The organism is Burkholderia sp. Ac-20349 (assembly GCF_017104865.1).
Lineage (GTDB): Bacteria > Pseudomonadota > Gammaproteobacteria > Burkholderiales > Burkholderiaceae > Burkholderia > Burkholderia aenigmatica.
Genome location: NZ_JAAGPM010000033.1, coordinates 1 through 56,110 on the forward strand (window position 1 = coordinate 1; position 56,110 = coordinate 56,110).

Annotated in this window: 52 protein-coding genes (1 of these 52 cut by a window edge); 25 read left to right on the forward strand and 27 right to left on the reverse strand. The window is 68.0% G+C overall.

The annotated features are described in order from the left end of the window. Positions 1 to 711, reverse strand: a 711-nt coding sequence (locus tag G3N61_RS13545; RefSeq protein ID WP_205822692.1) for an IclR family transcriptional regulator, incomplete at its 3' end; no start/stop codon positions are given. A gap of 177 nt (positions 712 to 888) precedes the next feature. On the opposite strand from G3N61_RS13545, the gene G3N61_RS13550 reads away from it, so the two are divergent. The 3 genes from G3N61_RS13550 (at position 889) to G3N61_RS13560 (ending at position 4,808) form a co-directional block, all read left to right on the forward strand. Beyond that, complete coding sequence (locus G3N61_RS13550) at positions 889 to 1,848, forward strand: MBL fold metallo-hydrolase (RefSeq protein ID WP_043183605.1); 960 nt, start codon at positions 889 to 891, stop codon at positions 1,846 to 1,848. A 179-nt stretch (positions 1,849 to 2,027) separates the two neighbouring features. Beyond that, positions 2,028 to 3,380, forward strand: a complete 1,353-nt coding sequence (locus G3N61_RS13555) for an MFS transporter (protein ID WP_205822693.1) — start codon at positions 2,028 to 2,030, stop codon at positions 3,378 to 3,380. 87 nt (positions 3,381 to 3,467) lie between these two features. Continuing rightward, a complete protein-coding gene (locus tag G3N61_RS13560) occupies positions 3,468 to 4,808 on the forward strand; it encodes an MFS transporter (protein WP_205822694.1) in 1,341 nt (446 codons plus the stop codon). 132 nt (positions 4,809 to 4,940) lie between these two features. Here G3N61_RS13560 and G3N61_RS13565 read toward each other — a convergent pair whose 3' ends face one another. Together G3N61_RS13565 and G3N61_RS13570 are read right to left on the reverse strand one after the other, a co-directional pair. Beyond that, on the reverse strand, positions 4,941 to 6,761 hold the full coding sequence (locus tag G3N61_RS13565) for a diguanylate cyclase (protein ID WP_241017732.1): 1,821 nt from the start codon (positions 6,759 to 6,761) through the stop codon (positions 4,941 to 4,943). A 332-nt stretch (positions 6,762 to 7,093) separates the two neighbouring features. Further along, positions 7,094 to 7,894 carry an SDR family oxidoreductase gene (locus G3N61_RS13570; RefSeq protein ID WP_205822695.1) on the reverse strand — a complete coding sequence of 267 codons (801 nt, stop codon included), beginning with the start codon at positions 7,892 to 7,894 and terminating at the stop codon, positions 7,094 to 7,096. Positions 7,895 to 8,035: 141 nt separating this feature from the next. Between G3N61_RS13570 and G3N61_RS13575 the strand changes: the two genes are divergently transcribed. Further along, the gene (locus G3N61_RS13575) at positions 8,036 to 8,995 is read left to right on the forward strand and encodes a helix-turn-helix domain-containing protein (protein WP_205822696.1); all 960 of its coding nucleotides are present in this window, start codon (positions 8,036 to 8,038) and stop codon (positions 8,993 to 8,995) included. Positions 8,996 to 9,082: 87 nt separating this feature from the next. Here the strand turns inward: G3N61_RS13575 and G3N61_RS13580 are convergent, their stop codons facing one another. Further along, a complete protein-coding gene (locus G3N61_RS13580; protein WP_128843224.1) occupies positions 9,083 to 9,574 on the reverse strand; it encodes a 2,4'-dihydroxyacetophenone dioxygenase family protein in 492 nt (163 codons plus the stop codon). A 167-nt stretch (positions 9,575 to 9,741) separates the two neighbouring features. On the opposite strand from G3N61_RS13580, the gene G3N61_RS13585 reads away from it, so the two are divergent. From G3N61_RS13585 to G3N61_RS13595, 3 genes are read left to right on the forward strand one after another with little or no spacing between them, the layout of a single operon-like run. Further along, entirely contained in the window at positions 9,742 to 10,212 is a 471-nt protein-coding gene (locus G3N61_RS13585) for a MarR family transcriptional regulator (protein ID WP_089453043.1), read from the forward strand. Between the two features lie 36 nt (positions 10,213 to 10,248). Next, the gene (locus G3N61_RS13590) at positions 10,249 to 10,584 is read left to right on the forward strand and encodes a hypothetical protein (protein WP_043183616.1); all 336 of its coding nucleotides are present in this window, start codon (positions 10,249 to 10,251) and stop codon (positions 10,582 to 10,584) included. Further along, on the forward strand, positions 10,581 to 11,819 hold the full coding sequence (locus tag G3N61_RS13595) for an MFS transporter (RefSeq protein ID WP_205822697.1): 1,239 nt from the start codon (positions 10,581 to 10,583) through the stop codon (positions 11,817 to 11,819). Before G3N61_RS13590 ends, G3N61_RS13595 begins: the two co-directional genes overlap by 4 nt. An 87-nt stretch (positions 11,820 to 11,906) precedes the next feature. Here the strand turns inward: G3N61_RS13595 and G3N61_RS13600 are convergent, their stop codons facing one another. After that, complete coding sequence (locus tag G3N61_RS13600; protein WP_043183618.1) at positions 11,907 to 12,857, reverse strand: LysR family transcriptional regulator; 951 nt, start codon at positions 12,855 to 12,857, stop codon at positions 11,907 to 11,909. Between the two features lie 105 nt (positions 12,858 to 12,962). Between G3N61_RS13600 and G3N61_RS13605 the strand changes: the two genes are divergently transcribed. After that, positions 12,963 to 14,318, forward strand: coding sequence for an aspartate aminotransferase family protein (locus G3N61_RS13605; protein ID WP_043183619.1), 1,356 nt, complete (start codon positions 12,963 to 12,965; stop codon positions 14,316 to 14,318). A 49-nt stretch (positions 14,319 to 14,367) separates the two neighbouring features. Further along, complete coding sequence (locus G3N61_RS13610) at positions 14,368 to 15,885, forward strand: CoA-acylating methylmalonate-semialdehyde dehydrogenase (RefSeq protein ID WP_205822698.1); 1,518 nt, start codon at positions 14,368 to 14,370, stop codon at positions 15,883 to 15,885. A gap of 111 nt (positions 15,886 to 15,996) precedes the next feature. On the opposite strand, the gene G3N61_RS13615 is transcribed toward G3N61_RS13610, so the two are convergent. The 4 genes from G3N61_RS13615 to G3N61_RS13630 form a co-directional block, all read right to left on the reverse strand. After that, a complete protein-coding gene (locus tag G3N61_RS13615) occupies positions 15,997 to 16,371 on the reverse strand; it encodes a hypothetical protein (protein WP_089453041.1) in 375 nt (124 codons plus the stop codon). A gap of 295 nt (positions 16,372 to 16,666) precedes the next feature. Further along, positions 16,667 to 17,602, reverse strand: coding sequence for a DMT family transporter (locus G3N61_RS13620; protein ID WP_089453040.1), 936 nt, complete (start codon positions 17,600 to 17,602; stop codon positions 16,667 to 16,669). 129 nt (positions 17,603 to 17,731) lie between these two features. After that, a complete protein-coding gene (locus G3N61_RS13625) occupies positions 17,732 to 18,664 on the reverse strand; it encodes an AEC family transporter (RefSeq protein WP_205822701.1) in 933 nt (310 codons plus the stop codon). A 182-nt stretch (positions 18,665 to 18,846) separates the two neighbouring features. Next, entirely contained in the window at positions 18,847 to 19,731 is an 885-nt protein-coding gene (locus G3N61_RS13630; RefSeq protein ID WP_043183625.1) for a LysR substrate-binding domain-containing protein, read from the reverse strand. 311 nt (positions 19,732 to 20,042) lie between these two features. On the opposite strand from G3N61_RS13630, the gene G3N61_RS13635 reads away from it, so the two are divergent. Beyond that, the gene (locus tag G3N61_RS13635; RefSeq protein WP_205822703.1) at positions 20,043 to 21,284 is read left to right on the forward strand and encodes a serine hydrolase domain-containing protein; all 1,242 of its coding nucleotides are present in this window, start codon (positions 20,043 to 20,045) and stop codon (positions 21,282 to 21,284) included. A 13-nt stretch (positions 21,285 to 21,297) separates the two neighbouring features. On the opposite strand, the gene G3N61_RS13640 is transcribed toward G3N61_RS13635, so the two are convergent. Next, positions 21,298 to 22,128 (reverse strand): GntR family transcriptional regulator, encoded by an 831-nt coding sequence (locus tag G3N61_RS13640; RefSeq protein WP_205822705.1) that lies wholly within the window; start codon positions 22,126 to 22,128, stop codon positions 21,298 to 21,300. A 102-nt stretch (positions 22,129 to 22,230) separates the two neighbouring features. Continuing rightward, the gene (locus tag G3N61_RS13645; RefSeq protein ID WP_205822707.1) at positions 22,231 to 23,166 is read right to left on the reverse strand and encodes an AraC family transcriptional regulator; all 936 of its coding nucleotides are present in this window, start codon (positions 23,164 to 23,166) and stop codon (positions 22,231 to 22,233) included. 87 nt (positions 23,167 to 23,253) lie between these two features. Between G3N61_RS13645 and G3N61_RS13650 the strand changes: the two genes are divergently transcribed. Next, on the forward strand, positions 23,254 to 24,684 hold the full coding sequence (locus tag G3N61_RS13650; RefSeq protein ID WP_205822709.1) for a cytochrome P450: 1,431 nt from the start codon (positions 23,254 to 23,256) through the stop codon (positions 24,682 to 24,684). A 231-nt stretch (positions 24,685 to 24,915) separates the two neighbouring features. Further along, positions 24,916 to 25,221 (forward strand): panthothenate synthetase, encoded by a 306-nt coding sequence (locus tag G3N61_RS13655; RefSeq protein WP_089453035.1) that lies wholly within the window; start codon positions 24,916 to 24,918, stop codon positions 25,219 to 25,221. Between the two features lie 72 nt (positions 25,222 to 25,293). Here the strand turns inward: G3N61_RS13655 and G3N61_RS13660 are convergent, their stop codons facing one another. Both G3N61_RS13660 and G3N61_RS13665 read right to left on the reverse strand, forming a co-directional pair. Further along, entirely contained in the window at positions 25,294 to 25,677 is a 384-nt protein-coding gene (locus G3N61_RS13660) for a hypothetical protein (RefSeq protein ID WP_205822711.1), read from the reverse strand. Positions 25,678 to 25,815: 138 nt separating this feature from the next. Then, positions 25,816 to 26,616, reverse strand: coding sequence for a helix-turn-helix transcriptional regulator (locus G3N61_RS13665; RefSeq protein ID WP_175024727.1), 801 nt, complete (start codon positions 26,614 to 26,616; stop codon positions 25,816 to 25,818). A gap of 141 nt (positions 26,617 to 26,757) precedes the next feature. Here G3N61_RS13665 and G3N61_RS13670 point away from each other — a divergent pair, with 141 nt between their 5' ends. Both G3N61_RS13670 and G3N61_RS13675 read left to right on the forward strand, forming a co-directional pair. Then, complete coding sequence (locus G3N61_RS13670; protein ID WP_043183634.1) at positions 26,758 to 28,164, forward strand: APC family permease; 1,407 nt, start codon at positions 26,758 to 26,760, stop codon at positions 28,162 to 28,164. Between the two features lie 80 nt (positions 28,165 to 28,244). Next, positions 28,245 to 29,354 carry a P1 family peptidase gene (locus G3N61_RS13675; RefSeq protein ID WP_205822713.1) on the forward strand — a complete coding sequence of 370 codons (1,110 nt, stop codon included), beginning with the start codon at positions 28,245 to 28,247 and terminating at the stop codon, positions 29,352 to 29,354. A gap of 129 nt (positions 29,355 to 29,483) precedes the next feature. Here G3N61_RS13675 and G3N61_RS13680 read toward each other — a convergent pair whose 3' ends face one another. Both G3N61_RS13680 and G3N61_RS13685 read right to left on the reverse strand, forming a co-directional pair. Then, entirely contained in the window at positions 29,484 to 29,696 is a 213-nt protein-coding gene (locus G3N61_RS13680; protein WP_205822715.1) for a hypothetical protein, read from the reverse strand. Between the two features lie 137 nt (positions 29,697 to 29,833). After that, positions 29,834 to 32,017, reverse strand: coding sequence for an FUSC family protein (locus tag G3N61_RS13685; RefSeq protein ID WP_205822717.1), 2,184 nt, complete (start codon positions 32,015 to 32,017; stop codon positions 29,834 to 29,836). A 201-nt stretch (positions 32,018 to 32,218) separates the two neighbouring features. Here G3N61_RS13685 and G3N61_RS13690 point away from each other — a divergent pair, with 201 nt between their 5' ends. Then, positions 32,219 to 33,166, forward strand: coding sequence for a LysR family transcriptional regulator (locus G3N61_RS13690; protein ID WP_043183638.1), 948 nt, complete (start codon positions 32,219 to 32,221; stop codon positions 33,164 to 33,166). Positions 33,167 to 33,301: 135 nt separating this feature from the next. Here the strand turns inward: G3N61_RS13690 and G3N61_RS13695 are convergent, their stop codons facing one another. Beyond that, on the reverse strand, positions 33,302 to 33,604 hold the full coding sequence (locus G3N61_RS13695) for a DUF4148 domain-containing protein (RefSeq protein WP_043183639.1): 303 nt from the start codon (positions 33,602 to 33,604) through the stop codon (positions 33,302 to 33,304). 216 nt (positions 33,605 to 33,820) lie between these two features. Continuing rightward, entirely contained in the window at positions 33,821 to 34,963 is a 1,143-nt protein-coding gene (locus G3N61_RS13700) for a porin (protein ID WP_043183640.1), read from the reverse strand. 460 nt (positions 34,964 to 35,423) lie between these two features. Here G3N61_RS13700 and G3N61_RS13705 point away from each other — a divergent pair, with 460 nt between their 5' ends. Next, the gene (locus G3N61_RS13705; protein WP_205822720.1) at positions 35,424 to 36,758 is read left to right on the forward strand and encodes a chloride channel protein; all 1,335 of its coding nucleotides are present in this window, start codon (positions 35,424 to 35,426) and stop codon (positions 36,756 to 36,758) included. 186 nt (positions 36,759 to 36,944) lie between these two features. After that, entirely contained in the window at positions 36,945 to 38,267 is a 1,323-nt protein-coding gene (locus tag G3N61_RS13710) for a TIGR00366 family protein (protein ID WP_089453030.1), read from the forward strand. 66 nt (positions 38,268 to 38,333) lie between these two features. Here G3N61_RS13710 and G3N61_RS13715 read toward each other — a convergent pair whose 3' ends face one another. The 4 genes from G3N61_RS13715 to G3N61_RS13730 all read right to left on the reverse strand — a co-directional run bounded on the left by G3N61_RS13715 (position 38,334) and on the right by G3N61_RS13730 (position 42,441). Continuing rightward, complete coding sequence (locus tag G3N61_RS13715) at positions 38,334 to 39,662, reverse strand: MFS transporter (RefSeq protein ID WP_205822722.1); 1,329 nt, start codon at positions 39,660 to 39,662, stop codon at positions 38,334 to 38,336. A gap of 222 nt (positions 39,663 to 39,884) precedes the next feature. Further along, positions 39,885 to 40,817: a 3-keto-5-aminohexanoate cleavage protein gene (locus tag G3N61_RS13720; protein ID WP_089453028.1), complete on the reverse strand. Its 933-nt coding sequence runs from the start codon at positions 40,815 to 40,817 to the stop codon at positions 39,885 to 39,887. A gap of 35 nt (positions 40,818 to 40,852) precedes the next feature. After that, on the reverse strand, positions 40,853 to 41,659 hold the full coding sequence (locus G3N61_RS13725) for an SDR family oxidoreductase (protein ID WP_205822724.1): 807 nt from the start codon (positions 41,657 to 41,659) through the stop codon (positions 40,853 to 40,855). 71 nt (positions 41,660 to 41,730) lie between these two features. Next, a complete protein-coding gene (locus G3N61_RS13730; protein ID WP_089453026.1) occupies positions 41,731 to 42,441 on the reverse strand; it encodes a GntR family transcriptional regulator in 711 nt (236 codons plus the stop codon). A gap of 377 nt (positions 42,442 to 42,818) precedes the next feature. On the opposite strand from G3N61_RS13730, the gene G3N61_RS13735 reads away from it, so the two are divergent. After that, a complete protein-coding gene (locus G3N61_RS13735) occupies positions 42,819 to 44,087 on the forward strand; it encodes a glycosyltransferase (RefSeq protein WP_205822726.1) in 1,269 nt (422 codons plus the stop codon). Positions 44,088 to 44,125: 38 nt separating this feature from the next. On the opposite strand, the gene G3N61_RS13740 is transcribed toward G3N61_RS13735, so the two are convergent. Next, the gene (locus G3N61_RS13740; protein ID WP_205822727.1) at positions 44,126 to 45,535 is read right to left on the reverse strand and encodes a cytochrome c peroxidase; all 1,410 of its coding nucleotides are present in this window, start codon (positions 45,533 to 45,535) and stop codon (positions 44,126 to 44,128) included. A 94-nt stretch (positions 45,536 to 45,629) separates the two neighbouring features. Continuing rightward, positions 45,630 to 47,300: an alkaline phosphatase family protein gene (locus tag G3N61_RS13745; RefSeq protein WP_089453024.1), complete on the reverse strand. Its 1,671-nt coding sequence runs from the start codon at positions 47,298 to 47,300 to the stop codon at positions 45,630 to 45,632. A gap of 403 nt (positions 47,301 to 47,703) precedes the next feature. On the opposite strand from G3N61_RS13745, the gene G3N61_RS13750 reads away from it, so the two are divergent. After that, positions 47,704 to 48,561, forward strand: coding sequence for an EamA family transporter (locus G3N61_RS13750; RefSeq protein ID WP_205822728.1), 858 nt, complete (start codon positions 47,704 to 47,706; stop codon positions 48,559 to 48,561). Between the two features lie 30 nt (positions 48,562 to 48,591). Here G3N61_RS13750 and G3N61_RS13755 read toward each other — a convergent pair whose 3' ends face one another. After that, positions 48,592 to 49,065, reverse strand: coding sequence for an Lrp/AsnC family transcriptional regulator (locus tag G3N61_RS13755; RefSeq protein ID WP_043183655.1), 474 nt, complete (start codon positions 49,063 to 49,065; stop codon positions 48,592 to 48,594). 317 nt (positions 49,066 to 49,382) lie between these two features. Here G3N61_RS13755 and G3N61_RS13760 point away from each other — a divergent pair, with 317 nt between their 5' ends. The 6 genes from G3N61_RS13760 to G3N61_RS13785 all read left to right on the forward strand — a co-directional run bounded on the left by G3N61_RS13760 (position 49,383) and on the right by G3N61_RS13785 (position 53,769). After that, positions 49,383 to 50,768, forward strand: a complete 1,386-nt coding sequence (locus tag G3N61_RS13760; RefSeq protein WP_043183656.1) for an amino acid permease — start codon at positions 49,383 to 49,385, stop codon at positions 50,766 to 50,768. 45 nt (positions 50,769 to 50,813) lie between these two features. After that, positions 50,814 to 52,016, forward strand: a complete 1,203-nt coding sequence (locus G3N61_RS13765) for an amino acid aminotransferase (RefSeq protein ID WP_043183657.1) — start codon at positions 50,814 to 50,816, stop codon at positions 52,014 to 52,016. Between the two features lie 164 nt (positions 52,017 to 52,180). Then, positions 52,181 to 52,579 carry a DUF488 family protein gene (locus G3N61_RS13770; protein WP_043183658.1) on the forward strand — a complete coding sequence of 133 codons (399 nt, stop codon included), beginning with the start codon at positions 52,181 to 52,183 and terminating at the stop codon, positions 52,577 to 52,579. 138 nt (positions 52,580 to 52,717) lie between these two features. Next, positions 52,718 to 53,008 (forward strand): DUF1488 domain-containing protein, encoded by a 291-nt coding sequence (locus G3N61_RS13775; RefSeq protein WP_043183659.1) that lies wholly within the window; start codon positions 52,718 to 52,720, stop codon positions 53,006 to 53,008. Between the two features lie 16 nt (positions 53,009 to 53,024). Next, complete coding sequence (locus G3N61_RS13780; RefSeq protein WP_089453021.1) at positions 53,025 to 53,264, forward strand: UDP-glucose 4-epimerase; 240 nt, start codon at positions 53,025 to 53,027, stop codon at positions 53,262 to 53,264. Between the two features lie 154 nt (positions 53,265 to 53,418). Beyond that, positions 53,419 to 53,769, forward strand: coding sequence for a metal ABC transporter ATPase (locus G3N61_RS13785; protein ID WP_089453020.1), 351 nt, complete (start codon positions 53,419 to 53,421; stop codon positions 53,767 to 53,769). Positions 53,770 to 53,829: 60 nt separating this feature from the next. Here G3N61_RS13785 and G3N61_RS13790 read toward each other — a convergent pair whose 3' ends face one another. From G3N61_RS13790 to lhpI, 3 genes are all read right to left on the reverse strand, one after another. Further along, entirely contained in the window at positions 53,830 to 54,609 is a 780-nt protein-coding gene (locus tag G3N61_RS13790; protein ID WP_089453019.1) for a helix-turn-helix domain-containing protein, read from the reverse strand. Positions 54,610 to 54,625: 16 nt separating this feature from the next. Beyond that, positions 54,626 to 55,030 (reverse strand): response regulator transcription factor, encoded by a 405-nt coding sequence (locus tag G3N61_RS13795; protein WP_043183664.1) that lies wholly within the window; start codon positions 55,028 to 55,030, stop codon positions 54,626 to 54,628. A 168-nt stretch (positions 55,031 to 55,198) separates the two neighbouring features. Then, on the reverse strand, positions 55,199 to 56,110 hold the 3' portion of the coding sequence (gene lhpI, locus G3N61_RS13800) for a bifunctional Delta(1)-pyrroline-2-carboxylate/Delta(1)-piperideine-2-carboxylate reductase (RefSeq protein WP_205822729.1). It continues 24 nt past the right edge of the window; 912 of the gene's 936 nt are visible here — the last part of the coding sequence; its start codon lies beyond the right edge, outside the window; it ends in the stop codon at positions 55,199 to 55,201.

The window sequence follows — 56,110 nt, forward strand, 5'->3', positions numbered from 1 at the left end:
CACCGTCAACGCGAGCTGCAGCTTGCCGTCCGCGTCGAACACCGGCACGCACATCGCACTGACGCCGGGGCTGGGCAGATCGACGCCGCGCTCGATACCGCGTGCGCGGATCGCGTCGAGTTCGGCCGGCGGTACGCCGGTATCCGGCACGGGCTGTTCGGCGCCCGCGAGCGTGGCGCCCGCACCGGCCTGGCTGGCCGCCATCGCGTCGAGTTGCGCGGGATCGCCGAACGCGCGGAACACGCGGCCGGTGGCGGTCGTGTCGAGCGACATCACCGAGCCGACGTGCAGGTTCACGTGCAGCGGATAGCCGCCGTGCTCGATGCGCACGATCGTCGGCCCGAGTGCGCCCGGCACCGACAGCGCGACGCTCAGGCCGACCGCTTCCGCGAGCCGTGCCGCGTGCGGCAGCGCCGCGCGATAGGCCGGCTGGCGCTCGATCGACATCAGCCCGAGCCGCAGCGACAACGGGCCCGGCTCGTAGTTGCCGGTGATCGCGTCACGCTTCACGAGCGCGAGCCGCGTCAGGCTCACGAGATAGGTGTGCGCCTGCGCGGTCGACAGGTCGGCCGCCGCGGCCAGCTCGGACAGGCCCAGCGGCTTGCGACGGCGCGCGAGTGCGTCGAGCAGCCGGCCGCCGACCTCGACACTCTGGATCCCGCGCTGCGCCTTGGGCGGCGCGTCGTCTGCGCTGACTTCGTGGTTCTGCACGCGATGATTCTTCCGTTGACGAAACCCCGCATGGTATCCGACGCCATTTATCGCGCCAGCCCGCAGGTTTACCCGTATTAGACAATAGCAAGCGACTTTGTCATTGACAAATATTCGATGCGGGCCGAAGATCCGCTCACTCCCCTCAACACATGGCTCGCAGCCACGGAACGCAACATGGCCAAAGCATTCGCCTCCCAAGCCGATCTGGAAGAGAAGAAAGTCACCTGGACGAAGCTGTCCGAGAACGCGTACGCGTACACCGCCGAAGGCGACCCGAACTCGGGCGTGATCATCGGCGACGACAGCGTGCTGATCGTCGACACGACCGCGACGCCCGCGATGGCACAGGACCTGATCGCGAAGATCCGCAGCGTGACCGACAAGCCGATCAAGCACGTGGTGCTGTCGCACTACCACGCGGTGCGCGTGCTCGGCGCATCCGCGTATTTCGACGAAGGCGCGCAGCACGTGATCGCGAGCCGTGGCACGTACGAGATGATCGTCGAGCGCGGCGAGGCCGACATGAAGTCGGAGATCGAACGCTTCCCGCGCCTGTTCGCGGGTGTCGAGACGGTGCCCGGCCTGACCTGGCCGACGCTCGTGTTCGAGCGCGAGATCACGCTGTTCCTCGGCAAGCTCGAAGTGAAGATCATGCACGTCGGGTCGGGCCACACGAAGGGCGACACGATCGTCTGGATTCCGTCGCAGAAGGTGCTGTTCTCGGGCGACCTCGTCGAATACGACGCCGCGTGCTACTGCGGCGACGCGCAGCTCGAACAGTGGCCGGCCACGCTCGAAGCGCTGCGCGCGCTCGGCGCGGAGAAGCTCGTGCCGGGCCGCGGCCCCGCGCTGCTGAACCCGGCCGAAGTGAACAAGGGCCTCGACTACACGAAGGATTTCGTGACGACGCTGCTCGCACAGGGCCGCAAGGCCGTCGAGCAGAAGCTCGACCTGAAGGCATCGATGGCGCTCACGCGCGAAGCGATGGATCCGAAGTTCGGCCACGTGTTCATCTACGAGCATTGCCTGCCGTTCGATGTGTCGCGTGCGTTCGACGAAGCGAGCGGCATCACGCATCCGCGCATCTGGACCGCGCAGCGCGACAAGGAAATGTGGGCCGCGCTGCAAGACTGAGCGGCTTGCACAGGCGGGGCACCCGACAGGGCGCTCCGCCTTGTTTCTGAAGCGGCGACCGGCCGCGGCTTTTCGCCGACTTGCCGTCTGCCGTATCTGATCTCACAAGAAAGCAGGGCGCACGTACGCCCTGGGAGACGGCTGCGCGCTCGAATCGCGCAGCCGGTTTGGAGAGAGACATGCCCCAATCGCTTCCCGCCGAAGCGACGCTCGTGCACGCGAGTGCTTCGGCTTCCACGTCTGTCGCCTCAGACGACGCGCTGCTGTTCCGCAAGATCGCATGGCGGATCGTGCCGTTTCTGTTCCTCTGCTACGTCGTCTCGTTCCTCGACCGCATCAACATCGGCTTCGCGCAGTTGCAGATGAAGCACGATCTCGGCTTCAGCGACGCGATGTACGGCCTCGGCGCCGCGGTGTTCTACGTCGGCTACGTGTTCTGCGAAGTGCCGAGCAACCTGCTGCTCGCGCGTTTCGGCGCGCGCCGCACCTTCACGCGGATCATGCTGCTGTGGGGCATCGCGTCGACCGGGATGATGTTCGTGTCGCAGCCGTCGCATTTCTATGTGCTGCGGTTCCTGCTCGGCGTGTTCGAAGCGGGCTTCTTTCCCGGCATCGTGCTGTACCTGACCTACTGGTTTCCCGCGAACCGGCGTGCGGCCGCGATCTCGGTGTTCTTCGCGGGCGTCGCGGTGGCCGGCGTGCTCGGCGGCCTGATGTCGGGCTGGATCATGCGCGACATGAGCGGCGTGCTCGGGCTGCACGGCTGGCAGTGGATGTTCGCGATCGAAGGCGCGCCGGCGATCCTGCTCGCGTTCGCCGCGTTCACGAAGCTCGTCGACCGGCCGCAGGACGCTGCCTGGCTCACGTCCGACGAAAAGGCGCGTGTCGTCGCGCTGTGCGCGGAAGGGCGCGGCGCCGCACATGACGCGCACGGCCGGCGCAGCCTCGCGGCCGCGTTGACGAACCCGCGCGTCTATCTGTTCGCGTTCATCTATTTCTCGCTGACCTGCGCGTCGCTGACGCTCAACTTCTGGATGCCGCTGATGATCCGCGACTTCGGCGTGACCGACGTCGTCGCCGTGAGCCTGTACACGGTCGTGCCGAACGCGGTCGGCGCGGTGGGGCTGATCCTGATCGCGCGCCGCTCGGATCGCACCGGCGAGCGCCGCAAGCACTTCGCGTGCTGCACGATCGGCGGCGGGCTTGCACTCGCGGCGCTGACGCTGCACCTGCACAGCTTCGCGGCGATGCTCGCGTGCCTGTCGATCGCGGCGACGCTGATCTTTGCCGCGCTGCCGATCTTCTGGGCCGTGCCGACCCGCTACCTGTCGGGCAATGCGGCCGCGGCCGGAATCGCGCTGATCAGCAGCATCGGGATCACGAGCGGCATCGTCAGCCCGTGGGTGATCGGGATGATCCGCACGAAGACCGGCAGCATGGATCTCGCCGTGTATCTGCTGGCCGCGCTGCTGGTGGCGAGCGGGGCCGCGCTGATGCTCGGCGTGAAAGGCGAAGGCGCGCCGCGCGACTGAGCGGGCAACGGCCGGTCGCTGCGCGCGGGCGGCGGCGACCGGCGTCACCTGTCCGCCCCGTACCCGAATCCATCGAGGAGACGATCGATGTCTGCCCCCTTTCAAGCGGACGCCGCGCGTGCCGTCGCGTCCGGCGTTGCTGCAACCGACGACGATGCGCTGTACCGGCGGATCGGCGCGCGAATCGTGCCGTTCCTGTTCATCTGCTACATCGTGTCGATCCTCGATCGCAGCAACATCGGCTTCGCGCAGTTGCAGATGCGGCAGGACCTTGGCCTGACCGACGCGATGTACAGCCTCGGCGCGGTGCTGTTCTTCGTCGGTTACGTGCTGTTCGAGGTGCCGAGCAACGCATTGCTGCGCCGCTTCGGGGCGCGCCGCACGTTCGCGCGGATCATGTTCCTGTGGGGCGCCGTGTCGGTCGCGATGATCACCGTCGACAGCGCGAAGCATTTCTACGTGCTGCGCTTCCTGCTCGGGCTGTTCGAAGCCGGGTTCTTTCCGGGCGTGGTGTTCTACCTGACGTACTGGTATCCGGCGCGGCGGCGCGCGTCGGTGCTGTCGATCTTCTACGCGGGCGTCGCGGTGGCCGGGATGGTCGGCGGGCTGCTGTCGGGCTGGCTGATGCGCGGGATGTCGGGCGTGCTCGGACTGCATGGCTGGCAATGGATGTTCGCGATCGAGGGCGCGCCCGCGATCCTGCTCGGCGTGGTCGCGTGGTTCTGGCTGTGCGATCGTCCGGAGCAGGCGAGCTGGCTGTCCGACGCCGATCGGCAACGGCTCGCGGCCGACCTGGCCGCCGACCGCGCCGGTGCCGAGTCGCCGGCACCGCATTCGCTGCGGCAGGTGCTGGCCGAACCGCGCACGTACCTGTTCGCGTTCATCTATTTCTCGCTGACCACCGCGCTCCTGATGCTGCTGTTCTGGATGCCGCTGATGATTCGCGAATTCGGCATCCACGATGTCGTGCAGATCAGCCTGTTGTCGGTCGTGCCGAACGCGATCGGCGCGGCCGGCCTGATCGCGATCGCGCGGCGCTCCGATCGCAAGCGCGAACGGCGCTGGCACTTCGCCGCATGTGCGTTCGGCGGCGCGCTGGCGCTCGTGCTGCTGACGCTGCACCTGCCGAGCATCGTCGCGATGATGGCGCTGCTGTCGGTCGCGGCGATGCTGATCTTTGCCGCGCATCCGGTGTTCTGGGCCGTGCCGTCCGCGTATTTCTCCGGCGCGGGCGCGGCGGGCGGGATCGCGCTGATCAGCAGCATCGGCGTGTCGAGCGGCATGATCACGCCGTGGCTCGTCGGGCTGATCCGCACGAGAACGGGCAGCATGGATCCGGCGATGCTGATGATCGCGGCGTTGCTGGCCGCGTGCGCGGTTGCGATGCTGTTGGGCGTGCGGGCGGCGCCGCGGGCGGATTCGGCGTGACGCCGGCGGCTGCGGGGCGGATTCAGCGGAGGGGCAGGAACAGCCCGGGCAGCACCCGCGCCCCGTAAATCAGGCCACTGCGCGCCTGCCGGTCGATCGTCAGGCACGCAATCGCCGCGATCATCGCGCCGGCTACGCCCGATACACCTCGATCCGGTTGCGGCCGCGCTCCTTCGCGAGATAGAGCGCCTTGTCGGCGCGCGACAGCGGCTGGTACGCGCCGAAGTCCGACGTCCGCATCGCGTCGATGCCGATGCTGACGGTCAGCGTGACCTGCTGATCCTCGTGCATCAGCTGCGCCTGCATCGTGCGTTGCTGCACGCGCTGCGCGAAGGCCAGTGCCTTGTCGAGATCCGACCCCGGCAGCACGATCGCGAATTCCTCGCCGCCGACCCGGCCGACGATGCCGTCCGGCCCGGTTTCCGCGAGCAGCAGCCGCGCGAAATGCCGGAGCGCGCGATCGCCGACCGGGTGGCCCCAGCGGTCGTTCAGCGCCTTGAAGTGATCGAGATCGAGCATCAGCACCGCGGCGGCCAGGCCGGTCGTGCGCACGGTGCGCAGCGCGGCTTCGCTTTGCCGCATGAAGGCGTGGCGGTTCGACAGTTGCGTCAGGTGGTCGGTCGTCGCCATCCGGTGCAGTTCGGCCTCGATGTGCTTGCGGTCGGTCGCGTCGGTGATGAAGCCGTGCCACACGGTGCCGCCGTCGGCCGTGCGCAGCGGGCGCGCATCGCCTTCGCGCCAGCGCAGGCCCTGGCCGGGCAGCAGCACGCGATATTCGAGGCGCCACGGCGTCAGTCGCACCGACGAGTCGTGCAGCGACTGCCGATAGGCGAGCAGGTCGGCCGGATGGATCCGCGTCTCGACGGCCTCCGCGCTGCGGGCGATCTGCTCCGGCGTCAGTTCGTAGATGTCGCCGACCCCCGCGCTCGCGTAGGAAAAGAAGCGGCGCCCGTCGGCCGCCTGCCGCAGCTGGAACACGAGCCCGGGCACCTGGTCGGTGAGATCCGTGACGAGCGCGGCCGAGTCGCGCAACCGCGCGGCGAGCTCACGCAGCGCGGTGATGTCCGTAGTCGTCCCGACCATCCGGAGCGCGCGGTCGTTGCCGTCGCGGGCGATCACCTTGCCGCGGCTGCAGATCCATTTGTACGAACCGTCCTTGCAGCGGATGCGGTGCTCGACCGCGTAGTAGTCGGTGCGGCCTTCGAAGTGCGCGAGCATCGCGGCCTTCACGTCGTCGATGTCGTCCGGATGCAGTCGCTCGTACGCATCCTCGATCCGGGTGCTGAGTTCGTGCGGCGCGTAGCCGAGCATCGCCTTCCAGGCCGGCGAGTAATGGATCTCGCCGGTTGCCACGTTGCGATCCCATACGCCGGTGCCGCTTTCGGTCAGCGCGAGCGTGGTCAGCGTACTGTGTTCCTCGACAATGCCGAGCCGCTCGCGTAACGCGCTTGCTTCGATCGCGCGGGCAAGCGCGCTTGCGGCGAGCGTGGCGAGGTCGCGCAGCACCGCATATCGGGGGGCGTCGAGCGTCAGGCACGTATCGTCGACGACGCACAGCGTGCCGAGGTTCGCGCCATCGGGCGCCGTCAGTTCGCAGGCCGCGACGATCCGCAGTGCATGACGCGGGTGGTCGTCGTCTTGCCCGGTGCGGTTCGCACCGGGCAGCGCGAAGCGGGCATCGTCCGTCGGATCCGGCTCGGCTTGGGGCAGCAGGCATTCGGCGGGAAATCGATCGGGAAGCGGATCGGGCAGTGCGCCGTCGGCGGCCAGCACGCGTTGCGCATCGGCTTCGGCGCGCGCAATGAATGCCCCGGCGGCGCCGCAATGCGCACGCGCGACACGGCAGACGGTGTCCAGTTCGGGCAGGGGCGGAAGCGCTGGCTGACGGTCGGCCGCGCCGCGCGCGGAGGCCGGCGCATCGCCGGTCTCGGTGACGAACATCCGGAACCGCATGGTCGAATTCCGCAACGGACGATTGCGCTCGTGATCGGACGAATGCCGGTCGAACGAGGCTGCTTGGGGGACTGTAATCGCAGAGCTTACTGTTGCGCGGAATGCGTGGCAAGCGGCCAGAAATCGGCGGTCGGTGCATGTCAATGCGCCGGTCGGGAAAGCGTCCGGCGCGTGTTCCCGCAGACGAATCCCGCGAGCGGCGCCCGCCCGGAAACCTGCTGCCGAACCCTGGATGACGGCGCGCGATTCACCGCGCGTCACCGCGTTCCGCAGCCGGTCCCGGGGGCGACGCGCGCGTTGCTTTCGACCTGCGGGTACGGGATGTCCCGCGTTCAGCGGCCCGTCGCGTAGCGCGGCGCGGGCGTATCCGTCGACAGGTGCGGCGCCATCGTGCGGCGCGCGGCTTCGTACGCTTCCCATTCGTCACCCGCGTGCAGCGACGGGATCGTCACGAGTTCGCCGCGATCGAAGCCGACCAGCGCCGCGTCGACCATGTCGGGCGCCGGCATCACGATTTCCTTCGGCAGGTGCTCGAGCGGCAGCCCGCCCGTCTGCCAGAAATCGGTCGCGGTCGCGCCGGGCAGCACGGCCTGCACCTGCACGCCCTTGCCGGCGAGCTCGTGATGCAGCGACTGGCTGAACGCGAGCACGAACGCCTTGCTGCCGCCGTACACGCCGTTCAGCGTTTCCGGCGAGATCGCGACGATCGACGAAATGTTGATCACCGCACCGCGGCCGCGTGCGACGAAACCGGGCACGGCCGCATAGGTGAGGCGCGTGAGCGCGGTCACGTTCAGGTCGATCATCCGCGTCATCGCGTCGACGTCGCTGTCGAGCAGCGGCGCGTGCGTGCCGATGCCGGCGTTGTTCACGAGCAGCGTGATGCTCGCGTCCTGTTTCAGCTTCGCCTCGACGGCGGCGAGTGCGGTGCGGTCGTTGAGGTCGGCGTCGACGATCTCGACGCTGCGGTGCGTGTCGTTCGTGATGCGGTCGGCGAGGGCGACCAGCCGGTTGCGGTTGCGCGCCACCAGGATCAGGTCGTAACCGCGGCGTGCGAGGCGGTCGGCGTAGAGGGCGCCGATACCCGACGAGGCGCCGGTGATGAGGGCGGTACCGCGATGTGCTTGCGTCATGATGTGCTCCGTTTCGAGGGAAATGGCCGGATGGCGTGAAGCCATTCTGGTCTCGAATCGTTGCGACACAAATGACGTAGATGGGTATGATTCAGGACATCGGGCGGACCCGCGCGCCCGGGATGGAACGGGAGAACGCGCATGCACCGCATCGGCTTTCTGATCAGCGACGGCTTCCAGATCATGGCGCTCGCCGCGCAGTCGGTGTTCGAGTACGCGAACATGGGCATGAGCGAGCCGTTCTACGTGATGGACAGCTATTCGGTCGACGGTGGCGACGTGCGCTCGTCGCTCGGGCTGCCGGTCGCCACGCGCGCGCTGCGCGGGCGGATCGCCGTCGATACGTGGATCGTCGCGGGCGTCAACGATCCGCTCGCTTCGCCCGCGCCGGCCGGCGTCGTCGCGTTCCTGCGCCGCGCGAACGCACGCGCGCGGCGGATCGCCGGCATCTGTACGGGCGCGTTCGTGCTGGCCGAGGCCGGGCTCCTCGCGCAACGCCGCGCGACGACGCACTGGGCGTTCGGTCGCGACATGCAACGAAGCTACCCGGAGATACGTGTCGAGGAAGACCGGATCTACATCGTCGACGGGCCGATCTGGACCTCGGCCGGGATGACGGCCGGCCTCGACCTTGCGCTCGCAATGGTGGAAAAGGATCTGGGCGCCGATGCGGCCCGATCGGTCGCGCACAAGCTCGTGATGCACCAGCGGCGGGCCGGCGGCCAGTCGCAGCATTCGGAAATGCTGGATCTCGCGCCGAAATCCGACCGGATCCAGAATGCGCTGAACTACGCGCGGCAGCATCTCGGCCGTGCGCTGACCGTCGAGGATCTTGCCGAAGCCGTCCACCTGAGCCCGCGCCAGTTCAGCCGCGTGTTCACGCTCGAAACGGGGCAGTCGCCCGCGAAGGCGATCGAGCGGCTGCGGCTGGAATCGGCGCGGCTGATGATCGAGCAGAGCCGCCATTCGCTCGACGTGATTGCGAAGGAAAACGGTTTTCGCGACCGCCGGCACATGCGCGACGCGTTCATGCGCGGGTTCGGCGTGCCGCCGCAGGCGATGCGGCGCGAAGCGCGGGCGGACGAGCGGGACACGGGCTGAACGGTCACCGGCCTCAGTCGGTTCGTCCCGTTGTATCGACGGTTACGGTGATGGGCGGCCCGTCCGATTTCCGCTATCGCCCGGCATTCAACGCGTGACGAACGGCGCGGCGTCGTCCGGCGCCGTGCGCGCATGCTTGCGCTGGCGCAGCAGCGCGACGCGGCAGTTTTCGCGCGCGGTCTCGCGGCCGTCGTCGTCGAGCAGCACGAGATCGCCGCGCATCACGTTGAGCGTGATCACGTCCTCACCCGGTGCGCCGAGCGTTTCCGGCGTATGCACCGAGCCGGCCGGTTCGAGCACCGTCGAGCCGGCGTGCGCCACCCAGTCGTATTCGCGGTAGCGCCACGCCCCCTGCAACGTATGGACGAACACCTCGCCGTCGTGACGGTGGCGCGGCAGCGTGCCGCCGGCCGGCATCTTCAGCAGCGCGGTCAGCGTGTCCTCGGCCGCATTGATGTGCAGGTACTTGATCGCCAGCCCCGGCAGGTCGGCGCTCATCGGCAGCCACGGCAGCGCGTCGCCGGGCAGGCACGAGATCGGCGGCAGGTCGGTGGAGAGCGGGGCGGACGGCTGCGTCATGGCGGGAGGCGTGCGGAAATGGGGAGCCCGCATTATCGCAGAGCCGGGTTGCGCAGCCGAACCGGACGTTGCGCATCGACTCGAGCACCGGCGAGGAGGCGATCCTTACAGCCTGAAATGTGCAGCTAAACTGTACAGTTTTCCTGTATATCTGCTATCTTGAATTCATGAACACGCCATCGCCATCCTCCGACGCGCTCCCACTGGCCGGTCTCGCCGGCGAACTCCGCATCTCGGTCGGCAAGCTGATGCGGCGGATGCGGGAGCAGATCCACCCGAACGACCTCACGTCATCGCAGAAGTCGGTGCTGTTGCGGCTCGACCGCGACGGCCCCGCGACCGTGTCGGCGCTCGCGCGCGCCGAAAGCGTGCGCCCGCAGTCGATGCGCGTGACGGTCGCGACGCTCGAGACGCTGGGCGCCGTCAGCGGCGCGCCCGATCCCTCCGACGGCCGGCAGACGCTGATCGCGCTCACGCCCGGTTTCCGCAAGGTGCTGCAGGCCAACCGCGCGGCCAAGGACGACTGGCTGTTCCGCGCGCTGCACGCGCAACTGTCGGAGGCGGAGCAGGCGGAGCTCGCGTCGGCCGTGAAGCTGCTGCAGCGGCTCGCCGAATTCCAGGCGCCGGTACGTCCGTAATCCGCTTCGACCTGTTTGCCGAAAGGACACCTGCAAATGAACCTCCCGCATCTCGTGTCGTATTTCTTCGGCGGTGCGTTTCTCGCGAACGTCGTGCCGCATCTCGTCAGCGGCTTGCGCGGTGAGCCGTTCCAGACCCCGTTCGCGAATCCGCCCGGGCGCGGGTTGTCGTCGTCCACCGTGAATGTCGTGTGGGGCGTCGCGAACCTCGTGGTGGCTTATGTACTGGTGTGCCGGGTCGGCGATTTCGACCTCCGGGTGACCGCCGACGCGGCGGCGTTCGGTCTTGGCATCCTCCTGCTCGGCCTGTTCCTCGCGCGGCACTTCGGCGAGCTGCACGGCGGCAACGAGCCCGACCGGGAGCGGCCATGAGCGTGCCGGCCGCGGGCGTATTCCGCTCGCTTCGCAGCTTCAACTATCGCGTGTGGGCGATCGGCTCGCTGGTGTCGAACATCGGCACGTGGATCCAGCGCACCGCACAGGACTGGCTCGTGCTCACGCAGCTCACGCATCACGACGCGTCGGCCGTCGGCATCGTGATGTCGCTGCAGTTCGGTCCGCAGCTTCTGCTGCTGCCGTGGACAGGTTACGCGGCCGACCGCTTCGACCAGCGCAAGCTGCTGATGGCGACGCAGGCGCTGATGGGCGGGCTCGCGCTCGCGCTGGGGCTGCTGACGGTGACCGGCGTCGCACAGTTGTGGCACGTGTATCTGTTCGCGTTCCTGTTCGGCTGCGCGTCGGCGTTCGATGCGCCGGTGCGGCAGACTTTCGTCGCGGAGCTGGTCGCCGACCGGGAGCTGGCGAATGCCGTCGCGCTGAACTCGACGTCGTTCAACGCGGCGCGGATGATCGGGCCGGCGGCGGCCGGCTTCATCATCGCGTCGGTCGGCACCGGCTGGGCGTTCCTGCTCAACGGGCTCAGCTTCGTCGCGGTGCTGGCGTCGCTGTCGATGCTGCGTGCCGACGAGCTGCGCGCGCACGCGCGGGCCGACCGCAAGCGCGGGAGCCTGCTCGACGGGTTCCGTTACGTGTGGCAGCGCCCGGACCTGAAAGCGATCCTCGTGATGCTGTTCCTGATCGGCACGTTCGGGCTCAATTTCCAGCTGTTCATCTCGACGATGGCGGCCAGCGTGTTTCACGTCGATGCGCGCGGCTTCGGCGTGCTGTCGTCGATGATGGCCGTCGGCACGATTACCGGCGCGTTGCTCGCGGCGCGCCGCGACCGGCCGCGCTTCCGGCATCTGTGGATCGGCGCGGCGCTGTTCGGGCTCGGCTGTACGCTGGCCGCGCTGGCGCCGGGCTACTGGCTGTTCGGCGCCGCGCTCGTGCTGACCGGGATCGCCGCGATCACCTTCATGAACTCGACCAACAGCCTGGTGCAACTGTCGACCGAGCCGGCGATGCGCGGCCGCGTGATGGCGCTGCGTCTCGCGGTGGCGCTCGGCGGCACGCCGATCGGTGCGCCGGTGGCGGGCTGGGTCGCGAATCATCTCGGCCCGCGCTGGGCGCTTGGTGTCGGCGCGATGTCCGGTTTTGCCGCGGCGCTTGTCGCGACGCATTCCATGGCGCGCATGCGTGCACAGCCGGGGACGAATGACGGCAGCTGACCGGCAGTGAAACCGGCGCAGGCTGCACAAGCACCCAAGCACCCAAGCCAAGCACTCAGCCACTCAGCCACTCAGCCGCGACGGTCGTTACGCCACCGGCCTTGCCGCCGCATGCGCGGCTTCCAGACACGACTGAAACAGCAGCGCGGCCCGCGATGGCCGCGGCGAGCGCCGCAGCAGGCTCACGAACCGGCACCGGTAATTGAACCGGTGCGGCGCGATCGGCTGCATCAACCCCTTGTTTTCGAAGCTTTCCGCGTAATGGTCGGGCAGGAAGCCGAGATAGCGGCCGGACAGGATCAGCGTCGCGATCGACTCCTGATCCGACGCGGTCGCGCTGCGCGTGAGCTTCGCGCGGTGACTCAGCTCCATGTTCGGCGAATGGAAGCCGAGGCCCGCGAACGCATGATTGCGGATCGTCGTCCACGTGAGCTTGCCGTGCGGCGCATCGAAGAGCGGGTGCTGGCGGCCGCAATAGAGCAGCATCCGTTCGTCGAACAGCTCCGAATACACGAGGCTGCCCGAGTTGCGGTGTGCGGGAATGATCCCGACCTGATAGCTGCCGTCGATGATCCCGCGCTCGACCTCGTTGATCGACGCGACATGCAGGTTCAGCGCGACGTCGGGCGCTTCGTCGGCGAACTGGCGGATCGCGTCGCCAAGCCGCGCGTTCGCGTTGGTGGCCGTCTTGTCGAACACGGCGATGTGCAGTTCGCCGCCCATCTTGTCGTGAATGCCGTCGATCCGGCTGCGAAATGCCTCCATCGACGCGAGCAGCCGCAGCGTTTCCTCGTACACCGTCTGGCCCTCGGGCGTCAGCGTGAAGCCCGCGCGGCCGCGCCGGCACAGCACGAGGCCGAGGCGCGTTTCCAGATCCTTCACGTGCCGGCTGATCGTCGAGATGCCGATATTCAGTTCCAGCTCGGCCGCCGCCATCCCGCCGCACTGCACGACGCCCTTGAAGACCCGCAGCAGGCGGAGATCCATGTCGCTGAGCTGCCCGAGCAGCGCGCGGCTCTTCGGTTTCTTTGCTTGCATAGTTGAGCAAGTGAACATTGATATTGCGATATTCAAAAGACTAATTGGCGTCCCGACAATGTGCAACATCATCACAAGGAGGAGGGGCGCCAAGCGCCGACCGACATGACCGACATCACCACCGCCCAGCAGGACGACACCAACCTCCGTACCGACGCCGCCTGGCTCGACGCGCACTGGATGCCGTTCACGGCCAACCGCCAGTTCAAGGCCGATCCGCGCATGATCGTGTCGGGCAAGGGCGCGTATTACACGGACGGCGAAGGCCGCAAGATCTTCGACGGCCTGTCGGGCCTCTGGTGCACGGGCCTCGGTCACGGCCGCACGGAAATCGTCGAAGCCGTGAGCCGCCAGGTCGCGCAGCTCGACTACGCGCCCGCGTTTCAGTTCGGTCATCCGAAATCGTTCGAGCTCGCCAACAAGCTCAAGGACCTGACGCCGGCCGGCCTCGACTACGTGTTCTTCACGGGGTCGGGCTCGGAAGCGGCCGATACCTCGCTGAAGCTGGCCCGCGCTTACTGGCGCGCGAAGGGCAAAGGCACGAAGACGCGCCTGATCGGCCGCGAGAAGGGCTATCACGGCGTGAACTTCGGCGGTATCTCGGTCGGCGGGATCGGGCCGAACCGCAAGCTGTTCGGCCAGGGCCTCGACGCCGACTTCCTGCCGCACACGCAACTTGCCGAAAACAAGTTCTCGCGCGGGATGCCCGAGCACGGCGCCGAGCTGGCCGACCGCCTGCTCGAGCTGATCGCGCTGCACGACGCGTCGAACATCGCGGCCGTGATCGTCGAGCCGTTCTCCGGTTCGGCGGGCGTGGTCGTGCCGCCGAAGGGCTATCTGAAGCGCCTGCGCGACATCTGTACCGCGCACGACATCCTGCTGATTTTCGACGAAGTCATCACGGGCTTCGGCCGTGCCGGCGCGATGACGGGCGCCGACGCGTTCGGCGTGGTGCCGGACATCATGAACTTCGCGAAGCAGGTGACGAACGGCGTGCAGCCGCTCGGCGGCGTGATCGCGACGAAGGAAATCTACGACACGTTCATGGCCGCAGGCGGCCCCGAGTACATGCTCGAGTTCCCGCACGGCTATACGTATTCGGCGCATCCGGTGGCATGCGCGGCCGGTGTCGCGGCGCTCGACCTGCTGGTGAAGGAAGACGCGGTGGCCCGCGTGCGCGATCTCGCGCCGCATTTCGAGGCTGCGGTGCACGGGCTGAAGGGCCAGCGCCACATCGCCGACATCCGCAACTACGGGCTGGCTGCCGGCCTGACGATCGCGGCGCTGCCGGGCGAGCCGGCACGGCGCCCGTACGAGATCGCGATGCGCTGCTGGGCGAAGGGTTTCTACGTGCGCTACGGCGGCGACACGATCCAGCTGGCGCCCCCGTTCATCTCGGAGAAGCGCGAGATCGACAACCTGATCAACGCGCTGTCCGATGCGCTGAACGAAGTGGACTGAGCCGCGGCTTGCCCGGAGCGATAACCGAATTCACGAACGAGCCTGAACGATGAAACACGACAGCAATGTGACCTCCACCGTCGGCCACCTGATCGACGGCAAGCGCGTCGACGGCGGCAGCCGTATCCAGCCGGTGTTCGACCCGGCCACCGGCGAATCGCACAAGAGCGTCGCGCTCGCCGACAAGCTGACCGTCGAAGCCGCGATCGCGTCCGCGCAGGCCGCGTTCCCGGCCTGGCGCAACACGCCGCCGCTGAAGCGCGCCCGCGTGATGAGCCGCTTCAAGACGCTGCTCGAGGAGCACGCGGAAGAACTGTGCGCGCTGATCACGGCCGAGCACGGCAAGGTGCTCGCCGATGCGATGGGCGAACTGCAGCGCGGGATCGAGAACGTCGAATACGCAACCTACGTACCCGAGCTGTTGAAGGGCGAGCACAGCAAGAACGTCGGCCCCGCGATCGATTCGTGGAGCGAGTTCCAGGCGCTCGGCGTCGCGGCCGGCATCACGCCGTTCAACTTCCCGGTGATGGTGCCGCTGTGGATGTGGCCGATGGCCGTCGCATGCGGTAACACCTTCGTGCTGAAACCGTCCGAGCGCACGCCGTCGTCTACTTTGCGCATGGCCGAGCTCGCGCTCGAAGCCGGCCTGCCGCCGGGCGTGCTGAACGTCGTGAACGGCGACAAGGAAGCGGTCGACACGCTGCTGACCGACCCGCGCGTGAAGGCGGTGAGCTTCGTCGGCTCGACGCCGATCGCGGAATACATCTACTCGACCGGCTGCGCGCACGGCAAGCGCGTGCAGGCGCTCGGCGGCGCGAAGAACTTCGCGGTCGTGATGCCGGACGCCGACATCGGCAACGCGGTGAACGCGCTGATGGGCGCCGCGTACGGCTCGTGCGGCGAGCGCTGCATGGCGATTCCGCTGGTCGTCGCGATCGGCGACGAGACGGGCGACAAGGTCGTCGCGGGCCTGAAGGCCGAGATCGAGAAGATGAAGGTCGGCCCGGGCAACGGCGCGGGCGTCGACATGGGCCCGCTCGTCACGCAGCAGCATTTCGAGAAGGTGACGGGCTTCGTCGAAGCGGGTGTCGAAGCGGGCGCGACGCTCGTCGTCGACGGCCGCAGCGTGAAGGTCGACGGCCACGACGGCGGCTATTACCTCGGCCCGTGCCTGTTCGACAACGTGAAGCCCGGCATGCCGATCTACCAGCACGAGATTTTCGGGCCCGTGCTCGGCGTGATCCGGCTGAAGTCGCTCGACGAGGCGATGGCGCTGATCGACGCGCACGAGTACGGCAACGGCACGTGCCTGTTCACGCGCGACGGCGAGGCCGCGCGCTACTTCGGCGACAACATCCAGATCGGCATGGTCGGCATCAACGTGCCGCTGCCGGTGCCGGTTGCGTACCACTCGTTCGGCGGCTGGAAGCGCTCGCTGTTCGGCGACCTGCATGCGTACGGCCCGGACGCCGTGCGTTTCTACACGAAGCGCAAGACGATCACGCAGCGCTGGCCGTCGGCCGGCGTGCGCGAAGGGACGGTGTTCAGCTTCCCGTCGAACCGCTGACGCGCATGCCGGCTGCATGCAGCCGGCATGACGGGCGAAGGCCCGCTCCGATCGACGATCGGAGCGGGCTTTTTCATGTCTGCACGGATGGGGCGGAAGGCAGCAGAATGCTTACGGCGCCACCACGTGCCACATGTTCTTGAAGTTGTCGCCGTTGCGGTCGCCCTGTTTCATGTCCTTCGAGAAGAAGTACAGCGGCTTGCCCTTGTACGCCCATTGCGGGCTGCCGTCATCACGCTTGATGATCGTGTAGGGGCCGACCGGGACGTCGGTCGCGCTGGCCTTGTAGGGCGGCCAGAAGGATTCGCATTGGCCCGTGCAGGCGCTGGTGCCGGCGTTGGGCTTGTCGTGGTCGAATGCGTAGACGGTCATCCCGTTTGCGGCGACGAGCGAGCCGTTTTCGACTTTCGTGATCGAGCCTTGGGCCAACGCCGAAGCGGATGCAATGGCGAGCAGGGCGGAGCTGACGAGCAGCGCGGCTTTCATGAGGGCCTCCTGTAATCCGGTGGGCGGCCGCGATCGGGCACGGGCGAGCGTGCGCCAGGATCGCGATGAATGGTGCCGGAACGCGGTGCCGTTGCCGCCGGTGCGAGCGACGCAGGGTCGAATGGCGGCGAACGGAGCGCTCCATTCACGATAGGCGGTTTTTGGCGGGGCTGCGAGAACATCGGGGGCGTATCGGCCGCGCGTCGGCGTCACGCAACGGCACGGCGATCGCCGCCGTGCTGCGCGCCGGTATTCACCATCCGTCCCCGAAGAGCGCGCCGCGCATGCCCCTGCGTCAGCGTCTCGCCCGATTGGTCAGCGCGACGCCCGCGATCACGAGCGCACCGCCGGCCAGCATCGACGGCGACAACGGCTCGCCGAGCAGCGCGACCGACAGCAGCACGCCGAACACGGGCACCAGGTTGGTGAACACGACCGCGCGGGCCGGCCCGAGTTCGCGGATCCCCTGCGAATACCAGACGAACGCGACCACCGTGCCGATCGCGCCGAGATAGAGCATCGACGCGACGGCCTGCCACGTCAGCGGCGTGCCGCTGCTGGCGGGCGAGCCGAACAGGTGCGCGACGATCAGCAGCGCGAGGCCCCACAGCGCCGCATACGTCGTGGCCGCCAGCGGCGACAGCCCGTCGAGCGCGCGCCGGCCAATCACCGTATAAGCGGCCCAGCTCAGCACCGCGCAGAGCATGTAGCGTTCGCCCGCGCCGAACGTGTTGCCGAGATCGGTCAGCACCCGCAGCAAGTCGCCACGGCTGATCACGATCAGCGCGCCGAACAACGCGACGGCGATGCCGGCCCAGCGCGACAGCGACAGGCGTTCCCCGCGCACGACGATCGACAGCAGCACGGCGGTGGCGACGGGATTCAGCGCGACGAACAGCGCGGTGCGCCCCGCCGGCATCCGCGCGAGTGCCGCGAAAAAGCACACGTTGTACAGGAAGATGCCGGTCGCGCCGAGTCCGAAGGTCGTCAGGATCTGGCGGCCGCTCAGCTTCGGCAGCCCGCCTTCGATCTTCCACGTCAGCACGACCAGCAGCAGCGCGGCGATCGCGAAGCGGCCGGTGGCCGCTGAGGTCGCGGACATCGTCGCGGCCAGGATCCGGCCTGCGATGAAGGTCCCGCCCCAGAACAGCGCGACGAGCGTGAGCTTCACGTAGATGGCCGCGTGCGGCCGGGCGGCGGCGATGGCGGCGGGCGGGGCGGGAGCGTTCATGTGACGAGGTTTCTCGGTGAGCGCCTGCGGCAACGCATGAGCGACCGCGCGCGGCCGGCGATTGCCAATCGCGCGATCGCGACGGTGCAGGCTGGATTCAGGGGGATCGGATCGGGCGCGGCGGCGTCGTCAGCGAAACGCGGGCGCCGACGCGAGTGCAGTCAGTACGACGGGCATCGCGAGCGCCGCGGCGATCGTCTGGAACGCGGTGATGCCGGCCATCAGCGGCGCGTCGCCGCCGAGCTGGCGTGCCATGATGTACGACGCCGACGACGTCGGCAGCGCCTGGAACAGCAGCGCGACCGTCAGCGGCGCGTCGCCGAGCCCGAACAGCCGGCCGGCGGCGAGCGTGATGAGCGGCATCGCCATGAACTTGAACGCCGACGCGACGCACACCGGCTGCAGCCACGCACGCGCAGCATCGAATCGCAGCGCCGCGCCGACGCACAGCAGGCCGAGCGGCATCGACGCGACGCCGAGCGCACGCACGGCCGGCTCGACAGCCGCCGGGAACGCAACGCCGCCGGCCTGCATCGCGATCCCGAGCGCGCACGCGACGACGAGCGGATTCGACAGGATCTGGCGCGCAAGCGCCGTCGCGCCGAGCCGCGTGTCGCCGTAGCGCGCGAACACGAGCACGCACATCAGGTTGACGGTCGGGACGATCGCCGCGACGCACACGGCCGCGAGCGCGATGCCTTGTGCGCCGAACAGGCCGGCCGCCAGTGCGGTGCCGACATAGTTGTTGAAGCGCACGGCGCCCTGGAATACCGACGTGAAGCCGGCGCCGTCGACCCGCACGAACCGGCGGACCAGCAGAAGAAGCGCCGCGGCGAGTGCGGTCGAACCGACCAGCGCAGCCGCGAGCGGTAAAACGGGCAGCGATTGCAGCCGCGCGTTCGCGAGACCGTCCGCGAACAGCGCGGGCAGCAGCACGTAGTAGCACAGCCGCTCGGCCTGCGGCCAGAACGCGTCGGCGATGAAGCCCGTGCGCCGCAGGCCGTGGCCGAACGCGACCAGCAGCGCGACCGGCGCCAGCGCGAGCAGGATCGGGCCGATCATCGGCGTGCCTTCACGCGATCCGTGCCGGCGGTGCGGGCCGCCGCGAGTGGCGGGCACGCAAAGCGGCGGAACGAGGCGGGAATCCATCCGGCGGGCAACATGGCGATACGCAATCGAAAGAGTGACGATGCCGCCAAGTTAACACGCGCAAGCAACAGGAATAATTGTTAATTATCGGGTGTTCAATGAGAAATTCTCATTGATGACGCGGTGACTTCGGCCGCGAGCGCACGCGCGAAACGTTCGGCCGGACGCGACTGGTGTTCGAGCAGGACCACCGCGCGTCCCATCTGCGGCTGGCCGAACGGCAAGCGCGTGACGGGCGGCAGGCGCGCAAGCGTCGCATCGGGGAGCGCGACGATTGCCGCGCCGAGCCCTCTCGCCACCATGCGCGCGATCGTTTCCGCGCTGTCCAGCACCATCTCCTCACGCACGCGCACGCCGATGCGGCGCAGCTCGGCGGCGATCATGCGGCCGGCCCATGCCTGCGCATCGAAGCGGATGAACGGCAGCGTGTCGAGCAGCGTGACCGCATCGCGTTCCGCATGGTCCGGCGGCGCGAGCAGCCAGAAGCGATCCTCGTACAGCGTGGTCCACGTCAGTTCCGCCGGATGCGGGCGCACCGGGCTCGTCGTGATGGCCGCATCGAGTTCGCCGGCCGCGACGCGGTTCGCCAGTTCGGCCGACATCCCGGCCGACACGTGCACGCGCAGCCCCGGATGCGCATCGCGCAGCGCGAGCAGCGCGTCGGGCAGCGGCCCGGACAGCGCAGTCTGGATCGCGCCGATCCGCAGGCGCCCGACCAGCTTCTTCTCGTCGCTGAGCGCATCGGGAATCCGGTCGACCATCGCGAGCACCTGCTCGGCCTGCGCGAGCAGGATGTTGCCGGCCTCGGTGAGTACCGGCTGCCGGCGCGAGCGATCGAACAACTGCACGTTGTATTCGCTTTCCAGCGTCTTGATCTGCAGGCTCACCGCCGATTGCGTGAGGCCGATGGCTTCGCCGGCGCGCGCGAACGTCCGGTATCGGGCGATGGCGACCAGCGTTCTGAATGCGCGTAATGACATGGGCGGACGGAGGTGGGCAGAGGCAGCCAGGTGCGAAGCGGATCCCGGGCGGCGCGATTGACGGCGCGTCGCACTGAGCGGTTCGCAGGGCCGCCGCCAGGGTTCGCGACATCATGCCCGCGTGTCTCGAATCGGGCAACCGGCCCGCATGGCACGCACCGCGTGTCGCCGACGACTCGCGATGGTTCGTGCATTCTTTAAAGTGATATAGTTCTATTTTTAGAATGTTTGAGTCGGGCAGCCGTGTTTGGGGAAGCGCAGTGACGCGGGTTCCGGCGTGTCGAGACCGAAGTGGAAACAGGAGCAGGGGCATGACCAAGGTGGCACATCCGGGTTTGTCGTCGCAGCGGCTGAAGGCGCTCGACACGCGGCTGAACGAACGGTACGTAGCGTCCGGGCGCCTGCCGGGGGCGGTGACGATGATCCATCGCCGTGGCGAGCTGGCGCACGTGAATGTCGTCGGATCGATGAACGTCGAGCGGGCGAAGCCGATGCGTGACGACGCGATTTTCCGCATCTATTCGATGACCAAGCCGATCACGAGCGTCGCGTTCATGACGCTGGTCGAGCAGGGGCTGGTGGCGCTCGACGATCCCGTGTCGAGCGTGATCCCGGCATGGAAGGAGCTGGGCGTGGCGGTGGCCGGCGCACGGAGCCTCGGCGGGTTCCAGACCCGTCCGGTCGCGCGCGAGATGCTGATGGTGGATCTGCTGCGCCATACGGCCGGGTTGTCGTATTTCTTCCAGGCCCGCACGAACGTCGACGCCGCGTACCGCGAACTCGCGCTCGGCGAACCGGGCAACCCGGGCGGCCTCGACGGCATGATCGCGGACCTGGCCCGGCTGCCGCTCGACTACTCGCCGGGCGACGAATGGAATTATTCGGTCGCGACGCACGTGCTCGGCTATCTGGTCGAGAAGATCTCCGGGCAGCCGTTCGCCGACTACCTGAAGCAAGCGCTGTTCGACCCGATCGGCATGCCCGACACTGGCTTCTTCGTGCCGGACGAGCAGGCCGAGCGCCTGTGCGCGTGCTATCGACCGGGTGCGGATGGCGGGCTCGTGCTGCACGACGACCCGGCCGCCAGCGCGTTTCGCCGGCCGCCGGCGCTGGCATCGGGCGGCAGCGGGCTCGTGTCGACGGCCGGCGATTACCTGCGCTTCTGCCGGATGCTGCTGAATCGCGGATCGATCGACGGGCACCGGATCCTGAGCCCGAAAACCGTCGAACTGATGACGATCAACCATCTGCCGGGCGGCCAGACGCTCGACCGGATGTCGCGCTCCACGTTCAGCGAGGCCGTGTATCCGGGGCTCGGTTTCGGGCTCGGCTTCGCGGTGACGCAGGACCTGGCCGCGACGATGCAGCCGGGCAGCGTCGGCGATTACTTCTGGGGCGGTGGCGCCAGCACGGCGTTCTGGATCGATCCGGCCGAGGACCTGATCGTCGTGTTCATGACGCAGCTGCTGCCGTCGACGACGTACCGGATCCGCCGCGACCTGCGGCATTGGGTCTACGGTGCGATGTGCGACGACGTCGACACGTCGGCGTGACGCGGTGCGCGGGTCAGGCCGACGGCTTGCGTGCGGTTTTCCGGACGCCGGTGCGCGGCGACGGGATCAGGTCGGCACTGCGGTCGTCGCCGTCGAGATCGTGCGTGATATCGAGCACGAACCGGTCGGCGCGATACAGGTAGAGCCCGGCGTGGATGATGCAGCCGTCGCCGTCGGTCCACCAGCGGCGCATGCGAATCAGCATGTCGGCCATGCTGCAGTCGGCGCCGTCCGATGCGAGCAGGTTGGCCGTTTCCTGATCCGCATAGGCGGCCGTGATTTCCTGGCGAGCCTTCGCGAGCGGTAGCCGGTTGTACTGACGGACGAGATAACCGACCTTGTGCCGCGCGTCGCTGCCTTTCGGAAAGCGGTCGTAGGTTTCGCGCGCGACGTAGCTGTCCATCACGCCGTAAGGCGCACCGTCGTGTAGATGAAGCGTGCGGATCCGCATGTAGGCGGCGCGCATCGGCTGGCCCGTCTGCAATGCGGCGGGCAATTCGGTCACGGCGTCGCGCAGCAGCACGCGCAGGGTCTGGCCGGGTGCGAACGCCAGCGGATCGTTGATCGCGGCGCGCAGCGCCGGGTTATCCGCCGGCGAGATGACATCCGCCGTGACGAACGTGCCGCGGCCACGGGCGCTGCTCACGAGCCCTTCGGCGCTCAGTTCGGCCAGTGCCTGGCGCACCGTGATCGTGCCCGCCTGATAGAACGCGCACAGCTCGGGAATCGGCGGCAACTGGTCGCCGCGCTTCCATTCGCCCTGGTGGATGCGTCCGCGCAGCAGGCTGGCAATCCGCGCATAAAGGGCGACCCCTTTGCGTTCTGGGGGCGACGACGGGTTCAATTACGGGCTCCTGGAATGATGCGGGCGGTGGAGGGGGTCGGGGCAATGCCTAACATTCTACTATTGGAATGTATGACCCATTTGCACGGCCGACGCCGTGCGTCACACCCACAGCCGGTACATCCAGAACGATTCGTCCTTGATGAAGCGTTGCGTGAATTCGCTCGGCGAGAATCCCGTGATGCGCTTGACCTCGCGGCTCAGGTGCGCCTGGTCGGCGAACCCTTCGTCCAGTGCGAGCGTCGCCCAGTTGAACGCGGCACCGGCTTCGAACCGGTCGCGTGCCGCGAAGAACGCGCTTTCCGTCCTGACGAGCGTTTGCCATTCGCGCAGCGATCGGCCGCTGTAGGTCTTGATACGCCGCTCGACCTGGCGTGGGCTGTGGGTATGCCGCCATTCGCGCGCCTGCAGCGCGAGGCGCTCGACCCAACTGCGTCCCGCATTGCGGAGCGACGACAGCGGCGTCGCAGGCCGTAGCGCCTGCCAGCGAGGCGCAAGATGACGTTCGATCGCCGCCAGCGCATCGGCATCGCGTTCCGCGCCCACCAGCGCATCGAGCAGCGGATGCCAGTCGTCGCCGAGGCAGGCGTGCGCGTCGAGCACGCGGTCGTGGAGGTCCGCCAGCGCAATGCCGAACAGTGCCCGCGCCGCATCGGCGGTGAAGCAGATCATGCCGATCCGTCCGCCCGTCGGCGCCCAGGCCACGGTCGGGGCCGAATGGCTGCCCGACAGCGTCGCTGCGGCACCGAAGGGGCGCCACCGCGGCCCGTCGGCCGTGGGTTCGACGAAGCCCACGTCGAGATCCCGATACCACGACACGCACACGAGCGGCGTGGCCGGAAAATGCGAGAGCCGTTGCGCGTCGCTCAATGCGAACCCGCGCGTGTCGTGCAACACGATCGCGACCACCGCGCCCTGCAGGGCAGCCGGCGCGGGGTACAGCCGTCCATGCGGTGACCGCCCGTCGCTCAGCGCGCGGGGAGCGCGCGCCAGCGGATCGGGGCACGACGGCGAGGTCGATGACGGGTCGGAGAACATGACGCCGGAGTATAGGGATCGACCAGACGCGTGTCGATGTCGTTTGCGTTCAAGACCGCCCGCATGCCGATTCGGATAATCCGGCCCATGAACACGCGATCCACTTCCCAATGTCCATTCCATGCGGGCGCTTCGGCTTCGGCGCCCGTGCTTCACCCGCCCGGCGTATGGCCGCCGGGGCCGCGTGCCGGCCTGACGGGTTGGGGGCTGCTGCGCACGATGTCGCGCGACCTGCTCGGCACGCTGGCCGGCTGGCAGCGCGCATACGGTGACGTCGTGCACTTGCGCATGTGGCCCGAGCATGCGGTGGTCGTGACCGATCCCGCGCTCGTGCGCGAACTCCTGGTGACGCATCACGATGCGCTCGGGCGCTGGGAGCGTGCCGTCCGGGTGTTTGCGGAGGTCCACGGCCATAGCGTGCTGATCGCCGAAGGCGACGCGTGGCGCGACAAGCGGCACGCGTTGCAGCCGAATTTCATGCCGAAGCCGGTGCAGGCGTTCGTGCCGTCGATCGCGGCGACGGCCGGACATGCGCTCGCGCAGTGGCCCGCGCGCGATCCGGACTGGCCGATCGAAAGCGCGCTGACGTCGCTGGCGATGGACGTGATCATGCGCACGATGTTCTCCGACGCGATCGGCGACGAGGCGCGTGCGGCCGAGGAAGCCGTGCGCGTGGTGAGCGCGGCGGCCAACGCCGATTTCTACTGGCCGGCAAGCGCGCCGGACTGGATGCCGTGGAAGCGCGGCAAGGCGCGGGCGATGGCCGTGCTGAACGGGTTGATCGACCGGCAACTGCATGCGCGTCTCGATCTGCCGACGCACGCGTGGCCCGACGATCTGCTGTCGCGCCTGTTGCGGCTGCATCGGGACGACGCACGGCGATGGCCGCTGCAGGCCGTGCACGACGAATGCATGACGGCGTTCCTCGCGGGCCATGAGACGACGGCCGGGGCGTTGACCTGGTGGGCCTGGTGCATGGCAGCGCATCCGGCGGCGCAGGATGCCGCGCGCGACGAGGTGGCGCGCGTGCTGGGCGGTCGCGCGCCGTCCGCCGAGACGCGATCGTCGTTGCACTACCTGACGCATACGCTCGAGGAAACGCTACGCCTGTATCCGTCCGCACCGATCCTGATCAGCCGCCGGGCATCGCGGCCGATCGTGCTGGGGCCGTGGCAGTTTCCCGCGCGGACGCTGTTCATGCTGCCGCTGCAACTCATGCAGCGCGATGCGCGATGGTTTGCTGAGCCCGACGCGTTTCGTCCCGAGCGGTTTGCGGACGACGCGCCGGCCGCGCCGCGCGGCGCCTACATGCCGTTCGGCACGGGGCCGCGCGTGTGTCTCGGGCAGCATCTGGCGATGACGGAAATGACGGTCGTCGCGGCGATGATCCTGCAGCGCTACGCATTGTCGGTGCCGCCCGGCATGATGCCGCCGCGGCCGGTGCTGAACGTGACGCTGCGGCCGGAGCGCCCGCTGCATCTCGCGATCGCGCCCGCTGCGGACGGCGGTACCGTGTGATGCCCGCGGCGCGGCCGGGCGAGCGGGGCGCCGATTCGACGGCGCATCGAATGCGGCGCCATTCCCGGCGGATTTACGCGTCGCTCACGATCGGCGTTCGCGCGATGCGGTGTCATCGAATCGTCGGAATGTGAATGCGAATCGGCCAATGCTCGTGGCGCCACTGGCGCGGCATCGCGCAGCACCTATGCTTGAAGGGCCCAGGCCGGGCGGAGCCCAAGGAGGATGGTCATGCGCATGCTTCTCAACATACGAATCCCTCACGAGCCGTTCAACACGCTGGTGCGCGACGGCAGCGTCGGCGACGTGATCGGGCGAATACTCGAAGCGGTCAAGCCGGAGGCCGTGTATTTCACCGAGCAGAGCGGCGGGCGCGGGGCCGTCGTGATCGTCGACGTGAATGATCCGTCGCAGATCCCGGCGCTCGCGGAGCCGTGGTTCCTGATGTTGAATGCGGACTGCGAGTTCCGCGTGGTGATGTTGCCGGACGATCTCCGGAACGCCGGGCTCGCGCAACTCGGTGCGAAGTGGAAGTAGCGGGAAGCTGCACATGCCCCTGCGCCTGCTCGAGAACCGGGCAGGCGACATGGCGCGGCGATCGCGCGCCGACTAATGCGCAGGCTGCGGCGGTTCGACGTTCGCCGCTTGCCTGTCTTTCGGTCGCAATAGCAACAGCAGGCCGCTCAGTGCCGCCGCGGCGACGAACACGAAAAAGAACCGTTGGTTCCATTGATACTCGCTGGCGGACGCCGTGCCACCGTGATTCCCAGCCGTGGCGCCGATTTCCAGCAGGAACGTGAAGACGGCCGGCACCGGCGCGGAACCGAGGTAGGCCAGGAACGCGAACTGCAGCCGGCCACGGGTCAGGATCGACCAGATGTTCTTCCCCATCAACCAGGCAACCAGCACCACGGGCGGTACGAGCACGATCGATGCGGCACTGATCGCGCACAGAAACAGCCAGCCAAGTCCCATGATCGGAATGAGCGACATGAATCGGGATTCCTGTTTTCGGGCAATCTTGTTGTCGACGGAGCGTCCGCATCGGTGTCGCGGGATGGACACGGCATGTGGCGCTTGACGGAGTGTGCCCGATTCCGCGCCGGTTGCCATCCATCAGCATCGACGCGGTCATCCGGCCGCGTCTTCCCCCAGCGCCTGGATGAACCGCGAAAACAGCTCAGGTTGCGACGAGATCCCGAGCTTTGCGTAAAGATGCCTCCGGTGCACCTTCACCGTTTCGGGTGAGATCGCGAGCCGCTCGGCAATCGCCTTCGACGAATTGCCGCGCAGCACCATTCGCGCGATCGACATCTCGCGATCGGTCAGCACGCCCGCACCGAAGCGGGCGAGCGCCTGCTCGACCCGCGCGCCGAGATCGGCGTCGGGCGCCGCGCGTGCCGCGTCGCCCACCAGCCGCCAGTGCTGCCGGATCGCCGCGAGCACCCACGGCATTGCGGCCGTCAGCTTGCCGAGCGGCTCGACGTCGAACCGCGCGCCCGCGCCGAGCGACAGCGACAGCAGCATGTCGGCGTTCGGCCGCACGAGGATCTGGATCTCGTCGTCGCCGACCGCATCGCGGAAGTAGCTCAGGAAATATTCGCTCTGCCGGAACAGGTCGGGCGCGACTTCCTCGAGCCGGTAGCAGCCGTCGGCGAGCCCGTCGTGCGCGGCCTGCAGGAACGGGTCGAGCAGATACACGCCGTTCAGGTAGAGCGGCACGGGCGATGCGGCATCGGTGCCGCCCGTGTCGTATTCGTCGAGCACGAGCGGCACGCCGTCGGGGCCGATCGCGGTCGCGAGCGCGTTGTCGAACGGCACCATTTCATTGAGCAGCAGCACCAGGAACCGCCAGAAACGCGGCTGGCCGAGATGATCGATTGCGCGGCCGAGCGCCTGGTGCATCGCGATTTCGGAAAAGAGACGATCCATACCACCACCGGAAGGGCGTAACACGAAGGGGGAATAGCGGTCCTGAAATTGGCTTCCTAGACTGCCACGCAATCAATCGGGCCCGAGTATGGGCGTTCAAAAAAAAGTGGCAAAGGATTGGCCCAAGCACAGGAGAACGAAATGGCGATGATGTCGGAATCGACGGGCACGCTGCAAGCGGCGCCTGCAACGGAAGACGCGCCGCGCGCGCTGTCGCAGACGCTCAGCGTGCGCGATGCGGTGATGATCACCGTCTCGGGCGTGACGCCCGCGAGCTCGATCTTCGTGATCGCGCCATTCGCGATCCAGCAGGCCGGCAGCGGCGCCGTGCTGTCGTTCCTGCTCGGCGGCGTGCTCGCGCTGGCGTTCGCGCTCTGCTACGCGGAGCTCAGCGCCGCGCACCGCAGCGCGGGCGGCGAGTACGTGATGGCCAAGCGCGTGTTCGGCACGCTGCCCGGCTACCTGACCTTCATCACGGTGCTGTCCGTCAGCGTGTTCATCCCGGCCGTGCTCGCTAGCGGCGCCGCGCCTTACCTGAACAACGCGCTCGGCACGCACTTCAGCAACCAGTCGGTCGCGCTGACGATCGTGCTGCTCAGCTACCTGCTCGGCATGCTGAACATCAAGACGAACGCGTGGATCACGGGCGCGTTCCTGGTGGTGGAGATCGGCGTGCTGATGCTGATCGCGGGCCTCGGCTTCGGTTCGCCGCATCGCGGCGCCGACGTGCTGGTCGCACCGGTCGTCGCGAGCGGCAACGCGCTCGTGCCGGCGACGCTGGCCGCGATCGTCCCGGCGATCGGCACTGCGATCTTCTGCTACAACGGCTTCGGCTCGGCCGCCTATCTCGCGGAAGACCTGCGCGGCGGCAACCGCAATGTCGCGAAGGCGGTGATCTACTCGCTGCTCGTGATCCTCGTCGTCGAACTGATTCCGCTCACCGCGATCGTGCTCGGCGCGCCGTCGCTGACGGAACTGACGAAGAGCGCCGACCCGATCGGCTATGTGGTGCGTTCGCTGAGCAATCCGGCCGTGTCGCGCGTGGTCAGCGGCGGGATTTTCCTGTCGGTATTCAACGCGATCATCGCGATCGTGATCACGATGGGCCGACTGCTGTACAGCAGCGGCCGGCACGCGCTCTGGTCGCGCACCTGCAACCGCGCATTCTCGACGATCCATCCGCGCTTCGAATCGCCTTGGCTCGCCACCCTCGCGCTCGCGGTGCCGTCGGCCGGGCTCGTGTTCGTGTCGAGCCTCGACGAGCTGACCGCGTTCACGGTCGACCTGCTGCTGCTGATCTATCTGGTCGTCGGCCTGGCCGCGCTCGCGAGCCGGTTCGTGCGCCGTGACGTCGAACACCATTACCGGATGCCGTTGTGGCCCGTGACGCCGCTCGTCGCGGTAGCCGGCGCCGCGTATACGCTCTACACGACGCTCGCAACGGCGACGAAACCGACCGACCTGATCATCATCGCGGGATTGCTGATCGCCGCGCTCGTGATGTATGCAGTCTGGGCGCGCCACAGCGAAGCCTTCCGTACGCTCTGAGCGCCGGATCGAACGCTTGCCGCACCGAAACACCGAAACACTGAAACACCGAACCATTGAAAGACTGGAGGAATTGCATCATGCGCACGAGGGATCTCGGCATCCGCATCGGACTCGGCACACCGGGCCGCTTCAACGCGATCACGGACGTTCCGGGCGTGCGGGTCGGACATTGCACGCTGAACGTCGAGAACGGCGACGCGTCGATCCGCACCGGCGTCACCGTCATCGAGCCGCGGGCGGGCGCCGCGCACGATTCGCCGTGTTTCGCGGGCGTGCACGTGCTGAACGGCAACGGCGACGCGACGGGGCTCGAATGGATCCGCGAGGCCGGCCTGCTGACCACGCCGATCGCCTATACGAACACGCACAGCGTCGGCGCGGTACGCGATGCGCTCGTCGCGAACGAGCGCGAAGCGGCGGCCGGCCGCGTGTACTGGTGCATGCCGGTCGTGATGGAAACCTACGACGGGCTGCTGAACGACATCTGGGGGCAGCACGTGAGCGCCGCGCACGTGCAGCGCGCGCTGGCCGCCGCACAGTCGGGGCCAGTCGCCGAAGGCGGCGTGGGCGGCGGTACCGGGATGATCTGCCACGAGTTCAAGGGGGGCATCGGCACCGCGTCGCGCGTGCTTTCGGCCGAGGCGGGCGGCTGGACCGTCGGCGCGCTCGTGCAGGCGAACTACGGCGTGCGCGAGATGCTGCGCGTGGCCGGCTACCCGGTCGGCGAAGTGCTGCGGCACGTGCCTTCGCCGTTCCGTGCGCCGGACGCGCAAGGCGAGGCCGGGATGGGCTCGATCGTCGTGACGATCGCCACCGACGCGCCGCTGCTGCCGCACCAGTGCACGCGCCTTGCGCAGCGTGCGAGCGTCGGGCTGGCGCGCGTCGGCGGCGGCACGGAGGATTCGAGCGGCGACATCTTCCTTGCGTTTGCAACGGGCAACGACGGCCTGCCGGCGGCGAACTACGGCAGCAAGGGGGCACCGACGACCGGCGTGAAGATGGTCAACAACGACCATATTTCCGCGCTGTTCGTTGCGGCGGCGGAGGCGGTGGAGGAAGCGATCGTGAATGCGCTCGTCGCGGGCGGCGACGTCGAGTCGCGCGGTGCGCGAGTCGAGGGGCTGGGGCAGGCGCGCTTGCTGGATGCGTTGCGCGAGGTGGGTTGGCGGCCGGGGCGCGGCGTCTGAAACGGCATGCGCCGCTTCAATCGAAGCGGCGTGAGGGGGCGCGGCGATGCGGCGATCGGCCGGGCCGCCGCTCGCCCGCGCAAGCAGTGCGGGCGGTGCAGGCCTGGCCGTGACGACGCGGCGTCATGCTCAGCTGCCGAAGTAGATGTTGCAGAAGCTGACGGGGCCGACACAGGCGTTCGGGTCTTCCTGCTTCGATTGCGCACGATCGACGCGGCCGGCGGTTGCGACGGCTTCAGCGCGGTTCGCCTGTTGCTGTGCGACGTCTGCCGGTGCCGGCTGTGCGTGAGCAACAGCAGCGGTGAGCGACAGGGCAACGAGGGCGAGGTGCAGCGGCTTCATTTTGGTTTCTCCTGGGTGAGTGCCAGTCTCGCTGGCAGTGAGGAAACTATAGGCTCGTACTGCTTAAAGATTAATCACCGCGGCTGTAGAGCTTATTTCCATCCGGAACAAGGATCACGTTGCGCACGCACCGATCGTCAATGGCGATGCCGGTTGAACGGCGCGTCCTTGTCCAGCAGCGCGCTGCGCATGAAGTGCAGGCAGCCGACGATCCGCTGCATGCGGTGCCGCTCGTCGGGCACCGAATACCACGCCTGCAGCGTGTGCTGCGCCGCGCGGATCGCGAGATTCACCGATTTCAGCGTGCGCGCATGATGGCCGGGCGTCGGATCGTCGAAGAAGCGCGGCAGCTCGTGCAGCACCGCTTCGACGGAGCCGGTCCAGCGCAGTGTCTGCGGCGGTTTCGATGCGGAGAACGCGTTCAGTTCGTCGCGCAGGTCGATCACCGCGTGGCCGACCTCGAGCGTCGACAGCATCCAGCGCATCGCGTCGCGATGCTGTCGCGTGCGCCGCACGAGCAGCGTGCGCAGTTGCGCCATCAGGTCGTGCGTGCTCGACTGGAAGCGCTGCGCGAGGCCGTCCGTTGCCCCTTCGCATGCCAGCGTGACCTGGCGGCGCAGGTCGTGCGCGATGCGGCCGGTGAGCCACGGCATGTGGGTCGGGAACACGACCGCGAATACGAGCGAGCACGCGAGCATCGCGATGACGATCGCCAGGCCGTTGTTGATCAGCACCTCGGGCGTGTATGCAGTCACGTTGTCGGGCCCCGCGAGCAGGCAGAAAAACACCGCGAAGCCGATCCCGTAGCCGGACAGTCCCGGCCGCATCGCGAGAAACGCGCCGAGACCGAGCACCGGCGCGAGCACGGCGCACAGCAGCGGGAAGCCGTCGATGTTCGGATACACGTAGCACAGGAACACATAGCCGATGGCGGTCGCGAATGCCGCGCCGACGCTCATCTGCGCGACGAACTTCGGCGCGCGCGGTGACGTCGAGCTGAGTGCGCACGCGATCGCGGTGGCGATCACGGCGAGCGGGCCGCTCGGCCATTCGGACGCGAGCCAGAACGCGCTCATCGCGCCGACGGCGACGATCGTGCGCAGGAACGCGAACCCGACGAAGAACGAATTGGTCTTCACTGCGTAATGCGTGACCGAGCGCTCGAATGCGTGATCGTCCTGGTCGAGCGATGCATAGGTGTCGGCGTAGCCGAGATATTCGCCGATGAAGCGGTACAGCAGCTCGATTGCCGTATCGAAGTCGAGCAGGCCGCCGGCCGCATGCGCCTCGATGTCTCGGCGCGACGCGCGCGCGGCTTTCGGCAACGCGCTGTGGAAGCGGCGCAGTTCGAGCAGTGCGCCGGTGGCCGGCGCGATGCCGCGCTGTCGCTCGTCGCGCAGCGCGGCGAAGCGCTGCGCGAGCGCGTCGACATGCGGCGCCAGCGCATCGAGCACCGCGTCCGAGCCATTGGCGCGTAGCCGCTTGACGAGCTGGTGCAGTGCATGCAGCCGCGTGCACGCGTTCATGAACTCGCTGTTCAGCCGCGCGAGGCGGCGGCTGCGCGCGCGAATGTGCGGATCCTCGAACGACGCGAACGCGCGGTTCGCCTCGAAGCCGACGATATCGTCGACGAAATCGGCGAAGCGCCGCTCGAAATCGCCGCGTGCGACGTCGCCTGCGAGCGCGCCGGCCGTGAACGCCGCGAACGTCGCATGGCGGGTGCCCAGCGAGCGCATCAGCGCCTTCGCGGAGCTGAGCGGCAGGATCAGCGCGCTGACCGCGCCCGAGCACGCAATGCCGAGCGCGACTTCCGCGGCGCGGGTGAGCGCGGACTGGAACAGCGTCTGCGGGGTCATCACCGACGGCAGGCCGATCAGCGCGGCCGTATAGCCGGCGAGCACGAAGCCGTACCAGCGGAAGTGACGGTTGCGCACCGCGAGCGCGATGCAGGTGCCGATCCACAGCGTGATGCCGGCCATGTACAGCTCGGGCTGCTGCGCGAACAGCCCGCCGAGCGCGAGCGCGGCGACGAGGCCGGCCGCCGTGCCGAGCACGCGGTAGAAACTCTTCGCGAACACCATCCCCGACAGCGGCTGCATCAGCACGAATACGGTCGTCATCGCGGTGCGCGGCTGCGACATTTCCAGGCGCATCGCGATGCCCATCGCGAGGAGCGCCGCGAGTACGGTTTTCGCGAGGTGCAGCCAGATCAGCCCGTCGCTCGCGGCCCAGTCGCGCGCGGCGTCGCCGAGTGGATCGAGCCAGGTCCTCCATCGTGCCGGTTCGATGGAAGGTCGCTCGATCGCAGGTGATGGCTTCATGACTGGGGTGGGGCTCGTACGGCGCCGGGCGGGGTGCCGCGGCTTGTCCGAACGGTCCGTTCGACTGGTGAGGCGCCGATTGTAGGAGTGCGGCGCCCGCGCATTAACGCAGCTGCGGGGAAACGATAGTTGCAGCCGGAGTAACAATCTGTCGCATCCAGTGGAGGAAAATAGCGGCTCCGCTACAGGTTGCTCACAGGAATGGATACCCTACAAAACATGCGGGTGTTTTCGCGCGTCGTCGAAACGGGCAGTTTCACCGCCGCCGCGCAATCGCTGAACTCGACGACGGGCGCGATGTCGCGCGCGGTGTCGGAGCTCGAAGCGCGCCTGCGCACCCGTCTGATGAATCGTTCGACGCGCCGTCTCGCGCTCACGTCAGCCGGCGAAAGCTATCTGCGGCGCTGCCGCCAGATCCTCGCCGACGTCGACCGCGCGGAAGAAGAGGCGAGCTGCGCGCACGAACGGCCGGCCGGCGTGCTGCGCATGCACAGCTTCGCGAGCGTCGGCCATCACTATGTGTTGCCCACGCTGACGCGCTATCACGCGCAGTTTCCGGACGTGTCGATCGAGCTGTCGCTGTCGCAGCGCATGCCCGACCTGTTCGACGGCACGAGCGACATGGCCGTCGTGACCGCTTCGTCGCTGCCCGATTCCGAACTCGTGTCGCACCTGCTCGGCTCGACCTTCAGCATCCTGTGTGCGTCGCCCGACTATGTGAAACGCCACGGCGCGCCGGTTCGTCCGCAGGATCTCGCCGCGCACGCGTGCCTGACGCTGTGCACGCCGGCGTTCCCGACGCACGAATGGGTGCTCGAAGGGCCCGAAGGCGTCGAGCAGATCCACGTCGCGGGGCCGGTGCAGACCAATACGGCCGAATCGCTCGCCCTCGCGATCCGCGACGGCATCGGGATCGGCATGCTGCCGCTGTACTCGGCGATCGATGCGCTGCGCGACGGCACGCTCGTCCGCGTGCTGCCCGCGCATATCCTGCAGAAGATGAACGTCTACGCGCTGTATCCGTCGCGCCGCTTCGTCGATGCGAAGGTGCGGACCTGGGTCGAGATGCTGCGTGCCCAGGTGCCGGGAATGATTGCGCGCGACGTCGAGATGCTCAACGCGATCGATCGCGAACCGCAGGCCGCCTGAGCGGCGGACGCGCGCCGGCGTTCTGCCGGCTTTTTCTCTTCAAGCAAACCTTCAAGCAAACCACACGAACGCGAATGCAATCTGCGCCGCGCCCGCGGCACATCGTTCACGCGGGCGCGGCGCATCGTCGTGCCGTTACAGCGCGGGCTTTGCCGCCGCGCCCGACTCCGTTGCCGGTTCGCCGGCCGGGCCGTACGCGGCATGCGCGGCCTTCTGTTCCGCGAGACGCTTTTCGTGGAGTCGTTCCTGCGCCGCCATGATGTCGTCCGGATAGTTGTTCACTTCGCCGCGCGCCGGGTTGTAGCCGACCGATTCGAGATCGATGAGCTCCTGCAGCACTTGCGCGCGCGTGACGGGCGACTGTGCCGACTGGGCGAAGGACAGGGCCGGTGCAGCGAGCAGGACGGCAGCGGCGGCGGTAACGACGAGCGATTTCACGAGGTTCTCCTGGGGACGGGGTGGGCGGCCGGTTCGACGCGCGATGCGTGACCCCGACCTTTGCTGGCAGTCTACGCAGCACCCGCGCGCGTAAAAACCCCGATTCCAGGCAGGCAGCCTTCCAGATGGAACAACATTGGTGCAAGCCGCCCGCGGCGAACGCACCCGCGTAAGAACGCGGGTGCGTGGCCAACGGGCGACGCTGCCGCGCGCCGGTCAGAAGCGCGTGCGCATGCCGATCGTGCCGACGATCTGGTTCGCCGTGCTCGATGCGCCGCCCGAGCCGTTGATGAACGCCTGGTAGCCGCGGCCCGATGCGTGCTGATACATCGCTTCCGCGTACACGTCCGTGCGGCGCGACAGCTTGTAGACGGCCTGCAGGTCGACCTGATGCCACTTCGGATCGGTGCCGTGCTTGCTGTCGGGGTTCGACACGCTGGCGTCCGTGTACACGTAGGCCGCGCCGAGGCTGACGGCCGGCGTCACCGCATAGCGCACGTTCACGTCGTAGTTGTTGAACGCGACCTGGCCGGTCGAGCCGAACGAGCCGGTGTTGTCGTACTGCGAGCGCGTATAGACGAAGCCGACGGTGGCCGGGCCGAACCCGTAGCTGATGCCGCCGCCGTACGAACGCATGCGGTCCGAGCCGATCGACCAGCCACCCTGGTTCAGGCTCTTCGCTTCGGCCGCATCGGTCGCGCCGGGGCTCGCGCTCGTCGAGCCCTTCGTGCCGTTCATCTGCAGGTACGCGCCGGCCAGCTTCAGCGGGCCGTTCGTGTAGCTCGCCGCGACGCTGTACGCGCGGTTCGCACCGAAGCTGGTCGCGTTCGAGAACGCGTACATCGCGCCGACCTTGAAGCCCGCGTAGGTCTCGCTCGTGTACTTGACCGCGTTGTTGATGCGCAGCGAGTGGTTCAGGTTGTCGTTGTCGAACGGATGCGCGAAGCTCGTGTCGCCGAAGTCGCCGGCCGTGGCCGACAGCGGCGCGACGAAGTCGACCATCGTGTCGTACTGGCGGCCGAGCGTCAGCGTGCCATAGCCGCTCTGGCTCAGGCCGACGTACGCGTGGCGGCCGAACAGCTTGCCGTCCTGCCCGAGCCCGCCGTTGTTCACGTTGAAGCCGTTCTCGAGCACGAACAGCGCCTTCAGGCCGCCGCCGAGATCTTCGGTGCCGCGAAACCCGATGCGGCTGCCGTTGACGGTGCCGCTGTTCAGGCGCCACAGCGACGCACCGTTGGCGTTGTTGGTGTAGACGATGCCGGCATCGATCAGGCCGTACAGCGTCACGGAGCTCTGTGCGTGAGCGAGCGGGGCGAACAGCGCGGCGGTGCATGCGCCGGCGATGAGGGTTTTTTTCAAGTCAAGGCTCCTGCGTGTGGGACTGGGAACGAAAGTTCGGCGCAAGTATAGGAATGCCTCGCGCGCGCAAGGCCACCGGGGGCCGCGAGCGCACCTTTCCGGATCCGGCAAGAGTCCTTCACAAAACTGACACGACGCGCCGCGCGCGCGAGACGATGGCAGTTCTTGCGTGATCGCATGCGGCTGGCATCCGTTCATCGCGGTGCGCCTGTCGCGTCGTTGCAACATGCGCGGGGCGCGGCACGGCGGTTGATCGGCGCGACAGGCGCGCGTCGCGTATCCGGATTGAGGGCGGCGAAGGACGACGAAGGGTGATGGACTGCCTGTCTTTATGTATTCACCAAATGCATGAGTCGATTCGAAAAATACGTTTGTCTCATGATGAGCGCCGGCCTACGATGCGGTCCTGACGACGGCGCGCGTGTTGCGCGCCGTCTTTTCGATCCCATTCGCCGACCCCATGCGCCTCGATCTCCCGTCCGCTCCCGCCTCTTCTTCGCCGGCCGCCAGCCCGTTCGCGCGCGTGGCCGTCGTCACGATCCTGACCGGCGTCGGTGCGGGCCTCGGCGGCATGCTGCTCGCGCTGCTGCTGCATGCGATCCAGCACGTCGCGTATGGCTACAGCGTCGCGCACGTGATCGGCACCGAGAGTTTCCTCAGCGGCGTGACCGGCGCCGATCCGCTGCGCCGGCTCGCGGTGCTGACCGTCTGCGGGATCGTCGCCGGCGGCGGGTGGTGGGCGCTGTACCGGTATGGCCGGCCGCTCGTCAGCATCCGCCGCGCGGTGCGCGCGGCGGATCCGCGGATGCCGTTCGTCAGTACGACGGTTCACGCGCTGCTGCAGATCGTCACCGTCGCGCTCGGCTCGCCGCTCGGCCGCGAAGTCGCCCCGCGCGAGATCGGTTCGCTGCTTGCCGGGCGGCTGGCGCATCGCGCGGGGCTCACGCCCGACGATTGCCGGCTGATGGTCGCGTGCGGCGCCGGCGCGGGCCTCGCGGCCGTCTATAACGTGCCGCTCGGCGGCGCGATCTTCGTGCTCGAAGTGCTGCTCGGCACGTTCGAACTGCGCGCGCTGGTCGTGGCGGTCGCGACGTCGGCGATCGCGGCGGCCGTCGCGTGGATCGGCCTCGGCAACGAGCATCAGTACACGGTGCCGGCGTTCGTGCTGAGCACGCCGCTGGTGGCGTGGTCGATCGTCTGCGGGCCGCTGTTCGGCTTGGCCGCCTACGGCTTCGTGCGGCTCACGACGCGAGCCCGGGCGAACGCGCCGAAAGACGGGCGGCTGCCCGTGCTCGCGCTGCTCAATTTCGCGGCGATCGGCGTGCTCGCGATGCGGTTTCCGCAATTGCTCGGCAACGGCAAGGGCCCGGCGTCGCTGGGCTTCGACGGCACGCTGACGATCGGCCTTGCCGCGGCGCTGCTCGTGCTGAAGGTGCTGATCGAGGCCGGCAGCCTGCGGGCGGGCGCCGAAGGCGGCCTGCTGACGCCGGGCCTCGCGAACGGCGCGCTGCTCGGCGTCGTGCTGGGCGGGCTGTGGAGCCTCGTGTGGCCGGGTGCGTCGATCGGCGGATGCGCGCTGGTCGGCGCGACCGCGTTTCTCGCCGCGTCGATGCAGATGCCGATCACGGCGGTCGTGCTGCTGGCCGAATTCACGCGCGCGGATCACGACAGCCTCGTGCCGATGCTGCTTGCCGTGGCCGGGTCGCTCGTCGCGTACCGGTTCGCGCAGCGGTTGGCCGAGCGGCGCGTGGATTCGGTTGCAACCGTGAGCACACCTGCGACGGCCGTTCGCTAACGCACGCGCATCTGTCCTTGTCACCGGCGGTGCCGGCTGCACCGCCGGTCGCTGTTTTCCGCTCCGTTTCCACGGCCGCGCGCGCCCAAGCGCGTTCGCCGGTTCTGTGCAAGAATCCGCGCGTTTCCGCGCCTCAACCAACAACGACACGCGCGGACGTCCCTATCAGGAAACGAGGAGCTCAAGTTGATTCAGCGCATTTCCCGCTTTTTCACGCAGGTGGTTCACCGCGTGTTGCCCGACCCGTTGATTTTCGCCATCCTGCTGACGATCGTCACGTTCGCGCTCGCGTTCGGCCTGACGCCGAATACGCCCGCGCAGCTCACGACGATGTGGGGTTCGGGTTTCTGGAACCTGCTCGCGTTCTCGATGCAGATGGTGATGATTCTCGTCACCGGCCACGCGCTCGCAAGCTCGCCGCCCGTGAAGCGCATGCTCGTCGCGCTCGCGAGCACCGCACGCACGCCGGGGCAGGGCGTGATGCTCGTTGCGTTCGTCGGCGCGCTCGCCTGCGCGATCAACTGGGGCTTCGGCCTCGTGCTCGGCGCCATGCTCGCGCGTGAAGTGGCGCGCCGTGTCGCCGGCAGCGATTACCGTCTGCTCGTGGCGTCCGCGTATATGGGCTTCCTGAGCTGGCACGGCGGATTGTCGGGTTCGGTGCCGCTCGTCGCGGCCACGAAGGGCAATCCGATGGAGAAGACCATCGGGCTGATTCCCGTGTCGCAGACAATCTTCACCGGTTACAACGCGTTCATCACGATCGGCCTGATCGTGATGCTGCCGTTTCTCGCGCGCATGATGATGCCGAAGCCCGGCGACGTCGTCAGCGTCGATCCGGCGCTGCTCGCCGAACCGCCGAGCGTCGAGCGCCAGCTCGGGCCCGACGCGACGTTCGCGGAGCGGATGGAGGAGAGCCGCGCCTTGTCGGTCCTCGTCGCGGCGCTGTGCGCGGCGTTCCTCGTGCTGAAGTTCGTGCAGAAGGGCTTCGCGCTCGACATCGACACCGTGAACCTCGCATTCCTCGCGGCCGGCATCCTGCTGCACCGGACGCCGATGGCCTATGCGCGCGCGGTGGCCGGCGCGGCGCGCGGCGCGTCGGGGATCATGATCCAGTTCCCGTTCTATGCGGGCATCCAGGCGCTGATGGATCACTCGGGGCTCGCGGGCGTGATCACGAAGTGGTTCGTCGATATCGCGAACGTGCATACGTTCCCGCTGCTCGCGTTCCTGAGTTCGGCCGTGATCAACTTCGCGGTGCCGTCCGGCGGCGGCCACTGGGTCGTGCAGGGCCCATTCGTGATGCCGGCGGCTCAAGCGCTCGGCGCCGATCTCGGCAAGGCCGCGATGGCGATCGCGTACGGCGAGGCGTGGACCAACATGGCGCAGCCGTTCTGGGCGCTGCCCGCACTGGCGATCGCCGGGCTCGGCGTGCGCGACATCATGGGGTATTGCGTGACGACGCTGCTGTTCTCGGGCGTCGTGTTCATCGCGGGGATGTATCTGTTCTGACGCGGCAGGGCGCGATGCGGGCGGCGTTTGACGCGCGCATCGCGCCGGTTTGAATGGCGTGGGCGGTCAACCGTGCGACCGCGCATCGGCATGCTCGTGCCCGTGACGCAGCGCCAGGCTCGCGAACGCCGCGACGACGAGCGCGGCCGCCAGCAGCGTCAGCCCGTTCTTCGCATTGCCGGTGGCCTGTTCGATCGCACCGACGACGGTCGGCCCGACGAAGCCGCCGAGCAACCCGCAGGTATTCACGAGCCCGAGCCCGCCGGCCAGCGCGCTGCCGGCGAGCCGCGACGCGGGAAAGGTGAACACGATCGATTGCACGACGAAGAACATCGACGCGGCCACGCACACGCAGGCGAGCCCGGCGACAGGCGACACATGTGCGGCGCCGACCATCCCGGCCGCCATCACGACCAGCCCCGCGCACAGCATCAGCCGCGAATGACGCGACTCGCGTGCGAAGCGCGGCAGGGTCCCGGCCCCGATCGCTGCGGCGAGCCACGGTAGTGCGGTCAGCAACCCGACTGCAAACGGCGAGAAGCGCCCCGACGCGCCGATGATGCCCGGCAGGAAGAAGATCACCGTGTAGATCGTCAGTTGATGGCAGAAGTACACGAAGATCGCGAGCCAGATCTGCGGATCGCGCAGCGCGGAACCGAACGCATGGCCGCCGTGCGCGGCGACGCCCGCATCCTGTTCCGCGGCCAGCGTGCGCTCGAGCGCACGGCCGGTTTCCGCGGAGAGCCACGGCGCGGCGCTCGGGCGGTCCGGCAAGCGCGTCCACACGACGAACGCGAGCAGGATCGCCGGGATGCCTTCGACGACGAACAGCCATTGCCAGCCGTGGAAGCCGAGCGAGCCGTCGAGTTCGATCAGCGCGCCGGCCAGCGGCCCGCCGACGATGTTGGCGATGCACACGCCGAGCAGGAAGTAGCCGGTTGCGCGCGCCCGCTCTTCGCGGCCGAACCAGTACGTCAGGTACAGCATCACGCCGGGAAACAGGCCGGCCTCGGCGGCACCGAGCAGCAGGCGCATCACGTAGAACGACGTTTCGCCGCGGACGAACGCCATGGCGACCGACAGTGCGCCCCAGGTGATCATGATGCGCGTGATCCAGAAGCGCGCGCCGACGCGATGCATGACCAGATTGCTCGGGATCTCGAAGAGCGCATAGGTCAGGAAGAACAGGCCCGCGCCGAGCCCGTACGCGGCCGACGAAATGCCGAGATCGACGCCCATCGAGTGTTTGGCGAACGCGATGTTGGTGCGGTCGAGGAAACTGATCACGTAGGCGGCGATCAGCAGCGGCATCAGTTTGCGGAACAGCAGCCGGTTCAGCGACGCGCTTGCGTCGCCGGTGGCGGACGGCAGGGCCTGGGCTTGAGGTGTGGACATGCGGACGACTCCGGTAAGGGCGAACCGGCGCGCGCGGCAAGCACGGCGCGCCGCGTTCGGCAGATGCCGCTGCGACGTGCGCAGCGGATGGGCAGACGACGGAGCCGCGCCGGCGGCGCTCGAACGGAGCGGGGCGATGATGGGCGTCCTGGCGCCGGCCGGCTGCGGCCGGCGCCTTGTCACTGCGCTTGCGGGTCCTGGTGTTGGGGCGCGAAGCGGCGATCAGAAATTCACCGCGTCGCCCCCCTTGAGTGCGAGCATCGCGCGCGCCTCGGCCGGCGTCGCGATGTCCAGCGACAGGCCTTCGAGCACCTGCCGCATCTTCAATACCTGCGCCGCGCTCGATTCCGCGAGCTGGCCGGGCGCGATCCACAGCGAATCCTCGAGCCCGACGCGCACGTTCGCGCCCTGCGCGGCGCCGATCGTCGCGAGCGGAATCTGGTTGCGGCCGGCCCCGAGGATCGACCAGACGTAGTCGCCGCCGAACAGGCGATCGGCCGTGCGGCGCATGTGCATCAGGTCTTCGGGGTGCGCGCCGATCCCGCCGAGCAGGCCGAACACGCTTTGCACGAAGAACGGCGGCTTCGCGAGCCCACGGTCGACGAAATGCGCGAGGTTGTACAGGTGCGAGATGTCGTAGCACTCGAATTCGAAGCGCGTGCCGTTCGCGCCGCAGCGCGTGAGGATCGTCTCGATGTCGGCGAAGGTGTTCTTGAACACGAGGTCACGGCTCTTCTCCAGATGTTCGCGTTCCCACGGATGCTTCAGCTCGCGGAAGCGCTCGAGCATCGGGTACAGCCCGAAGTTCATCGAGCCCATGTTCAGCGACGCGACCTCGGGCTGGAAATGCAGCGCAGGCTGCAGCCGCTCGTCGACCGTCATGTGCGGGCTGCCACCCGACGTCAGGTTGATCACGGCATCCGTCTGCGCCTTGATGCGCGGCAGGAATTCGGCGAACACGGCAGGATCCTGGGTCGGCTTGCCGTCGGACGGATTGCGGGCGTGCAGGTGCAGGATCGCCGCGCCGGCCCGGGCAGCCGCGACGGCGGCCGTCTCGATCTCGTGCGGCGTCACGGGCAGGTACGGCGACATCGAAGGCGTATGGATCGCGCCGGTCGGCGCACAGGTGATGATGACTTTGCGAGCGTTTGCCATGGAGGGAATCCCTTCGGTGAGCGATGCAGGAGGCGTCAGAGCACTTCGACGTTGCCGCAGACGGAGATCGCCTGTCCGGTGATCCCGTGTCCGCCCGGCGAGCACAGGAACAGCGCGGTCGCGGCGATCTCGGCCGGATCGGTCATGCGCCGCAGCGAGATCTTCTCCAGATAGCGCTTTTCCATCTCGTCGTAACTGACGCCGAGCTGCTGCGCGCGCGCATCGATCACGCGGCGCATCCGGGGGCCCCGCACGATGCCGGGCTGGATCGCGTTCACGCGGATGCCGAGCGGCCCGAGTTCGATCGCGAGGCTTTTCACGAGGCCGACCACGGCCCACTTGGTCGCCGCGTAGGGTGTGCGGAACGCATATCCGAGCCGGCCCGCGACCGACGACAGCGCGATGATGGCGCCGCCGTGTTTCGATTCGCGCAGAAGCGGTACCGCGCGGCGCGCAAACTGGAACTGCGCGTTCAGGTTGATCGCGACCGTCTGCTCCCACTGCACGGGATCGATTTCGTCGATGCCGCCGGTCGGGCCGGCGATGCCTGCGTTGTTGACGAGCACGTCGAGGCCGCCGAGCGTGGCCGATACGTCGTCGAACACCCGCGCGACGGCAGCCGGATCGGATACGTCGGCCAGCGTCGCACCAATCGCGCTTGCTCCGGCGCGCGGCGGCCGGTCGGCGAGCGCGGCGATCGCGGCCTGCGATGCGTCGCAGACATGCACACGCGCGCCGCACTCCGCGAACGCGTCCGCGATTTCGAGACCGATGCCCGAGGCACCGCCCGTCACGAGGACGCGCAGGCCGTCATAGGGTTTCAGCAGGTCGGAAGCTGTCATGCCGGGTTGTCTCCATCGTTGATGTTGTCGGATGCGGCCGCCCGCGATCGGGCGATCGCGGCACACGGCCGCTATGGTTTCGCGTTCGCGGTGCGCGGCGTCTGTTCGGCACGCAGCGTCTCGGCAAGGTCGTGCGCGGCGCCGCCGATGTCGAGTGCGATGCCGGCGCGTACGCCCGTGCCGTCGCGCCGCTCGAGCGCATCGACGATCGCGCGGTGCGCATCCATCGAGCGCCGCATGTGCGGGATGTCGAGCGCGACCATGTTGAGGAACGGCCCGACGCGCATCCACAGGTTCTCGACGATCGCGAGCGTGCTTTCGCTCGCGCCGTGTGCGTAGATCGCGCTGTGGAAGGCGAAGTTGCTTTGCAGGTAAGCGCGCGACCGGCCGGCCTCGACGTGTGCCTGCATCGTCTCGCAGGTCTTGCGGACGGCGGCGATCTGCGCATCGGTCATTCGGGCGCATGCGCGTTCGGCGATGCAGCCTTCGAGCGCGATTCGCACGTCGCGCAGTTCGTCGAGCATGTCGAGCGTCATCGGCGGCACGACGAGCGCGCGGTTCGGGCCGTCGACCAGTGCGCGTTCGGCGCGCAGCCGCGTGAGCGCGGCACGCACGGGCATCGTCGACGAACCGACCGCCTCCGCGACGCTGCGCAGGCTCAACGCCTGTCCGGGCGCGAAACGGCCGCTCATCAGCGCTTCGCGCAGTTGCTGGTAGACCTTGTCGGCCATCGTTTCCTGTTCGATGGCTTTGAGGGCGGGCGGGACGATACGTGGCGCCAAGGCGGGTTCTCCTGGGTTTGATCTGCGATCTGTGATCACACTTGCAATGTGCGAAGTGTGGTCGCGGGAGGGCGTGGAGTCAAGGCGAACGGGATCGGGGAAAACGAGGGGGCAGGCGAAGGGCTCGCTGGCCGGTACGGCCATGACTTCCATTCGTTCCGGGCCGTTCGATATGGGGCGGCCGCAATCGACACTGTTTCTTACAGGTGGGGGACTGCGGAGCCGCGGCGGGGGCGCTTGCACCGGCAGATTCAAACGTTGCAGGCCGTCAGCCGTTCGTTGCTTGGCGAGCGAAAGGCGCTATGTTATAAAGGCGCCGAGAGCGAGCCTGGCATACCTTCGAACAACGGATCACATTCGCAGTACCAAGAAAAATCATGACTAAACAGGGGTATATCGAGGGTGAGGACGCGCGCGTGCGGGTCCTGTTTCATGTGACCGATTTCGGCAACGGCGGGATCGAATCGTCCCTGATCCAGTGGCTGCGGATCCTCGACCGCCAGCGTTTCCGCGCGGTCCTGTCGATTACGTACGCGTCGCCGATGCTGGCGCAGCGCTTTCGCGCGCTGATCCCGGCAGACATCCCGATCGAGATCCTGGTGGGTCCGCAGTGGCTGCGCTACTTCCAGGATCGCCGTCACGCGCACAAGCTCGGCAAGGCGGGCCGGATCGCGCGCGATCTTCACGGTGCGCTCGCGGTGCGCCCTCACATCGGGCGGCGCGTTGCCGAACTCGCGCGCAACGTGGACGTCATCGTCGACTACGACCTGTCGCTGCGGCGCCTGGCCGGCCGGTTCGGGGTGGCCTGGATCGGCGTCAACCACTTCAGCTTCGTTGCACGGCTCGGCGGCCAGGGCCGCCGCGTGCGCCGCCTGCTCGACCAGTACAGCCGCTACGACAGCATTGCCGCGCTGAACCCGCAGATGGGCGACGAAGCCGACCGGATGTTCGGCGACCGCCTGCAACAGGTGACGGTGCTGCCCAACGCCATCGACATCGACGCGATTCGCGCAAACGCGACGGCGCCGCGCCCGGCACTGCCCGGCGGGGTCCCGTACATCGTCTCCGTCGCACGGCTCGACGAGCTCCAGAAAGATCACCGCACGTTGCTGCGCGCGTATGCGCAACTCGTCGCGCAGCGCGACGTGCCCGAGCATCTCGTGCTGGCCGGCGACGGCGCGTATCGCGACGAACTCACGCGTCTGGCGGATACGCTCGGCATCGGTGCGCGGGTGCATTTCATGGGGCAGATGGACAACCCGCATCCGTTGATGGCGGGCGCGTCGATTCTGGTCCTGAGCTCGAAGAACGAAGGGATGCCGATGGTGCTGATCGAGGCGCTCGCGCTCGGCAAGGCGATCGTGTCGACGGACTGCCCGACCGGGCCGCGCGAGATTCTCGATCACGGTCGCGCGGGGCTGCTGGTGTCGGTCGGCGACGTCGACGCGCTGGCCAATGCGATGGCGCAGTTGCTGTCCGACGATGTGCTGCGGGCGGATCTCGCCGCGCGCTCGTTCGATCGCGCCGCATGCTTCGGCATCGCGGAAAGCAACCGGCGGCTCGACGCATGCATCGACGCGATTCGCGTGAAACGGGCGGGCCAGCTTCGCCAGCACGCGCACACGAGGGTGCAGCGCGCCGGCTGACCGCTGCGCGCGGGTGCCACGCGCGGGGCGCGTGCGGTTTACCGCACCGGCTCGTCGTTCAGCGTGCCGAGGAACGCTTCGATATCCTTGATATCCTGCGCCGTCATCGCGGGCTTGTCGCCAGGCTTGCGGTCGAACGGCGCATCGGTCACGTCGACGTTCGCACGATATTTCGGCGGGATGTCGTCGTACTCGTCGATCTTCCCGTCCGCGCCGCGCGAATAGAACTTCTGCGGCGAGATGCTGCGCTCGTTGTAGAACGCCATCACCTGGTCGAGCGTGTGGAACACGCCGTTGTGGAAGAACACGTGGCGCGTCGCCGCGTTGCGCAGCGTCGGCGTCAGGAACATCGCGCAATACTGCGTCTGGTCCTTCAGGTCGTCGCGGAACGGCCCGCACACGCCGAGATCGTAGAACGCCGGGTTGCGGTTCTGCGCCAGTTCCTTGTTGCGCGGCGCGCCGAGCGCCTCGTACTGGTAATCGGTAAACATCGGCGGCAGCCCGTCCTTGCCGGGCTTCGACAGGTGGCAGCCCGCGCAATTCGCCTTGTCCGGATCGTTGAACAGGCGCAGCCCGCGCAGCTCGGCCTGCGACAGTCGCGCGCGGCCTTCGAGCCAGCGGTCGTACTTGCTGTTGTACGGGTGGAACGACGGATCCTCGACCTGGTAGCGCGCGATCGCGAACATCGCTTCCGACACCGCGAGCTGCGGGCTGTCGAACACGCGCGCGCCGAACAGTTGCTCGAGCTGCGCGCGGTGCGACGACTGCGCGAGCTTGCGCGCGACGTCGTCGATGCTGGCGTTCGCCATCTCGACCGGATTCAGCAGCGGGCCGAACGCCTGCTGCTGCAACGTATCGGCGCGGCCGTCCCAGAACATCCCGCCCTGCGGCACGAGCTGCGGCGCGGCCGACGTGCCGGCCACCTTCTGCGCCTTGACGACGCTGGCCGCCGACGCGGCCTGTTGCGCGACGGTCGGCGCGGCGTCGTTTTCACCGGCATCGGGGCCGATGCTGAAGTTCGGCTGGCGGTACAGGTACATCAGCGACGGCGGCGGTCGATAGCCCTGCTGCGTCATCGCGAGGCCGCCCGGCTGCACGTCGAGCGCATTCGGCGGGCCGTATGCATGATCGGGGCTGTGGCACGACGCGCACGACTGCTTGCCCGATGCGGACAGCGACGGATCGGTGAACAGCGCGCGGCCGAGCTGTGCGACTGCCGACAGCGGCTGCGCGGCGGGCCGCTGCAGCACGACCGGATGCGGGTTCGCGCCCGTCCAGTCGGCGACGACGGTGCCGATCGCCGCGGGCACCTGCGCGGGGAACGCGATCGCGAATGCACCGTAGCCGAGCACGGCGGCGCCGATCACGAACGCCGTGCGGCGCAGGAGGCGGGAAGGCGTGCGGGTGCCGGTGGTGTCGGGGGACGGGAACGCGGGGCGAGCTGTCATGCTGTCGGTCGGAAATCGGGCGCCGCACGAAGCGGCGCGTTAAATGGAAACGGCCGGCGCGTGATGCGCCGGCCATGCGGTCACGACGTACCGGTCAGATCGCCGGTGCCGCGCTCAATGCGGTGCCGAGCGTCGGGTCGAGATACAGCGGCGTCGTGTTCGGCTTCGACGTGAAGTCGAACAGGCTGCGCAGGTCGCCCGCCGTTGCATCGAACGAACCGCCGCCGATGCGCTGGCCGCCGAGCCAGTTGTCCTCGATGAAGCGCACGACCGACGACTGGTCGATCATCGTGTGGTCGACGTAGTTCTGCTTCGCGTACGGCGAGATCACGATCAGCGGAATGCGCACGCCCGGGCCGCAGCGGCCGTTCACGGTCGCGCCGTTCACGCCGGTGGTGCCGCCCGTGCCGCACTTGCCGCTGCCGTTGACCTGGTCGACCGGGTCCGACGACGCGCGCGTCGGCGCCGTGTACACGTGGTCGTACCAGCCGTCCGAGTCGTCATAGGTGACGATCACGGCCGTGTTCTGCCAGTCCGGCTGCTGCTGCAGGAAGTTGACGACCTTCGTCACGAACGCCTGCTCGTCGAGCGGATCCGAATAGCCTGCGTGCGCGTCCTGTGCGGCCGGGGCCTTCAGGTAGCTGACCGACGGGAAGTTGCCGGCCTTCACGGCGGCGAAGAAGTCGTCCGTGTCGTACTGGTGGTTCGCGGGCTCGGCGGTCTTGCCGTCGGTCTGCAGGCTCGAGCCGATCGCTGCGACCGAGCTCGGGCGCGTGTGCTGCGGGTTCGCGGTCGACGCGTAGTACTGGAACCAGTTGTGGTGCGGGATGTAGTCGGACGTCGCGGCGTTTACGGCGGTGGCGACCGTGCTGCGGGCGCAGCCCGTGGTGCCGTTGCCGTTCGTCGTCGACAGGTTGAAGCCGCCCATGAAGCCGCCCCACGTGATCTTCGCGCCGTTCAGCAGGTCGCCGATGTTCTTGCCTGCCATCATCGCCTGGTCGGTCGTGCTCGAGCACACGTCGTAGCCCGGGTCGACGTCGTTGATCATCGTGAAGCCGCCCTGGCCGTCATTGATGTAGTACGAGCTCTTCGCGAGCGTCGACGGCTGCGCGGACGTCTTGACGACCTGCATCCCGTTGGTCTGGCCCGACACGACGTTCAGCGCGCCCGGCGTCGACGGGCCGTACGACGTCGTGTACATGTTGTCGCTCATCGCGAAGCGCTGCGCGTAGTTCCACAGCGCGGTCACGGTGTTGCCGTCGAAGTAGCCCATCACCTGGCCCTTCGTGCCGAACGCGCCGGCGCCGCCGGAGGAGCCCTTGCCGGTGTATTTCGGGAACAGGTCGGCGAGGCCGTTGTCCTCGGCCTGCTGCTCGGCCGTGTACGCATGGTTCTGGTCGGCGGTCGCAGCCTGCGTGCGGTCGAGGCGGAACGGGTTCGCCGCGTCGGTGCCGTTGGCCGTGTTCGTGAAGTTCGGGTTCGCGGTGAGCAGCGTGCCCGTCAGGCCGTTGGGCGTCGGCGTGCCGGTCTTGGCGGTGAACGCCGGTTCGCCCGACGGGTTCGTCGCGTTCGGGTAGGTGCCGAAGTAGTGGTCGAACGAGATGTTTTCACCGTAAATCACGACGACGTGCTTGATCGGCGTGGCGGTCTGCAGCGCATCCTGCGACGACACGGCGGGCGTCGACGTCGGATCGCTGCCGCCGCAGGCGAACAGCGCCAGCGCTGCGGCAGCGCAGGCGGTGACGAGCAAGGCTTGACGGAACATCGGGAAACTCCAGGTAAGGTCTTCGATGGTGGAGAACGGCCCCGTCGCCGTGTCGGTTCGGCGCGGAGCTCGTGAGAGAGCACGCGCATTGGAACAGTCGCGTATGAAGATATGGGGACGGAGTGTTTTCGCGTCGATTGCGCTGCGGTATCGATTTCATTACGGCGGAATGCGGCGCGAAAGAGAAAGGAAAGGGGCAGACCGCATGCCACCTTGGCGTCACATTCCGCGGCGCGCGGGGCCGCTGCCCCGGATGCCGCGCGGGGCGGGCGAAAGGGCGCCTTCGCCCCGTTCGCGCACGATGCGATACGGCACCGGTTTTTTGACAATCGGATGACGGATTCGTAGGATGAAAACTCTGCGGCGACGATTTCGCGTGGCCGACCGTCAGCGAGTATTCATCGTGCCGATCCCCGTTTTGTTTGCCGTTCTGTGTGCGGCGTTCCTGCATGCGTCATGGAACGCGCTCGTCCGCAGCAGCGGCGACCGGCTGCGGTCGGCCACGGTGCTGCAGATCGCGATCGGGCTGTTCGCGCTGCTGTTCCTGCCGGCCGCCGCGCCGATCACGCCCGCGAGCTGGCCTTATGTCGTCGCATCGGCCGTGCTCCACGTCGTGTACACGCTGCTGCTGGTGCGCGCATACGAGCACGGCGACCTGACCGTCGCGTATCCGGTCGCGCGCGGCACCGCGCCGCTGCTCGTCACGCTCGGCGCGGCGGCGTTCGCGGGCGAGCACCTGAATGCGGGCGCGCAAGCCGGGCTCGTGCTGATCTGCGCGGGCATCATGGCGATCGGCCTGGAGCGTGGGCGCGACGCGAAGCACCGGATGATGCAGGTGCTGCCGACCGCGTTCGCGACCGGCGTGTCGATCGCGGCCTACAGCGTGGTCGACGGGATCGGCGTGCGGGAAAGCGGCAACACGGTCGGCTATACCGCGTGGATGTTCGTGCTGACGGGCGCGATGATGGCCGCGTACTACCGGCTGCGGGCGGGGCCGCTGCGGCTGACGCAGGATGTCGGCGAAACGGCGAAGGCGGCGTGCGGCGGCGTGTTCGCGGCGCTCGCGTACGGCATCGTGATCTGGGCGATGGATCGCGCGCCGATGGGGCCGGTGTCGGCGCTGCGCGAAACGAGCGTGGTGTTCGCGGCGCTGATCGCTCGCGTGTATCTCGGCGAGCGGCTGACGCCGCGCCGGGCGGCCGGCTGCATCGTGATCGCGGCGGGGGCGTTGCTGATCAGTGCGTTTGAAGCGGTGCGGTGAGCGGGCCGGCGGGGTGCGCGGCCCGCGGCTTCAACCTTCGACCGGCATCGCACTCGTGCACTTGATCTCGTCGAGGCACACGCTCGAATGCACGCCGCTCACGCCGGGCGTCCGCATCAGCGTCTCGAGCAGGAACTGCGACAAGCCTTTCAGGTCGTGTGCGACGACCTTCAACACGTAGTCGATGTCGCCCGTCACGGAAAAACACTCCTGGATCTGCGCGAGATCGGACACCAGTTTCTGGAACTTCGACAGGTCGCGGATATGCCCGCGCTCCATCGTCACGTGCACGAAAGCGGTGACGCCAAAACCGAGCGTGTCGGGGCACAGCCGGGTTTCGTAGCGACGGATCGCGCCGATCTCCTCCAGCCGCCGGTGGCGGCGCAGCGTTTGCGCGGGTGACAGGCCGACGGCCTTCGCCAGATCGAGGTTCGACGCGCGGCCGTTCTCCTGCAGGATCGAAAGCAAGTGGCGATCGAGGCGATCCAGAACCGGTTCATGCATTTTTGTTTCCTTATCTGTCTCCTGGATGCAATCTTATCTCATAATGTAGGGTTTGCATGAACGAGTTACGAAACCCGATTTCGTCGTCGCGACGCTAAACTGACGCCGGATTTTCGTGTGCGAACGCAGCAATGCGGGCGCGGCGACAGTCGGCGGCCGGTCTGGCGGGCACGCCGACACGAATCGGGCGCCGCCACGCGAAGATTGCAGTCCCCAACCCGGCGGCTCCACGAACGGCCCCGGCACAGCAAAACAGCGCCCGGCACACCGAGGCGCGCCGCACCGCTTCAGGCGGAGGCGGACAGAGTGGAGAAGACATGGTTTCTGGAAACGAGAGCGACGGCCTGAAGCGCGGGCTGAAGAACCGGCACATCCAGCTGATTGCGCTCGGCGGCGCGCTCGGCACGGGGCTGTTCCTCGGCATCGCGCAGACCATCAAGATGGCGGGCCCGTCCGTGCTGCTCGGCTACGGGGTGGCCGGCATCATTGCGTTCTTCATCATGCGCCAGCTCGGCGAGATGGTCGTCGACGAGCCTGTCGCCGGCTCGTTCAGCTACTTCGCCAACAAGTACGTCGGCCACTTCACCGGCTTCCTGTCCGGCTGGAACTACTGGGTGCTGTACATCCTCGTCAGCATGGCCGAGCTGTCGGCCGTCGGGATCTACGTGCAGTACTGGTGGCCCGGCGTGCCGACCTGGGTGTCGGCGCTGGTGTTCTTCGTCGCGATCAACCTGCTCAACCTGGCGAGCGTGAAGTCGTACGGCGAGACGGAATTCTGGTTCTCGATCATCAAGGTTGCCGCAATCGTCGGCATGATCGGCTTCGGCGGCTGGCTGCTCGCGAGCGGCCACGCCGGGCCGGAAGCCACCGTCCGCAACCTGTGGCAGCACGGCGGTTTCTTCCCGAACGGCGTATCGGGGCTCGTGATGTCGATGGCGGCGATCATGTTCTCGTTCGGCGGGCTGGAGCTGATCGGGATCACTGCGGCCGAGGCCGACGATCCGAAGCGCAGCATTCCGCGTGCGACCAACCAGGTCATCTACCGGATCCTGATTTTCTACATCGGCGCACTCGCTGTGCTGCTGTCGCTGTATCCGTGGGAAAAGGTCGTCAGCGGCGGTAGCCCGTTCGTGCTGATCTTCCATGCGCTGAGCAGCAACGTGGTTGCGAACGTGCTGAACGTCGTCGTGCTGACGGCCGCGCTGTCGGTCTACAACAGCGGCGTGTACAGCAACAGCCGGATGCTGTTCGGCCTCGCGCAGCAGGGCAACGCGCCGAAGGTGCTGTGCTCGGTGAACAAGCGCGGCATTCCGCTCGCCGCGCTCGGCGCGTCGGCGCTCGCGACCGGCGTGTGCGTGCTGATCAACTACTTCATGCCGGGCAAGGCGTTCGAGGTGCTGATGGGCCTCGTCGTGTCGGCGCTGATCATCAACTGGGCGATGATCACCCTGATCCACCTGAAGTTCCGCCAGGCGAAGCGCGCGGCCGGGGAGGAGACTTCCTTCCGCAGTCTGGGCTATCCTTTCACGAATTACCTGTGCCTGGCATTCATGGCCGGCATTCTCGTCGTGATGTACCTGACGCCGGATCTCCGCCTGTCGGTGTACCTGATCCCGGTATGGCTCGCGGTGCTCGCGGTCGGGTATCGCTTCCGTCAGAAGAATGCAGGCTATGCGGTGCACGACAGCGCATCCGCACGCTGAAGCAGGCCACGACAGATCATTCTTCCAAACGAGACCGACATAGCCATGTTCGAACACATCGACGCGTACCCGGGCGACCCGATCCTGACGCTCAACGAGAACTTCCAGAAAGATCCGCGCGACCAGAAGGTCAACCTGAGCATCGGCATCTACTTCGACGCCGAAGGCCGGATTCCGGTGATGGGCGCCGTGCGCGAAGCCGAAACCGCGCTGCAGCGCGACAGCAGCGCGAAGCCGTACCTGCCGATGGTCGGCCTGGCCGCATATCGCGACGCCGTCCAGGCGCTCGTGTTCGGCGCCGATCACCCGGCCCGCGCGGCCGGCCGCATCGCGACGCTGCAAACGCTCGGCGGCTCCGGCGCACTGAAGGTGGGCGCCGATTTCCTGAAGCGCTACTTCCCGGATGCGCAGGTGTGGCTCAGCGATCCGAGCTGGGAAAACCACCGCTTCATCTTCGAGCGCGCCGGCTTCACGGTGAACACGTACCCGTACTACGACGAGGCGACGGGCGGCCTGAAGTTCGACGCGATGCTCGCGGCGATCGACGCGCTGCCGGCGCGCAGCATCGTGCTGCTGCACGCGTGCTGCCATAACCCGACCGGCGTCGACCTCGACGAAGGCCAGTGGGAGAAGCTGATCGACGTGATCGAGGCGCGCGGGCTGCTGCCGTTCGTCGACATGGCGTACCAGGGCTTCGGCGCGGGCCTCGACGCGGACGCCTTCGCGGTGCGCGAACTGGCCCGCCGCGGCGTGCCGGCGCTGGTCGCGAACTCGTTCTCGAAGAACTTCTCGCTGTACGGCGAGCGCGTGGGCGGCCTGAGCGTCGTCTGCGAGGATCCCGCCGCGGCCGACCGCGTGCTCGGCCAGCTGGCCGGCGCCGTGCGCTCGAACTACAGCAACCCGCAAACCTACGGCGCGAAGGTCGTGGCAGCCGTGCTCGGCACGCCTGCGCTGCGCAAGCAGTGGGAAGAGGAACTGGCGGCGATGTGCCGCCGCATCGCACGGATGCGCCAGTCGATCCATGACGGCCTGCGCGACCACGTCAGCGGCGAGGCACTGACGCGCTACGTGAAGCAGCGCGGGATGTTCACGTACACGGGTCTGACCGAATCGCAGGTCGACGCGCTGCGCGAAGTGCACGGCGTGTACATCCTGCGTTCGGGCCGGATGTGCGTGGCGGGCCTGAACGACTCGAACGTCGCCATCGTCGCCGATGCAATCGGCAAGGTGCTGAAGAGCGGCGTCTGATCGCGGCGCGCTCCGGCGCGCCACGCGGCAGGCCGAACCGGCTGTCTCCCGCAAGGGGGCAGCCGGTTTTTTTGTTGGGCGACCGCAAGGTGCGTCGCCCGGCTGACGCGGGGGCAGGCGCGGCGGTACGATCACGGGATCGAACATCACTCGAAAGGAGCGACATGGGCATCCGGATCATCCAGCTCGGCACGCCGCGCGCGGCCGGCGAGGGCCTGCGGATCGGCACGGTGCGGCGGCCGCCGCGCGGCGTGCCGAAGGCGGAATTCGCGTCGCGCAACTACTATGATGTATGGTTGCCGACGCTGTCGCCGAGCCCGGAGCTCGTCGCACAGGCGCAGGCCGCCGAAACCGATGCCGAATGGAACGCGTTCCGGCGTCACTTCCGCGCGGAGATGGCGCATGGCGATGCGTCGAAGGTGCTCGACCTGCTGGCGGCGCTGTCGGCGACCACCGCGTTCTCGATCGGCTGTTACTGCGACGACGAACGCCATTGCCACCGCAGCGTGCTGCGCGAACTGCTCGCGGAGCGCGGCGCGGCAATCGAGCCCGACGCGGGCTGAACGCGGTTTGAAGCGGCGGCGCGCAGCCGCGCCGGCACGCTGCTGCGTCGTTATCGTGCGGCGCAGCGAACCGGTTGACGTGGGTCAAGCGCGCGGGCGCGCGCGCCACTATGCTCTTGTCATGGAGCCATCACGACGATGACAGGCCGACAGATGCAGATTGTCTTCCCGCCGGAACCCCCCGAATATTGCGCACGCGATCTGGTCGTGGCGTTTTCGGCGCTGGTCGACGGACGTTGCGTGCAGTGCGCGGTCACGGCCGAGGCGCTGGAAGATCATTTCGGCGCGCCGTCGCTGCTCGAACGCGACCTGCTGGCTGCGTTCGAAGCGCACCGGTCGGCGATCGAGGCGATGGCGCGACGCATGCTCGAGGAAATCGGCGGCCGGCCGGTGCTGCTGCACAGCGGCCACTTCCGGCTCGAAGACTGATACCGCAGGAGGGCGCATGACACTGCAGGGCAATATTCACGAACGCGACTGGTCCGTCGAAGTCGAGACGCGCCCGTGCGAATCAGGCGAATTCCGCTGCCGCGTGTCGGTCGAGCATGGCACCGGTGCCGCGCGTTTTCATCACACGTTCGAGCACAGCCACGCGTATCCGACCGAGCGCGAGGCGATGATCGAAGGGCTGCGGGCGGGCATGACGTGGATCGAGATGAAGGCGTCGCAGACCTTCAACGTATGAACCGTCCCGCGCCGACGAAGGCGCGGGCAGACAATCGGCCGGCAGCGATCGAAGCATTCGCGCCGTGCCACGGGCAACACGTGCCGCCGCCTTTCGGTGCGGGCGGCACTTGCAAGGCGGTCGACGAGCGGGCGGCCCCGTCAGGAGACACGACATGGGCGTGGGCATGCAGATCGCCTGCCACGGATTCGCGGGTTCCGCCGCGGTCGAAGCCGAAGCCGGCGCGCAGCTGGTCCGGCTGGAACGGTTTCGCGCGCTGATTGGCGGCTGCCATCTCGCCATCGAAGCGCGTGCCGCCGCCGATGGCGCACGCCAGTACGACGTGCGGCTCGACCTCGTGATGCACGACACGGCGCTGTGGTCGCTGCCGCCGTGCGTCGGCGGCGACGTGGACGACACGTTGCGCCGTGCGTTCATGCAGGCCGAACAGGCGCTGATCGCATGCCAGGCGGGCGGTACAAGGGTGGGGCTGCGCAACGCGGCGGCCGGCGGCGCGGTGCGATGATGCATCGCGCGCGGTGCCGGGGCCGTGCGGGTCGCCAGACGTCGTCCGGGTCTTGGTCCGTCAGACCCGTGCGAGGGCTTGCGAGTCGATGATGCGTATGCGCTTGCCGCGCGTTTCGACCAGCGCTTCACGATGGAACCGCGAGAACATCCGGCTCACGGTTTCGAGCTTCATCCCGAGATAGCAGCCGATTTCCTCGCGCGTCATCCGCAGGTTGAATTCCGTCGCCGAATAGCCGCGCGCCTCGAAGCGCGACGACAGGTTCAGCAGGAAATGCGCGACGCGTTGCTCGGCCGACATCGTGCCGAGCAGCAGCATCTGGCTCGATTCGCGAACGATCTCGCTGCTCAGCATCTGATAAAGGAAGTGCTGCATCGGCTTGATCTCGCGGCACGCCGCTTCGAGCGCGCCGAACGGGATGATGCACACGACGCTGTCTTCGAGCGCGATCGCGTCGCAGCAGTGCTGACCGCCGCCGATGCCATCCATCCCGAGCGTTTCACCGGCGATCTGGAAGCCCGTCACGTGCTCGCGGCCGTCGCGATGCATCATCACCGTCTTGAATGAACCGGCGCGCACCGCATAGATGCTCTGGAACGGATCGTCGGTGCGGAACAGCGCGTCGCCCTGGCGAACCTGCCGGGTCGTGCAGATGATCGCGTCGAGGCGGCCGTATTCGGCCGCGGTCAGGTGCGGCGGCAGGCACATCGAGCGCATCGCGCAGACCGAGCAGCGCGCGGCGGGATGTTTGGCTGCGTCGGCGCGCGTGACCGCGCGAAGCGGAATCGTCGGCCGAGGTGCGATGGGTACGTCGGCGGCGCAGATGGTGGCTGTGGACATGAGTCACTCCGGCTCGTCAGGGGCGGTGCGCGCGGGCGTGCACCAGCGATTCGATGACACGGCATGCAGCGTCGAATTCGACGGTCTTGTCGAAGAAGTAATCGGCTCCGGCCGACGCGCATGCCTCTCTGAATGCCGGCGCCGAGTGATTCGTCAGCACGATCGTGACGATGCGCGGCGCGGCCTTCGACAGCGTCCCGATCAGGTCGAGGCCGCTGCCGTCCGCCAGCCGCAGGTCGACGATCACCACGTCCGCCTGGCTGCTGCGGATATGCGTCCACGCGTCCTGGCCGTCCTCCGCCTCGCCCACGACGGCGACGCCGCGGATCGCGCCGACGAGCAGCGCGATCCGCTGCCGGACGGCAACAGCGTGATCGACGAGAAACACCCGGAGTGCGGCGGGCAACTGGCTGGCATTCATGCCGGCAGTATCGTGTTGCGCCGCCGAAAATGAAATCGGCCGAATTGGAAGTTGATGTAGGCCGCTGCGACGCGTTGTAGGGCGATTCCTACAACGCGTACGGAAAATCGCCGGAGCGGCGCCGAGCTGGGGGTGCCGCGAGCGCGGCCAGCGGGCTGCGCCGCCGAATCAGCCGGCCCGGCGTGCGCCCAGCGCATCGCGCGCCGTGCGGCACGCGGCCAGATCCCACGCGGCACAGCCGACGCTCTTGAACAGCAGCGGCCCGCTGCGGTCGAATGCGCCGCCGAGCACGTCGGCCAGCGATGCGACGTCCTGCCAGTCGACCTGCGCGACGATCAGGTCGCCGGCTTCGTGGCGCGCACCGGCCGGATCGTCGACCACCAGCCGGCTGGCGCGCACCGTGGTCGCGTCGATCTCGGCCGCGTCCGCGGTGAACGCGCCGACGCCGACCACGAGCCGGCCTTCGCGCGCGGCTTCGCGATAGACGGGCGTCCGGCTCGTCGTCAGCGTGACGACGACATCGATCGCATCGGGAATCGCGTCGCCGTCGAGCGGCACGAGACGCGGCGCGTGCGCGAGATGGGCGGCACAGAATGCCGCCGCGCTGTCGGCGCTGGTGCCGCGCACGTGAAGGCGTGCTTCGGGAAAGATCGCGGCGAGCGCTTCCGCGTGATTGGCGGCCTGCTTGCCGGTGCCGATCAGCAGGATGTCGCGCGGCGCGGCGCCGTGCAGCGCCTGGATGCCGAGCGCGGTGATGGCCGCCGTGCGGCGTCCGGTGACCGTCGGGCCATCGAGCGAGAAGCGCATCTCGCCGGTGGTCGCGTCGTATGCCGTGACCTGGCCGAGGATCGTCGGCAGCCCGCGCGCACCGTTGCCCGGGCACACGTTCACGAGCTTGTGGGTCGCGAGGTCGCGCGCGCTCGACGGCATCGACAGCATCACGCCGCCGGCCTGCAGCGGCACGACCAGTCGTTCGGGGCTGACGATCTCGCCCGACGCATAGTCGGCGACGGCCTGCCTGAGCGTGGCGAGCAGCGCCGGGTAGTCGAGCAGCGCGGCCGTGTCGGCCGCATCGAAAAC

Bases quoted from the DNA above. Each gene is read 5' to 3' on its own strand.
- G3N61_RS13550 (WP_043183605.1), top strand. From the start codon at position 889: ATGGCCAAAGCATTCGCCTCCCAAGCCGATCTGGAAGAGAAGAAAGTC.
- G3N61_RS13555 (WP_205822693.1), top strand. From the start codon at position 2,028: ATGCCCCAATCGCTTCCCGCCGAAGCGACGCTCGTGCACGCGAGTGCT.
- G3N61_RS13560 (WP_205822694.1), top strand. From the start codon at position 3,468: ATGTCTGCCCCCTTTCAAGCGGACGCCGCGCGTGCCGTCGCGTCCGGC.
- G3N61_RS13565 (WP_241017732.1), bottom strand. From the start codon at position 6,761: ATGCGGTTCCGGATGTTCGTCACCGAGACCGGCGATGCGCCGGCCTCC.
- G3N61_RS13570 (WP_205822695.1), bottom strand. From the start codon at position 7,894: ATGACGCAAGCACATCGCGGTACCGCCCTCATCACCGGCGCCTCGTCG.
- G3N61_RS13575 (WP_205822696.1), top strand. From the start codon at position 8,036: ATGCACCGCATCGGCTTTCTGATCAGCGACGGCTTCCAGATCATGGCG.
- G3N61_RS13580 (WP_128843224.1), bottom strand. From the start codon at position 9,574: ATGACGCAGCCGTCCGCCCCGCTCTCCACCGACCTGCCGCCGATCTCG.
- G3N61_RS13585 (WP_089453043.1), top strand. From the start codon at position 9,742: ATGAACACGCCATCGCCATCCTCCGACGCGCTCCCACTGGCCGGTCTC.
- G3N61_RS13590 (WP_043183616.1), top strand. From the start codon at position 10,249: ATGAACCTCCCGCATCTCGTGTCGTATTTCTTCGGCGGTGCGTTTCTC.
- G3N61_RS13595 (WP_205822697.1), top strand. From the start codon at position 10,581: ATGAGCGTGCCGGCCGCGGGCGTATTCCGCTCGCTTCGCAGCTTCAAC.
- G3N61_RS13600 (WP_043183618.1), bottom strand. From the start codon at position 12,857: ATGCAAGCAAAGAAACCGAAGAGCCGCGCGCTGCTCGGGCAGCTCAGC.
- G3N61_RS13605 (WP_043183619.1), top strand. From the start codon at position 12,963: ATGACCGACATCACCACCGCCCAGCAGGACGACACCAACCTCCGTACC.
- G3N61_RS13610 (WP_205822698.1), top strand. From the start codon at position 14,368: ATGAAACACGACAGCAATGTGACCTCCACCGTCGGCCACCTGATCGAC.
- G3N61_RS13615 (WP_089453041.1), bottom strand. From the start codon at position 16,371: ATGAAAGCCGCGCTGCTCGTCAGCTCCGCCCTGCTCGCCATTGCATCC.
- G3N61_RS13620 (WP_089453040.1), bottom strand. From the start codon at position 17,602: ATGAACGCTCCCGCCCCGCCCGCCGCCATCGCCGCCGCCCGGCCGCAC.
- G3N61_RS13625 (WP_205822701.1), bottom strand. From the start codon at position 18,664: ATGATCGGCCCGATCCTGCTCGCGCTGGCGCCGGTCGCGCTGCTGGTC.
- G3N61_RS13630 (WP_043183625.1), bottom strand. From the start codon at position 19,731: ATGTCATTACGCGCATTCAGAACGCTGGTCGCCATCGCCCGATACCGG.
- G3N61_RS13635 (WP_205822703.1), top strand. From the start codon at position 20,043: ATGACCAAGGTGGCACATCCGGGTTTGTCGTCGCAGCGGCTGAAGGCG.
- G3N61_RS13645 (WP_205822707.1), bottom strand. From the start codon at position 23,166: ATGTTCTCCGACCCGTCATCGACCTCGCCGTCGTGCCCCGATCCGCTG.
- G3N61_RS13650 (WP_205822709.1), top strand. From the start codon at position 23,254: ATGAACACGCGATCCACTTCCCAATGTCCATTCCATGCGGGCGCTTCG.
- G3N61_RS13655 (WP_089453035.1), top strand. From the start codon at position 24,916: ATGCGCATGCTTCTCAACATACGAATCCCTCACGAGCCGTTCAACACG.
- G3N61_RS13660 (WP_205822711.1), bottom strand. From the start codon at position 25,677: ATGTCGCTCATTCCGATCATGGGACTTGGCTGGCTGTTTCTGTGCGCG.
- G3N61_RS13665 (WP_175024727.1), bottom strand. From the start codon at position 26,616: ATGGATCGTCTCTTTTCCGAAATCGCGATGCACCAGGCGCTCGGCCGC.
- G3N61_RS13670 (WP_043183634.1), top strand. From the start codon at position 26,758: ATGGCGATGATGTCGGAATCGACGGGCACGCTGCAAGCGGCGCCTGCA.
- G3N61_RS13675 (WP_205822713.1), top strand. From the start codon at position 28,245: ATGCGCACGAGGGATCTCGGCATCCGCATCGGACTCGGCACACCGGGC.
- G3N61_RS13680 (WP_205822715.1), bottom strand. From the start codon at position 29,696: ATGAAGCCGCTGCACCTCGCCCTCGTTGCCCTGTCGCTCACCGCTGCT.
- G3N61_RS13685 (WP_205822717.1), bottom strand. From the start codon at position 32,017: ATGAAGCCATCACCTGCGATCGAGCGACCTTCCATCGAACCGGCACGA.
- G3N61_RS13690 (WP_043183638.1), top strand. From the start codon at position 32,219: ATGGATACCCTACAAAACATGCGGGTGTTTTCGCGCGTCGTCGAAACG.
- G3N61_RS13705 (WP_205822720.1), top strand. From the start codon at position 35,424: ATGCGCCTCGATCTCCCGTCCGCTCCCGCCTCTTCTTCGCCGGCCGCC.
- G3N61_RS13715 (WP_205822722.1), bottom strand. From the start codon at position 39,662: ATGTCCACACCTCAAGCCCAGGCCCTGCCGTCCGCCACCGGCGACGCA.
- G3N61_RS13720 (WP_089453028.1), bottom strand. From the start codon at position 40,817: ATGGCAAACGCTCGCAAAGTCATCATCACCTGTGCGCCGACCGGCGCG.
- G3N61_RS13725 (WP_205822724.1), bottom strand. From the start codon at position 41,659: ATGACAGCTTCCGACCTGCTGAAACCCTATGACGGCCTGCGCGTCCTC.
- G3N61_RS13735 (WP_205822726.1), top strand. From the start codon at position 42,819: ATGACTAAACAGGGGTATATCGAGGGTGAGGACGCGCGCGTGCGGGTC.
- G3N61_RS13740 (WP_205822727.1), bottom strand. From the start codon at position 45,535: ATGACAGCTCGCCCCGCGTTCCCGTCCCCCGACACCACCGGCACCCGC.
- G3N61_RS13745 (WP_089453024.1), bottom strand. From the start codon at position 47,300: ATGTTCCGTCAAGCCTTGCTCGTCACCGCCTGCGCTGCCGCAGCGCTG.
- G3N61_RS13755 (WP_043183655.1), bottom strand. From the start codon at position 49,065: ATGCATGAACCGGTTCTGGATCGCCTCGATCGCCACTTGCTTTCGATC.
- G3N61_RS13760 (WP_043183656.1), top strand. From the start codon at position 49,383: ATGGTTTCTGGAAACGAGAGCGACGGCCTGAAGCGCGGGCTGAAGAAC.
- G3N61_RS13765 (WP_043183657.1), top strand. From the start codon at position 50,814: ATGTTCGAACACATCGACGCGTACCCGGGCGACCCGATCCTGACGCTC.
- G3N61_RS13770 (WP_043183658.1), top strand. From the start codon at position 52,181: ATGGGCATCCGGATCATCCAGCTCGGCACGCCGCGCGCGGCCGGCGAG.
- G3N61_RS13775 (WP_043183659.1), top strand. From the start codon at position 52,718: ATGACAGGCCGACAGATGCAGATTGTCTTCCCGCCGGAACCCCCCGAA.
- G3N61_RS13780 (WP_089453021.1), top strand. From the start codon at position 53,025: ATGACACTGCAGGGCAATATTCACGAACGCGACTGGTCCGTCGAAGTC.
- G3N61_RS13785 (WP_089453020.1), top strand. From the start codon at position 53,419: ATGGGCGTGGGCATGCAGATCGCCTGCCACGGATTCGCGGGTTCCGCC.
- G3N61_RS13790 (WP_089453019.1), bottom strand. From the start codon at position 54,609: ATGTCCACAGCCACCATCTGCGCCGCCGACGTACCCATCGCACCTCGG.
- G3N61_RS13795 (WP_043183664.1), bottom strand. From the start codon at position 55,030: ATGAATGCCAGCCAGTTGCCCGCCGCACTCCGGGTGTTTCTCGTCGAT.